At 70.2% G+C, this 56,308-nt stretch carries 43 protein-coding genes (1 of these 43 cut by a window edge); 24 read left to right on the plus strand and 19 right to left on the minus strand.

The features are described 5' to 3' along the window. The 6 genes from AC1RLW_RS16190 to AC1RLW_RS16215 all read left to right on the plus strand — a co-directional run. Nucleotides 1–156, plus strand: partial view of an ABC transporter substrate-binding protein gene (locus tag AC1RLW_RS16190; RefSeq protein ID WP_307693421.1) — the 3' portion only. Its footprint begins 1,044 nt before the window's first position; the window shows 156 of its 1,200 coding nt (coding positions 1,045–1,200); its start codon lies beyond the left edge, outside the window; the stop codon is at nt 154–156. 31 nt (nt 157–187) lie between these two features. Continuing rightward, entirely contained in the window at nt 188–1,384 is a 1,197-nt protein-coding gene (locus AC1RLW_RS16195) for an ABC transporter substrate-binding protein (RefSeq protein ID WP_062474071.1), read from the plus strand. A 45-nt stretch (nt 1,385–1,429) separates the two neighbouring features. Next, a complete protein-coding gene (locus AC1RLW_RS16200) occupies nt 1,430–2,305 on the plus strand; it encodes a branched-chain amino acid ABC transporter permease (RefSeq protein WP_062474069.1) in 876 nt (291 codons plus the stop codon). Nucleotides 2,306–2,315: 10 nt separating this feature from the next. Next, nucleotides 2,316–3,302 (plus strand): branched-chain amino acid ABC transporter permease, encoded by a 987-nt coding sequence (locus AC1RLW_RS16205; RefSeq protein WP_174254353.1) that lies wholly within the window; start codon nt 2,316–2,318, stop codon nt 3,300–3,302. 107 nt (nt 3,303–3,409) lie between these two features. Then, nucleotides 3,410–3,859 (plus strand): cupin domain-containing protein, encoded by a 450-nt coding sequence (locus AC1RLW_RS16210; RefSeq protein WP_062474067.1) that lies wholly within the window; start codon nt 3,410–3,412, stop codon nt 3,857–3,859. A 142-nt stretch (nt 3,860–4,001) separates the two neighbouring features. Further along, nucleotides 4,002–4,760, plus strand: coding sequence for a hypothetical protein (locus AC1RLW_RS16215; protein ID WP_493193908.1), 759 nt, complete (start codon nt 4,002–4,004; stop codon nt 4,758–4,760). Between the two features lie 21 nt (nt 4,761–4,781). On the opposite strand, the gene AC1RLW_RS16220 is transcribed toward AC1RLW_RS16215, so the two are convergent. Together AC1RLW_RS16220 and AC1RLW_RS16225 are read right to left on the minus strand one after the other, a co-directional pair. Next, a complete protein-coding gene (locus AC1RLW_RS16220) occupies nt 4,782–5,873 on the minus strand; it encodes a lipocalin-like domain-containing protein (RefSeq protein ID WP_493193910.1) in 1,092 nt (363 codons plus the stop codon). 5 nt (nt 5,874–5,878) lie between these two features. Beyond that, nucleotides 5,879–6,958 carry a PLP-dependent cysteine synthase family protein gene (locus AC1RLW_RS16225; RefSeq protein WP_070063094.1) on the minus strand — a complete coding sequence of 360 codons (1,080 nt, stop codon included), beginning with the start codon at nt 6,956–6,958 and terminating at the stop codon, nt 5,879–5,881. 98 nt (nt 6,959–7,056) lie between these two features. Here AC1RLW_RS16225 and AC1RLW_RS16230 point away from each other — a divergent pair, with 98 nt between their 5' ends. The 6 genes from AC1RLW_RS16230 (at nt 7,057) to AC1RLW_RS16255 (ending at nt 24,853) form a co-directional block, all read left to right on the plus strand. Beyond that, nucleotides 7,057–9,564: a penicillin acylase family protein gene (locus AC1RLW_RS16230; protein WP_493193912.1), complete on the plus strand. Its 2,508-nt coding sequence runs from the start codon at nt 7,057–7,059 to the stop codon at nt 9,562–9,564. A 223-nt stretch (nt 9,565–9,787) separates the two neighbouring features. Continuing rightward, entirely contained in the window at nt 9,788–10,495 is a 708-nt protein-coding gene (locus AC1RLW_RS16235; RefSeq protein WP_157755143.1) for an STN domain-containing protein, read from the plus strand. A 3-nt stretch (nt 10,496–10,498) separates the two neighbouring features. Beyond that, the gene (locus tag AC1RLW_RS16240; RefSeq protein WP_095746037.1) at nt 10,499–11,026 is read left to right on the plus strand and encodes an RNA polymerase sigma factor; all 528 of its coding nucleotides are present in this window, start codon (nt 10,499–10,501) and stop codon (nt 11,024–11,026) included. A gap of 72 nt (nt 11,027–11,098) precedes the next feature. Next, nucleotides 11,099–12,094, plus strand: a complete 996-nt coding sequence (locus AC1RLW_RS16245) for a FecR family protein (protein ID WP_493193914.1) — start codon at nt 11,099–11,101, stop codon at nt 12,092–12,094. Nucleotides 12,095–12,498: 404 nt separating this feature from the next. Continuing rightward, the gene (locus tag AC1RLW_RS16250; RefSeq protein ID WP_493193916.1) at nt 12,499–24,186 is read left to right on the plus strand and encodes a filamentous hemagglutinin family protein; all 11,688 of its coding nucleotides are present in this window, start codon (nt 12,499–12,501) and stop codon (nt 24,184–24,186) included. Further along, nucleotides 24,173–24,853: an RNA polymerase sigma factor gene (locus tag AC1RLW_RS16255; RefSeq protein ID WP_493193918.1), complete on the plus strand. Its 681-nt coding sequence runs from the start codon at nt 24,173–24,175 to the stop codon at nt 24,851–24,853. The genes AC1RLW_RS16250 and AC1RLW_RS16255 overlap by 14 nt, the downstream gene beginning before the upstream one ends. Before the next feature lie 4 nt (nt 24,854–24,857). Here AC1RLW_RS16255 and AC1RLW_RS16260 read toward each other — a convergent pair whose 3' ends face one another. Continuing rightward, nucleotides 24,858–27,443: an FtsX-like permease family protein gene (locus tag AC1RLW_RS16260; RefSeq protein WP_493193920.1), complete on the minus strand. Its 2,586-nt coding sequence runs from the start codon at nt 27,441–27,443 to the stop codon at nt 24,858–24,860. A gap of 73 nt (nt 27,444–27,516) precedes the next feature. On the opposite strand from AC1RLW_RS16260, the gene AC1RLW_RS16265 reads away from it, so the two are divergent. After that, on the plus strand, nt 27,517–28,941 hold the full coding sequence (locus tag AC1RLW_RS16265; protein ID WP_493193922.1) for a serine hydrolase domain-containing protein: 1,425 nt from the start codon (nt 27,517–27,519) through the stop codon (nt 28,939–28,941). Between the two features lie 5 nt (nt 28,942–28,946). Here AC1RLW_RS16265 and AC1RLW_RS16270 read toward each other — a convergent pair whose 3' ends face one another. From AC1RLW_RS16270 to AC1RLW_RS16290, 5 genes are all read right to left on the minus strand, one after another. After that, complete coding sequence (locus AC1RLW_RS16270) at nt 28,947–30,179, minus strand: RNA polymerase sigma factor (protein ID WP_493193924.1); 1,233 nt, start codon at nt 30,177–30,179, stop codon at nt 28,947–28,949. Continuing rightward, complete coding sequence (locus AC1RLW_RS16275) at nt 30,176–30,550, minus strand: YciI family protein (protein ID WP_062478473.1); 375 nt, start codon at nt 30,548–30,550, stop codon at nt 30,176–30,178. The genes AC1RLW_RS16270 and AC1RLW_RS16275 overlap by 4 nt, the downstream gene beginning before the upstream one ends. 149 nt (nt 30,551–30,699) lie before the next feature. After that, nucleotides 30,700–32,061, minus strand: coding sequence for an NAD(P)H-dependent oxidoreductase (locus AC1RLW_RS16280; protein WP_493193926.1), 1,362 nt, complete (start codon nt 32,059–32,061; stop codon nt 30,700–30,702). Nucleotides 32,062–32,066: 5 nt separating this feature from the next. Further along, nucleotides 32,067–32,942: a phytanoyl-CoA dioxygenase family protein gene (locus tag AC1RLW_RS16285; protein ID WP_493193928.1), complete on the minus strand. Its 876-nt coding sequence runs from the start codon at nt 32,940–32,942 to the stop codon at nt 32,067–32,069. After that, nucleotides 32,939–33,649 (minus strand): GntR family transcriptional regulator, encoded by a 711-nt coding sequence (locus AC1RLW_RS16290; RefSeq protein WP_159276143.1) that lies wholly within the window; start codon nt 33,647–33,649, stop codon nt 32,939–32,941. Before AC1RLW_RS16290 ends, AC1RLW_RS16285 begins: the two co-directional genes overlap by 4 nt. A 115-nt stretch (nt 33,650–33,764) precedes the next feature. On the opposite strand from AC1RLW_RS16290, the gene AC1RLW_RS16295 reads away from it, so the two are divergent. After that, complete coding sequence (locus AC1RLW_RS16295) at nt 33,765–34,721, plus strand: threo-3-hydroxy-L-aspartate ammonia-lyase (RefSeq protein ID WP_354345061.1); 957 nt, start codon at nt 33,765–33,767, stop codon at nt 34,719–34,721. Nucleotides 34,722–34,727: 6 nt separating this feature from the next. On the opposite strand, the gene AC1RLW_RS16300 is transcribed toward AC1RLW_RS16295, so the two are convergent. The 3 genes from AC1RLW_RS16300 to AC1RLW_RS16310 form a co-directional block, all read right to left on the minus strand. Next, nucleotides 34,728–35,378, minus strand: coding sequence for an ABC transporter ATP-binding protein (locus tag AC1RLW_RS16300; RefSeq protein WP_095746026.1), 651 nt, complete (start codon nt 35,376–35,378; stop codon nt 34,728–34,730). Beyond that, nucleotides 35,375–36,361: a tRNA (adenosine(37)-N6)-dimethylallyltransferase MiaA gene (gene miaA, locus AC1RLW_RS16305; protein ID WP_493193930.1), complete on the minus strand. Its 987-nt coding sequence runs from the start codon at nt 36,359–36,361 to the stop codon at nt 35,375–35,377. The genes AC1RLW_RS16300 and miaA overlap by 4 nt, the downstream gene beginning before the upstream one ends. Before the next feature lie 95 nt (nt 36,362–36,456). Next, nucleotides 36,457–37,386 (minus strand): AraC family transcriptional regulator, encoded by a 930-nt coding sequence (locus AC1RLW_RS16310; protein WP_369646454.1) that lies wholly within the window; start codon nt 37,384–37,386, stop codon nt 36,457–36,459. Nucleotides 37,387–37,590: 204 nt separating this feature from the next. Between AC1RLW_RS16310 and AC1RLW_RS16315 the strand changes: the two genes are divergently transcribed. Genes AC1RLW_RS16315 through AC1RLW_RS16325 form a run of 3 tightly spaced genes read left to right on the plus strand, consistent with a single transcriptional unit; the run spans nt 37,591 to nt 40,726 of the window. Continuing rightward, nucleotides 37,591–37,938 carry a c-type cytochrome gene (locus AC1RLW_RS16315; protein ID WP_492682667.1) on the plus strand — a complete coding sequence of 116 codons (348 nt, stop codon included), beginning with the start codon at nt 37,591–37,593 and terminating at the stop codon, nt 37,936–37,938. Between the two features lie 37 nt (nt 37,939–37,975). Continuing rightward, nucleotides 37,976–38,449 (plus strand): (2Fe-2S)-binding protein, encoded by a 474-nt coding sequence (locus AC1RLW_RS16320; RefSeq protein ID WP_070063074.1) that lies wholly within the window; start codon nt 37,976–37,978, stop codon nt 38,447–38,449. 12 nt (nt 38,450–38,461) lie between these two features. Further along, the gene (locus tag AC1RLW_RS16325) at nt 38,462–40,726 is read left to right on the plus strand and encodes a xanthine dehydrogenase family protein molybdopterin-binding subunit (protein WP_493193931.1); all 2,265 of its coding nucleotides are present in this window, start codon (nt 38,462–38,464) and stop codon (nt 40,724–40,726) included. A gap of 31 nt (nt 40,727–40,757) precedes the next feature. On the opposite strand, the gene AC1RLW_RS16330 is transcribed toward AC1RLW_RS16325, so the two are convergent. Next, a complete protein-coding gene (locus AC1RLW_RS16330) occupies nt 40,758–41,750 on the minus strand; it encodes an alpha/beta hydrolase (protein ID WP_447745695.1) in 993 nt (330 codons plus the stop codon). A 215-nt stretch (nt 41,751–41,965) separates the two neighbouring features. Beyond that, on the minus strand, nt 41,966–42,769 hold the full coding sequence (locus AC1RLW_RS16335; protein WP_493193932.1) for a helix-turn-helix transcriptional regulator: 804 nt from the start codon (nt 42,767–42,769) through the stop codon (nt 41,966–41,968). 103 nt (nt 42,770–42,872) lie between these two features. On the opposite strand from AC1RLW_RS16335, the gene AC1RLW_RS16340 reads away from it, so the two are divergent. After that, entirely contained in the window at nt 42,873–44,438 is a 1,566-nt protein-coding gene (locus AC1RLW_RS16340) for an MFS transporter (RefSeq protein ID WP_493193933.1), read from the plus strand. A 3-nt stretch (nt 44,439–44,441) separates the two neighbouring features. Here the strand turns inward: AC1RLW_RS16340 and mutL are convergent, their stop codons facing one another. Then, on the minus strand, nt 44,442–46,337 hold the full coding sequence (mutL, locus tag AC1RLW_RS16345) for a DNA mismatch repair endonuclease MutL (RefSeq protein ID WP_493193934.1): 1,896 nt from the start codon (nt 46,335–46,337) through the stop codon (nt 44,442–44,444). Nucleotides 46,338–46,575: 238 nt separating this feature from the next. Between mutL and AC1RLW_RS16350 the strand changes: the two genes are divergently transcribed. From AC1RLW_RS16350 to AC1RLW_RS16360, 3 genes are all read left to right on the plus strand, one after another. Beyond that, nucleotides 46,576–48,366 (plus strand): IlvD/Edd family dehydratase, encoded by a 1,791-nt coding sequence (locus AC1RLW_RS16350; protein ID WP_493193936.1) that lies wholly within the window; start codon nt 46,576–46,578, stop codon nt 48,364–48,366. Between the two features lie 320 nt (nt 48,367–48,686). Next, nucleotides 48,687–49,508, plus strand: coding sequence for a fumarylacetoacetate hydrolase family protein (locus AC1RLW_RS16355; RefSeq protein WP_493193938.1), 822 nt, complete (start codon nt 48,687–48,689; stop codon nt 49,506–49,508). A gap of 46 nt (nt 49,509–49,554) precedes the next feature. Then, the gene (locus AC1RLW_RS16360) at nt 49,555–50,907 is read left to right on the plus strand and encodes an MFS transporter (protein WP_493193939.1); all 1,353 of its coding nucleotides are present in this window, start codon (nt 49,555–49,557) and stop codon (nt 50,905–50,907) included. Nucleotides 50,908–50,911: 4 nt separating this feature from the next. Here AC1RLW_RS16360 and AC1RLW_RS16365 read toward each other — a convergent pair whose 3' ends face one another. Together AC1RLW_RS16365 and AC1RLW_RS16370 are read right to left on the minus strand one after the other, a co-directional pair. After that, nucleotides 50,912–51,850: a LysR family transcriptional regulator gene (locus AC1RLW_RS16365; protein ID WP_062478516.1), complete on the minus strand. Its 939-nt coding sequence runs from the start codon at nt 51,848–51,850 to the stop codon at nt 50,912–50,914. Further along, complete coding sequence (locus AC1RLW_RS16370) at nt 51,847–52,356, minus strand: GNAT family N-acetyltransferase (protein WP_493193940.1); 510 nt, start codon at nt 52,354–52,356, stop codon at nt 51,847–51,849. The genes AC1RLW_RS16365 and AC1RLW_RS16370 overlap by 4 nt, the downstream gene beginning before the upstream one ends. Before the next feature lie 49 nt (nt 52,357–52,405). Here AC1RLW_RS16370 and AC1RLW_RS16375 point away from each other — a divergent pair, with 49 nt between their 5' ends. Next, nucleotides 52,406–53,071, plus strand: coding sequence for a DedA family protein (locus tag AC1RLW_RS16375; RefSeq protein WP_062478522.1), 666 nt, complete (start codon nt 52,406–52,408; stop codon nt 53,069–53,071). A gap of 72 nt (nt 53,072–53,143) precedes the next feature. On the opposite strand, the gene AC1RLW_RS16380 is transcribed toward AC1RLW_RS16375, so the two are convergent. Together AC1RLW_RS16380 and AC1RLW_RS16385 are read right to left on the minus strand one after the other, a co-directional pair. Next, a complete protein-coding gene (locus AC1RLW_RS16380) occupies nt 53,144–53,434 on the minus strand; it encodes a YMGG-like glycine zipper-containing protein (RefSeq protein WP_223301444.1) in 291 nt (96 codons plus the stop codon). Between the two features lie 139 nt (nt 53,435–53,573). Further along, nucleotides 53,574–54,002 carry a helix-turn-helix domain-containing protein gene (locus AC1RLW_RS16385; RefSeq protein WP_159276157.1) on the minus strand — a complete coding sequence of 143 codons (429 nt, stop codon included), beginning with the start codon at nt 54,000–54,002 and terminating at the stop codon, nt 53,574–53,576. 85 nt (nt 54,003–54,087) lie between these two features. Between AC1RLW_RS16385 and AC1RLW_RS16390 the strand changes: the two genes are divergently transcribed. Together AC1RLW_RS16390 and AC1RLW_RS16395 are read left to right on the plus strand one after the other, a co-directional pair. Further along, nucleotides 54,088–54,957, plus strand: a complete 870-nt coding sequence (locus AC1RLW_RS16390) for a class I SAM-dependent methyltransferase (protein WP_493193942.1) — start codon at nt 54,088–54,090, stop codon at nt 54,955–54,957. After that, nucleotides 54,950–55,450: a DUF2938 domain-containing protein gene (locus AC1RLW_RS16395; RefSeq protein WP_493193944.1), complete on the plus strand. Its 501-nt coding sequence runs from the start codon at nt 54,950–54,952 to the stop codon at nt 55,448–55,450. The genes AC1RLW_RS16390 and AC1RLW_RS16395 overlap by 8 nt, the downstream gene beginning before the upstream one ends. A gap of 1 nt (nt 55,451) precedes the next feature. Here AC1RLW_RS16395 and AC1RLW_RS16400 read toward each other — a convergent pair. After that, on the minus strand, nt 55,452–56,308 hold an 857-nt coding region (locus tag AC1RLW_RS16400; protein ID WP_493193946.1), incomplete at its 5' end, for an N-acetylmuramoyl-L-alanine amidase family protein.

The following is a 56,308-nucleotide window of genomic DNA, read 5'->3' on the forward strand; positions in this document are numbered from 1 at the left end:
CCCGACGGCCGCTACGTGCACGACATGTACCTGATGCAGGTCAAGTCGCCCGCCGAATCGAAGACGCCGTGGGACTACTACAAGCTCGTGAAGAAGCTGCCCGGCGACACGGTGTTCACCACCAAGGCCGAGTCCAAGTGCACGCTCTGGAAGTGACACCACCGAACACCCCACAGGAACAACATCCATGAAGACCACCACATTCGCTCTCTCCGCCGTTTTCGCCGCCGCCGCGCTGGCCGCCGGTGCCGCCCAGGCACAGGACAAGGTCAAGATCGGCTTCGTCACCGACATGTCGAGCCTGTACGCCGACGTCGAAGGCAAGAACGGCGCGCTGGCGATCCAGATGGCCATCGACGACTTCGGCGGCAAGGTCAACGGCATGCCCATCGAGCTGCTCACGGCCGACCACCAGAACAAGGCCGACATCGCCGCCTCCAAGGCGCGCGAGTGGATCGACACGCAGGGCCTGACCATGCTGTTCGGCGGCACCAGCTCCGGCACGGCCCTGGCCATGGCCAAGGTGGCGCAGGAGAAGAAGCGCGTCTTCGTCGTGAACGGCGCCGGCAGCTCGGCGCTCACCAACGAACAGTGCTCGCCCTACACCGTGCACTACGCCTACGACACCGTCGCGCTCGCCAAGGGCACCGGCGCGGCCGTCATCGGCCGTGGCGACAAGAGCTGGTACTTCCTGACCGCCGACTACGCCTTCGGCCAGGCCCTCGAAGCCGACGCGACCAAGGTCGTGAAGGAAAAGGGCGGCACCGTGCTGGGCTCGGTGAAGGCGCCGCTCAACACCTCCGACTTCTCGTCCTTCCTGCTGCAGGCGCAGAACTCCAAGGCGCAGGTGCTGGCGCTGGCCAACGCGGGCGGCGACACCATCAACAGCATCAAGGCCGCGAAAGAGTTCGGCATCACCAAGAGCATGAAGATGGTGGGCCTGCTGGTGTTCGTGACCGACGTGCACAGCCTGGGCCTGAAGAACACCGAAGGCCTGCTGCTCACCACCAGCTGGGACTGGAACCTCGACGACAAGACGCGCGCCTTCGGCAAGCGCTTCTTCGAGAAGACCAAGCGCATGCCCACCGACATCCAGGCCGCCGACTACTCGGCCACCATGACCTACCTGAAGGCCGTGCAGGCCGCCAAGACGGTCGATGCCGACAAGGTCATGGCCACGCTCAAGTCCACGCCCATCGACGACTTCTACGCCAAGGGCAGCATCCGCGCCGACGGCCGCTTCGTGCACGACATGTACCTGGTGCAGGTCAAGTCGCCGGCCGAATCCAAGCAGCCGTGGGACTACTACAAGGTGGTCCAGAAGCTCAAGGGCGAAGAAGTCTTCACGACCAAGGCCGAAAGCCGCTGCGCCCTCTGGAAGTGACCTCCCGCGGGCGCCCCTGCGGCGCCCGGGTTCGTTGAAACGCTTATGAACATTTCCCTTCCCGCCTTGTTGAGCCAGCTCCTTCTGGGGCTGGTCAACGGCTCGTTCTACGCCATCCTGAGTCTCGGGCTGGCGGTGATCTTCGGTTTGCTCAACGTCATCAACTTCGCGCACGGCGCGCTGTTCATGCTCGGGGCCGTCCTCACCTGGATGGCGATGGAGTACCTGGGCGTCAACTACTGGGTGATGCTGATCGCCGCGCCGGTCCTCATCGGCCTGTTCGGCGTGGTCATCGAACGGCTGTTGCTGCGCTGGATCTACAAGCTCGACCACCTCTACGGCCTGCTGCTCACGCTGGGCCTCACGTTGCTGATCGAAGGCGTGTTCCGCTCGGTCTACGGCGTGTCGGGGCTGCCCTACGATGCGCCCGAGCTGCTGTCCAGCGCCACCGACCTGGGCTTCATGGTGCTGCCCAACTACCGTGCCTGGGTGGTCGTGGCCTCGCTGGTGATCTGCTTTGCGACCTGGTACGTGATCGAGAAGACGCGCCTGGGCGCCTACCTGCGCGCCGGCACCGAGAACCCGCGCCTGGTCGAAGCCTTCGGCGTCAACGTGCCGTTGATGATCACGCTGACCTACGCCTTCGGCTGTGCGCTCGCCGCCTTCGCCGGCGTGCTGGCCGCGCCGGTGATGCAGGTGTCGCCGCTGATGGGGCAGAACCTCATCATCGTGGTGTTCGCTGTGGTCGTGATCGGCGGCATGGGCTCCATCATGGGCGCCATCCTCACGGGCCTGGGCCTGGGCGTGATCGAGGGGCTCACGAAGGTTTTCTATCCCGAGGCTTCTTCGACGGTTGTGTTCGTGATCATGGTCATCGTGCTGCTCATCCGCCCCGCCGGCCTGTTCGGCAAAGAGAAATAAGGCGAGCGGCATGAACATGAAAAAAATCTCCACCGTCGTCTACGCGTTGCTGCTGGTCGCCCTGGTGCTCGCGCCGTTCTTCGGCGCCTACCCGGTGTTCGTGATGAAGCTCATGTGCTTCGCGCTGTTCGCCGCGGCCTTCAACCTGCTGCTGGGCTACACCGGCCTGCTGTCCTTCGGCCACGCGGCCTTCCTGGGCGGCTCCGCGTACGTGGCGGGCCATGCGATCAAGGTCTGGGGCCTCACGCCCGAGCTGGGCCTGATCGCGGGCACGCTCACCGGCGCGCTGCTGGGCTGGCTGTTCGGCGTGCTGGCCATCCGCCGCCAGGGCATCTACTTCGCGATGATCACGCTGGCGCTCGCGCAGATGATGTTCTTCGTCGCACTGCAGGCCAAGTTCACGGGCGGCGAAGACGGCCTGCAGGGCGTGCCGCGCGGCAAGCTCTTCGGCATCGTCGACCTGTCGAACGACCTCACCATGTACTACGTGGCGCTGGTGATCGTGGTCGCGGCCTTCCTGCTGATCGTGCGCACCATCCACTCGCCGTTCGGGCAGGTGCTCAAGGGCATCAAGGAAAACGAGCCGCGCGCGCTCTCGCTGGGCTACGACGTGAGCCGCTTCAAGCTGCTGGCCTTCGTGATCTCGGCCGCGCTGTCGGGCCTGGCCGGCTCGCTCAAGACGCTGGTGCTGGGCTTTGCCACGCTGTCCGACGTGCACTGGACCGCTTCGGGCCAGGTCATCCTGATGACGCTGGTGGGCGGCCTGGGCACGCTGTCGGGTCCCATCGTGGGTTCGGCGGTGGTCGTGCTGCTCGAGAACAAGATCGGCGAACTCGGCAACTTCCTGGCGCGCATCACGACCGTCGACTGGTTCAACACGCTGGGCGAGTCGGTCACCATGGTCACGGGCCTGATCTTCGTGATCTGCGTGCTGGCCTTCCGCAAGGGCATCATGGGCGAGATCATCGCCTTCATCGAGCGCCGCCGCGCGAAGTAGCGATGCAGGCGGCGCGGCGGCGGGGTGGTTACCCTCCCTGCGGCGCCACCGCTTGTGCCCCCTGTGGCCGGGGCGCAGAATCCGGCTCCCACTTCGAGGAGCCGGCCATGGCCCTTCTTCCGTACTTTGTCCTCACACCCGAGCGGCGCGAAACGCCCTTGAACGTGCTCGGCACGCAGGTGACGGTGCTGGCGTCGAATGCCTCGACGCAAAGCTACGGCGTCACCTTCCAGCGCGGCGACGAAGGCACGGGCCCGCCACCGCACAGTCACGACTGGGACGAGTCGTTCTACGTGCTCGGCGGCGAGGTCGAATTCCTCTGCGACGGCCAGGCGCATCGGTGCCAGCCCGGCACGCTGGTGCACGTGCCGCGCGGCACGGTGCATGGCTTTCACTACGGCAAGGGCGGCGGGCAGATGCTCGAGATCACGGGGCAGGATGCGATGGCCGCGCAGATGTTCACCGCCATCGACCGCGAGATTCCGGTCGGGCCGGCGCCCGACATTCCGAAGCTGCTGGCGGTGCTGGCGCGCAATGGGGTGACGGTCTCGGCGTGAGTCGCGGCCCTCATCGGCATTGACAATGCCGACGCTGTCCAAAACCACCGGTTCCCGTGGCGACGCCGCATGCAGCGCTCGGCACAATCATCCGCACCCGGCCGCACAGGCCTACACCGACAAGAAGATGGAGGAGACCCCCATGCGCAGACGGCTGCTCGCACTTTTCGTGGCGCTCGCGCTGACAGGGTGCATGACCCCGCCGCCGCTGCCGCCGAACGGCGGCCAGCTCGCGAAGGGCGCGAAGGTCGGCCTGCTGGTGCGCATCCCCACCGCCTCTGCGGAACACATGCACGTGGGCACGACCGTCTTCAACAACTTCTCGACCACGTACCCGTTCCCCTGGAACCCCACGGCCAAGGTCTACGAGGCCTTCACGTCGGAGCTCGAAAAGGCCGGCTTCCAGGTGGTGCGCCTGACGAGCTTTGCCACGACCTCCGTCAACGCGCTGGCCGTCTTCAAGCACGATCGATGGATCGCGAATCCTGCGCAGGCGTGGGCGACACGCAAGCTGAAGGACGACCAGATTGCCGCGGTGGTCCTCGTCGAGGCGACGCGAACGCAGGCGCGCCTGGAGTGCACCGGCGGGCCCTGTGGCGAGAGCGTCATGCAGAACTCGGGCCTCTTCACGCGCAGCATGCTGGGGTCGACGCGGTACTACGCGGTGCCCGCGATCGAAGCCAAGGTCTTCGTCATGGACCCGCCGCTGAACCTCGCGGCCTACGAGCCGATGCTCGCCCAGCAGCGGCAACGGGTGCGGCAGCTCAAGGATTTCCAGGAGCCGCGCGACCTCAAGCGGTTGAGCACCGCCGAGTTCGCGCCCGTCGCTTCGGCGATCGACGACCACGTCCGCGCGCTGTCGCGCAACACGGTGCAGGCGCTGAGCCAGGGCGTGAAGTAGCCCATCGCGCTGTGCTTCGGCTCACAGCCGCAGCGGCGCCGCGTACCCCGTCATCTCGAGGTAACCGCGCCCCACGCGCCGGCCTTGTTGCGCATCGCGCAGCTCGCTCAACCCTTCCCAGTACACGCCGCCCGTGGAGCCGCGGCTGTCCAGTTCCTGGTCGTCGAGCAGGGCCTGCACCTCGAAGCGGCCCGCGGGCGTGTCGATGCGCCAGTGTGTCGGGTAGCTCGCGCGCGTGCGCGGGCTGGTCCAGCTGCGCAGCGCCTCGAAGCGCACCTCGCCGGGTTGGAAGATGCGCGCCGCGCCGCCGCGCGGGCGGAACGAGCCGCCCGACCACAGCGCGCTGCCGTCGCGGCGGCGCAGGTGGAAGGCGGTGAGCGCGCTGCCGTCGTCGAGGTTCATGCCGATCCAGTCCCAGCCCACGGCCTCGGGGTGCATCAGCGCCTCGCTCCATTCGTGGTCGAGCCAGGCGGTGCCGGCGATCTCGAACGGGGCCTGGCCTTGCAAGGTGAGGCGGCCCTGTGCCTGCAGCTGCGGCTCGCTGTAGTAGTAGCTCGCCTGCTCGGGCTCGGGGCCTTTGCGCGACAGGCCTTCGCGGCCCTGCAGCAGCACGGGCTGCGACGGCGCGAAGCGCAGGTCGAGCGTGAACTCGCCGGCGGGGATGCGCGCGGTGTAGGCGCCGCTGCCGGCGTCGCGCACCAGCGACCAGTCGCGCAGCCGCACGTCGGTGTCGGTCTCGCTGGCCGAGGCCACGTCGAAGCCCGCGCGTGCGATGCGCTGGTCGTGCCGCAGCACGCGGCCTTCGAGGTCGGTGACGGCGGCGTGCGCGAACACCAGCTGCTTGGCGGCGAAGGCCGAGCGCATGGCCTGCGTGGCATCGACGCGCGAGCGGAAGAAGGTCACCTGGAAACCGAACGCGCGCCCCGTGGCGGTCTGGCCGTGGCCGGTGATGTACCACCACTCGGTGCGCAACTCGGGGTGGCTGCCGAAGTCGCGTGGAAACTGCAGCGCCTTCGCGGGCAGGGCCCAGGCGGCATGCGGCGCGCCCGAGGCGGCCAGCGCGGCCAGCAGCAACAGCTGCCGCCGCGCGATGAGGCCACGGGGCGGGCGCATGGCCATCAACCCGCCACCAGCGCGTCGATGCGTTGCTGCGCGGGCGCGATGTCGCCGAAGGCGTTGCGCACCCAGTCGGCGTCGTGGTAGCTCGGCAGGTAGCGTTCGCCCGCGTCGCACAGCAGCGAAAGGATCGAGCCCTGCTGGCCGGCCGCGCGCATCTCGTGCGCCACGGCCAGCATGCCGACGAAGTTGGTGCCGGTCGACGGGCCGACCTTGCGCCCCAGCAGCGCCGACAGCGCATGCATGGCGGCCACCGAATCGAGGTTGGGCACTTCGAGCATGCGGTCGACCAGGGTGCGCACGAAGCTGGGCTCCACGCGCGGGCGGCCGATGCCTTCGATGCGCGAGCCGGGCGCCGTGAGCGTGGCGTCGCCGCTGCGGTGGTAGGCCGAGAACACCGAGCCTTCGGGGTCGGCCACGCACACTTGCGTGTCGTGGCAGCGAAAGCGCAGGTAGCGCCCGATGGTGGCGCTGGTGCCGCCGGTGCCGGCGCCCACCACGATCCACGCGGGCACCGGATGCCGCTCGCGCGCCATCTGCTGGAACATGCTCTCGGCGATGTTGTTGTTGCCGCGCCAGTCGGTCGCGCGCTCGGCGTAGGTGAACTGGTCCATGTAGTGGCCGCCGGTGCGCTCGGCCAGCGCGCGGGCCTCGTCGTACACCTGCGCGGCATGGTCGACGAAGTGGCAGCTCGCGCCGTAGAAGGCGATCTGCGCGACCTTCTCGGGCGAGGTGCTGCGCGGCATCACGGCGATGAAGGGCAGGCCCAGCAGCCGCGCGAAGTAGGCCTCGCTCACGGCGGTGGAGCCGCTGGAGGCCTCGACGATGGTCGTGCCTTCGCGCACCCAGCCGTTGCACAGCGCATACAGGAACAGCGAGCGCGCGAGCCGGTGCTTGAGGCTGCCGGTGGGGTGCGTCGATTCGTCCTTCAGGTACAGGTCGATGCCGTGCGCGGCCAGCGCGGGCAGCGGCAGCGGAATGAGGTGCGTGTCGGCGCTGCGCTGGTAGTCGGCTTCGATGCGGCGGATCGCGCCGGCGAGCCAGCTGTCGCAGGAGGAGGTTGAAGGGGTGGTGGGCTGCATAGCGCGCCAGTCTACAAGTCATGCCTTGTAACCCGTCGGGTGACAGAAATCGGGATACTGCCCGCTGCCAATCCACAACAAGACCGGAGACGAACTGCATGAAGAGAATGAACCATCGGCTTTCCCTGGGCGCCGTGTCGCTGGCGGTCCTCGCCCTCGCAGGGTGTGCGTCCAACGCCCCGGGCGTGAACACGCCCACGCGCCCCTCCTCATCCTTCGCGGTGCCTGGTCTGGAGAAGCCTGCCGAAGTGCTGGTCGACCGCTGGGGCGTGCCGCACCTGTACGCCGGCACGCTCTACGACGCCTTCGTGGCGCAGGGCTTCATCGCCGCGCGCGACCGGCTCTGGCAGATGGACCTGTGGCGCAAGCGCGGCCTGGGCGAGATGGCGAAGGACTTCGGCCCCGCCTGGGTCGAGAGCGACCGCGCCGCGCGCGCCGTGCTCTACCGCGGCGACATGTACCGCGAATGGCTGGCTTACGGCTCCGACGCCAAGCGCGTGGCCGAGGCCTTCACGGCCGGCGTCAACGCCTACGTGGCGCAGGTGCGCGCGCAGCCCGCGCTGCTGCCGACCGAGTTCGCGCTGCTGGGCTACCAGCCGTCCACCTGGTCGCCTGAAGACGTGGTGCGCATCCGGCACCACGGGCTCACGCTCAACTTCACGTCGGAGGTCGACCGCGCACGCGCCTTCTGCGCCGGCGCGCCGGGCGCCAAGGCCGACTGGCTGCGCCGCGAGCTCGATCCGCCGGTCACGCCGAAGGTGCCCGAGGGCTTCGATCCCTGCAGCCTTCCGGTGGCGGAGCTGCGCGCGGCCTACCTGCGGGCGACCGATGCGCCGCGCTTCACCAAGGAGAACACGCGCGTGGGCATGAACGCGGGCGCGTCTTCCGCGCCGGTCGCGCTGCTGCCCGGCAGCGCCGAGGCGATCGCCGCGAAGGCCGAGCAGGACGAGGCGGCGCAGGGTGATCCCACGGCCGCCTACGGCAGCAACAACTGGGTCATCGCGCCGAAGCTCACGTCCACGGGCCGGCCTATCCTGGCCAACGACCCGCACCGCGCGCACGGCGCGCCGAGCCTGCGCTACATGACGCACCTGAGCGCGCCCGGCATGGACGCGATCGGCGCGGGCGAGCCCTTCCTGCCGGGCCTGTCGATCGGCCACAACGGCACCATCGCCTTCGGCCTCACGCGCTTCTACATGGACCAGGAAGACCTGTACGTGTACGAACTGAACCCGGCCAACCCCGAGGAGTACCGCTACCAGGGCCGCTGGGAGCCGATGACGCGCGTCACCGAGCGCATCGCGGTGAAGGGCGAGGCCGCGCCGCGCGAGGTGGTCAACACCTTCACGCGCCACGGCCCCGTGCTGGTCGCGGAGCCCGGCAAGCGTCGCGCCTTCGCCTTGCGCGCCGCCTGGCTGGAGCCCGGCATGGCGCCGTACTTCGGTTCGATGGACTACATGCGCGCGCGCAACTGGGACCAGTTCCGCGCGGCCATGAACCGCTGGGGCGCGCCGGGCGAAAACCAGGTGTATGCCGACAGCAGCGGCAACGTCGGCTGGATTCCGGGCGGCCTCACGCCGATCCGCCCGAACTGGGACGGCCTCCTGCCCGTGCCGGGCGACGGCCGCTATGAATGGTCGGGCTTTCGCAACGGCGACGAGCTGCCCTCGGAGTTCAACCCCGCGCGCGGCTACGTGGTCACGGCCAACGAGAACAACATCCCGCCCGACCATCCCGCCGCGAAGAAGGGCGTGGGCTACGAGTGGAGCGATGCGGCCCGCGCGCGCCGGCTCAAGGAACTGTTCGCGGCCAAGGTGGCGGCGGGTTCGCGCTTCACCATCGAAGATTCGGAGCGCATGCAGAACGACATCGTCGCGACACCGGCGCAGCGCGTGCTGAAGCTCCTGCCCGGCCAGCGCAGCGACGACGCCCAGACCGCGGCGGCGCTGCGCCTGCTGCAGGGCTGGAACGGCGCCATGGACCGCGACAGCGCGGCCGCCGCGCTGTACGAGGTGTGGAGCAGCAAGTTCCTGCGCCAGGCCGTGCTCAAGGCCGGGGCGGGCGATGCCGGCGCCGCGCTGGCCGCGCCCGGTGACAACACGCGCATGGTGCTGCTGCTGGAGAACCCGTCCGGTTGGGTGAGCAACGCGCAGCGCGATGCCTTGCTGCTGACGACCTTGCCCGCCGCCATGCAGGAGCTGTCCGCCAAGCTCGGGCCCGACCCGGCGGCGTGGAAGTGGGGCGCCTTGCACCGCGCGGAGTTCCGGCATCCGCTGGGCGGCGTGGTCGATGCGGCCACGCGCAAGAAGCTCGAGGTGGGCGACTGGCCGATGTCCGGCTCGTCGTTCACGCCGATGGCGGCCACCTACCGCGCGAACGACTACAAGCTGACCTCGGGCGCGTCGTTTCGCATGGTGCTCGACGTGGGCAACTGGGACGCCTCGCGCGTCATCAACACGCCGGGCCAGTCGGGCAACCCCGACAGCCCGAACTACCGCGACCTGGCGCCGCTGTGGCTCGAAGGCAAGTACGTGCCGCTGGTCTACAGCCGAGGGGCGGTCGAGAAGGAAACGGTGGAACGGATCCAGCTGACGCCGGGGCGCTAACAGGACCGGCAACGCAAGAGGGCGCCGCCCGCGCCCCGCGGCGGCGCGCCCGGCCATGCCGCTCGTCACGAGGTCGTCATTCGCCGATGTGATGCTTGCAGGAGTCGAAATACTGCCCACAAGCTTGCTGACACGATCCACTTCTTCCTTGTTGACTTCAGCGCATGGTGGTCGTGGGCGAGTGGTTGGACGGGGCTTGGGCCGGGGCAGGGACGACAGGTTCGTGCGAGCCTTCGTCTCCGGCCTGACGTGCACCGTGGTGTGCGTCTGCATCGCCTGGGGATCGACAGCGAAGGCCGTGGCCGCAGGCACCGACGTGCAGTCGGCAGATGCCGCCACCCGCGCGTCGTCCGAATCGCAGATGCTGGACTTCGATCTGCCGGCGCAGCCCTTGGCGGCTGCCCTGGCGCAGTACGCCGCGGTGTCGGGGCGATCGGTGATGTTCATCGACGAGTGGGTGGCGGGGCGAACGTCCGCCCCGGTGCGCGGGCGCCATGCGCCGCATGCCGCCTTGCGGGCCTTGCTGGCCGGCACGGGTTTCACTGCGGATGACGTGGACACGCAGCTTTCCGGTGCCTTCATATTGAAGCGCGTTGCAGCGGCGCCCGGGGTGGCGTCGACTGGTGGCTCGCAACGCGGGTACGACGCCCTGGTCCAGGCCCGTGTCTGGGACGCGCTGTGCGCCGATCTTCGTACGGCCCCCGGCCACTACCGCGCGATCCTGCAACTGCAGGTGAGCGCGTCGGGCCGCATTAGCCAGGCCCGCCTGGTGTCGTCTTCGGGAGACCCTGCGCGGGACGCCGCCATGCTCGCGGCATTGGCCCCTCTGAAGATGGACCATCCTCCGCCGGTGGACCTGGCGCTGCCGCTCACGCTGGCCATCCTGCCGCACGACGTGTTGCCCGGGCCCCGCTGTGCCACGGTGCACTGACGCATGACGGAGAACGTCATCCCGCTGCTGCGCAGCTTCCTGGTGCAACGCTACGAGCAGCTCAAGCAACGCCTGGCGGTGCGGCTGGGGAATCGCGAACTGGCGGAAGACGCCTTGCACGAAACCTGGCTGAAGCTGGAGCGCAGCCAGCCCATGGCGGGCCCCATTGCCACACCCCAGGCGTACCTGCTGCGCATGGCGGTCAACCTGGCCATCGACGTCCGGCGTGCGCAGAGCCAGGTCTTGCTGTCCGACGACATCGAGCTGCTGATGAACGAGCTGCCGGACCCGGCGCCCGGCCCCGCCGAGGTCGCCGAAGCCCGTTCGCAGCTGGAGGCGCTGGACGGCCTGCTGTCGCGCCTGCCGCCGCGCCGCCGCGAAATCCTGCTGCTGGTTCGCCTGGAGGGCTGGTCCCAGCGGGACGTGGCCACGCGGCTTGGCATTCCTGTGCGGACCGTCGAGTACGAACTGAAGGCCGCGCAGGATCTTCTGTTCTCGCGGCTGGAGCCGCGCCCTGGCAGGTCTTCATGACGGCACGAAGAAATAGTTTGCGGATTGCGGTGTCGGCAACCGTCTATCAAGTACGGGGCCCCTGAAACCGACATGACGACGCACCCTTCACCACCGACGCTTCCCGAGACGCTGCGGGAAGACGCGCGCGCCTGGGTGCGCAAGCTGCATTCGGGCGCGGCCACACAGTGGGAGGCCCAGGCGTTCCGGCGCTGGCGCGACGCGAGTCCCTTGCATCAGGCGGCGTTCATCGAGGCCCGGCAGCAGTGGCGCGTGCTTCAACCCGCGCTGAACAGGCTGGTGCGCACCGACGCCGAAGCGGCGAGCCTTCACCGCGAGACCCTTCGCAAGCCCGCGGCGAGCCGTCGGGCCTTCCTGGGCGTGGCCGGCGCAGCCGCCGCGGCGGGTGTTGCGGGGGTGGCGGTCTATTCGCCCCTGGGGTTGTGGCCCGCGGCCAACGAGTGGAATGCGGACTGGCGCACGGCCGCCGGCGAGCAGCGTGCCATCGCGTGGTCCGACCAGATCGACGTGACCTTGAACACCCGCACCAGCATCCGCCGGGTGGCCCCGGAGGACGACCAGGCCGAGGGGCTGGAGTTGCTGAACGGCGAAGCGGCGATCGAGATGCTGCCCAGTGCGCGCACCTTCAGCGTCGTGGCCGGCGCCGGCCGCAGCATTGGCGAGTCGGCGCGCTTCGAGATCAGCCGCCTGGAAGGGCGTGTGTGCGTGACCTGCCTGGCGGGGCGCGTGCGCATCGAGCACCCGGCCGGCGACCGTGTGCTGCTGGCACGCCAGCAAGCGGTCTACCGCGATCACTCGATCAGCGGCATCGCCGCCGCAGACCCCGAGGTGGCTTCTGCCTGGCGGCGCGGTGAACTCGTGTTCAAGCAGGCGCCCTTGTCGGTGGTGCTGGACGAGATCAACCGCTACCGTCCCGGGCGTGTGGTCCTGATGGTGGATGCGCTGCGGGGGAAAACGGTCACCGCGACCTTCAGGCTCGACCGCCTCGATCTGGCCTTGCTCCAGATGCAGCGTTCCTTCGGTTTGAACGCCCGGTCGCTCCCCGCCGGCGTGCTGGTCCTGAGCTAGAAGTGGACCTCGGGGTTGGGTGGCGACCCTGTCTCGATGTCGCGGCTTCCCATGGTTGGCGTGCGCAGCCACTGTGAAGCTTTCGTGACTTTGCCGAGGTGCAGTGCGTCCCCGCCGTTGATCTGCAAGGACTTTCCGGACCGAGGCCGCAGCAGCGCGCGCGCGCCCACAACGAACCCAAAAATATTCTTCTGGAATTCGACGTTTCCGTCCCGTCAAGAAACTGACGGCTCCTGTCGCGTTGGCTTTCGATCGCCATCGCAGGGGCTTCTTGAATGGGGTTGGCCTGCGCGACGCGCGCAGCCCCTTCGGCACAGGCTTTACTTCGGCGGGAACGAGAAATGACCATCAGTGGGTGCAAGGAAAAGAATCGACCGGCGCGCGCGGCGCAGCAGGTTTTCAGGATGGCGCCCCTCGCGCGGGCCATCGCGGTGGCGCTGGCCGCCGGTGGGGTCCTCGGCAGCGCGCATGCCCAGCGGGCGTTCAGTCCGGCGTGGTTCGCCGACAAGGGCGCGGCGCAGGCGGGCGCGATCGCCACGGGCAAGCTGCCGAACGGCGCGCCGGCGTCCAGCCTGATCCACCCGACGCAGCCGTCGTCGGCGGCGAGCCAGCAGCTGCAGACGTCCATCACCAACCTGAACCTGGCTGCGCGCGCGATCGCCGCGCAGCAGGCGCAGCAGACACAGAAGCGGGCCGAGGCGCTGGCCAGCGGCGAATCCGCGCCGGACGGCCTGGCCGAAGGCGGCCTGAAGGTCGACACGAATTCGCTGACAGCGGGCTGGCTCAACGCCAGGGACCCCGTGCAGGCCGCAGCCAACGGCAGGACCACGGTCACCATCGAGCAGACCGCCGACAAGGCCATCCTGAACTGGGAGACCTTCAACGTCGGCAAGAACACGACGGTGAAGTTCGACCAGCGTGCAGGCACCCACGCCAAGACCGGCGCCAACGAGTGGATCGCGCTCAACCGCATCAACGACCCCAGCGGCCGACCCAGCCAGATCGCCGGCCGCATCGAGGCCGAGGGCAGCGTCTACCTCATCAATCGCAACGGCATCCTGTTCACCGGCAGCAGCCAGGTCAACGTGCGCAACCTGGTCGCCTCCAGCCTGAAGCTCAGCGACGAACAGTTCAAGGCCGGCCTCAACACGCGCCTGGGCGCGAAATCGGGTGACCCCGGTTACTGGAGCGGCCTCGAAGTGGGCGTCGGCATTCCCACCTTCGGCGAGAACTCCAGGCAGATGCCGGCCGATTCGAACGTGCAGTTCGCCGACATGGGCCCGGCCTTCGATCCGGGCAAGCCGCCGGGCGACGTGAAGGTGGCGGCCGGTGCGCAGATCACGGGCCAGGGCGGCCACGTGCTGATGTTCGCGCCCAAGGTCAGCAACGCGGGCAGCATCCGCACGCCGAGCGGCCAGACGCTGCTGGGCGCCGGCGAAAACGTGTGGCTGGAAGCCAAGGAAATCAGCCCCACCGTGCGCGGCTTCGATGCCGTCACCTCGTCGGTGCGGCCCTGGCTCTTTCCGGCCAAGTTCCTGATCAACCCGCAGACGGCGCCCGCCTTCCAGCCCTATCTCATCGGGCGCATCGTGTCCGACATCCTGCCGCTGATGGAGCAGCGCGCGGCCCAGGTCGGCTACAGCGTGCACAACACCGGCATCATCCAGGCCGATCACGGCGACATCACCATGGTGTCGCGCGACATCCGCCAGGGCGGCATCCTGCAGGCCAGCACCGCGCTGAACAACCGCACGGGCTCCATCCGCCTGCGCGCCTGGGGCCAGGGCGTGCACAACATCGACATCAACCTGGCGGCCGACGTCCCGCGCCTGACGGCCTGGTCGGGCGGCACGCTGACCCTGGGGCCGGACAGCATCACCCAGGTCGTCAACGACTGGCAGGACACCACGCGGATCGAAAGCGGCTCGCTGGCCAACCGCTACCAGCCCGGGCGCATCGAGCTCTACGGCAAGACGATCGACGTGCAGACCCGTGCCCAGGTCACCGCCGCTGCGGGCCACATCGACATCCAGGCCCAGGCCAACCCCGCGGCCCTGCAGCGCAACACCCAGGTGGGCGACGGCAGCCGCATCCTCATCGGTGAACACGCCACCGTCAGCACCGCGGGTCTGATGCAGATGCCGGTGGACATGGCCAGCAACTTCGTCGAGGCCGAACTGCGCATCAACGAACTGCGCGACTCCCACCTGCAGGCGAACACCTGGCTGTACGGCCGGAAGGTCATCGTGGATCGACGCAGGTCGGGTGCCTTCAAGGGGCTGATGGCGGGCGTCGAATGGGTCACCGACGAGTCCGGCAAGGCGCTCAAGGGCGTCTGGGTCGGCACCCCGCTGGCGGACGTGACGGGCTGGGTGGGCAACGGCCTGGTGGGCTTGTCGGAGCTGGCGGCGCGAGGCGGCGACATCACCATCCAGTCCAATGGCTCGGTGATCACGCGGCCGGGCTCCATCCTGGATGTGTCCGGCGGCTCGGTGCGCTACAGCGACGGCTGGAACACGGAAACCCTGCTGCGCGGCGCGGACGGGCGCACCTACACCATGTCGTCCGCGCCGGCGGACATGACCTACACGGGCATCGCGGGCCAGTACCTGCAGGCGCATGCGCGCTGGGGCGTCACGCAGACCTACGTCAATCCGATGCTGTCGGGGCGGCGCTGGGAGCCGGGCTACGAAGAAGGCCGCAATGCCGGTTCGATCGACATCCGTGCCGGCAGCGCCTTCATCCTGGAGGGCGAGTTCAGGGGCTCGGTGCAGCCCGGTGACCGGGTGCAGGAGGTGTCCGAGCTGCCTCGGGCCGGCCGCCTCACGGTGGGTTCCAACCGGGCGCAAGAAGGCATGTGGACCCTGGGCCAGGTCGTCATCAGCGACAAGCCCGCGTTGCTGCCGGCGGGCTTCAGCATCGACAGCCCGCTGGGCAAGGACGCCTTCCTGACCGAGCCGGAAGGGCAATCCCCCGGCGCGGGCGCGGGCGTGGGCCGCACCACCTGGCTGTCCGCCGCGGGGCTGAGCCATTCGGGCCTGGGCGCCATCGAGTTGAACCTCAACACCGGCTTCGTGCTGGAAGACAGCGCGGTGGTGACTCTGCAGCCGGGGGCGCGCTTCACGGCCGCGGTCTACGACGGCCAGGGCATCCCCGGCAACTTCGACATCCAGGGCAAGCTCATCGCTCCGGGCGGCTCCATTGCGCTGAGCGCCGGCGGCAAGGCGGACAGCGTGCTGCGCCTGGGGGCGAACAGCCTGCTGAGCGTCGCGGGCCAGTGGGTCAACGACACCGGCCAAGGCGTCACGCTGGGCCGCGCCATCCACGGCGGCTCCATTGCACTGGGGACCCCGATGAAAGAGGGCCTGGGCACGGTGTACGGCAACGTGGAGGTGGCCGCCGGCGCGGCGCTGGACGTGTCCGGCGGCGGCTGGCTGTCCGGTGTCTCGGCGGGCGGCAAGGCCGGCAAGGTGAAGGCAGGCAACGGCGGGGCCATCAGCCTGACGGCGTTCGACAACACGGCGCTCGAGACGCTGGACCTGCGCGGCTGGGCAGGAGGCGATGCGTCCCGGCTCACCCTCACGGCGATCGGCGACGTGCAGGTGGGCGGCGCCGCGCCCGCGGCCGACGCCACGGGCGGCAAGGCATCGGGCGCAGCCAAGCCGCTGCACCTGCCGCAGACCCTGTACGCCGAGCGCGGCTTCGGCACGATCGGCATCCGTTCGCTCGGCGGGGACGTCGTGGTCGCGGAAGGCGCACAGGTGCACATCCAGCCCACGAGCTGGGACATGCCCGCCGCGGTATCGACGCTGCGCACGCTGCCCAGCGGCAGCGCCTTGGGCGAGGTGCTGGCCCCCAAGACACTGGACGAACTGAGCGAACAGCGCCGCGCCGCGCGCGCGCCCGGTGGCCTGTCGCTGGCGACCGGCGCGACCGGCGGCGGCATCCGCATCGACGCGAACGCCAGCATCCGGACAGAACCCGGCGGCACGATCTCGCTGAACGCGGACGGGTCCGGGCAGGCTTCCGTGCGGGTGGCGGGCCGCCTTCAGGCGCCGGCCGGGACGCTGAACATCCGCGCCAAGAACACCTTGACGCTGGCCGACGGGGCCGAGTTGCTGCTGCCCGGCGTGGCGCAGATCTTCCACGACCCGGCCATGCGCCTGCCCCAGGGCAAGGTGCTGCCAGGCGGCACGGTCACACTGAGCGCCGGCACGCTGGACGCGCAGGCCGGTGCGCTGATCGACGTGTCGGGCGCGCGGGGTACGGTGGCGTATTGGGACCGCGGCACGGGGGCGCTCGGCGCCTTGCGGCGCGTGGACCAGGAACTGGGCAGCGACGGCGGCGCGGTCGTGATGGAGGCCGCGGCCGGCGGTGCCATGAATGCCAGGCTGCGCGCCCACGGCGGCAATGCCCAGGCGGCGGGCGGGTCCTTGTCCATCACGGACACCAGCGAGGCCGGGCGTGCGTCCGGGGACCTGGTGGCGCCGGACATCGGCTCCTTCCTCTACTACAAGAGCCCCACCGGCACGTACACCTTCAACGGAGAAAAGTACGCGCGGATCATCGGCACCAGCGGCAACCTCGACGTGCGCGACGAGTACGCTGGCGACGTCAAGATGAGCAGCGCCATGCGCACCGCGATCAACACCACGCTGCCGACGTCGGTGTCCAGCAGCAAGGGGCTCGTCCTCGACGCGGGTGCGGCGCTGGCCGCAGGGCCGGGCGCCGACAGGGCGCCGTGGGAGCACGACGCGAGCATCGACAAGCGGGTGGTCGAACTGCTCAACAAGTATTTCTGGAGCGGCACCGGAACGGCACTGAGCCACAAGATCAACATCGGCAACATCGCCACTTCGGATGGCACCCTGCACGTCTCGGCGAAGGCGCTGCAGGACACGGGCTTGTCGGCGGTCGATCTGCGTTCCACGCAAGTGGGCGTGCAGTTGGCCGGCGGCGTCGACCTGAGCGTCGCCGGTCGCCTGGGCATCACCGCCCCGGTCATCCAGAGCGACGGGCTGGGCGGCGTGGTGCGCTTGCATGCCCACCATCTGCAACTGAACCCACTGACAGGTGCGGTGGGCGCGGTCGGTGCGGTCGGCGCCACGCCCCGCAATGCGGGCGAACTGATCCTGTCGGCCACCCAGGCCATCGACATCGCAGGCAGGGGTGCGAAGGGCGAGTCTGCGTCGCCCGTCGACGTCAAGCTGCGCGGCTTCGAACGCACGGTGCTGGAAACCGGCGACCTGCGCTTCGTGGCAGGGGCCTACAGCGAAGGCGGCACCGACTACGACGACCCCCAGCTGCGGGCCACGCTGGACGTGGGGGGCGCGCTGGAGATCAAGGCCGCGCAGGTCTACCCGGCCACGGCCGTCACGGCGCGAATCAACTCGGACCACTCCATCACCGTGCGCGGCAACGGGAGCGCCGCGGCGCCTTTGTCGGCCGGCGGCAGCCTGACGCTGAACGCGCCCGTCATCGAGCAGGACGGCGTGCTGCGCGCGCCCTTCGGGCAGATCGCGCTGAATGCCGGCGAGCGCCTGACGCTGGGCACGAACAGCCTGACCTCGGTGTCCGGCGCGGGCCTGGACGTGCTCTACGGCAGCCTGCGCAACGCCGAATACTGGCTGGACCCAGCCAACCCGCAGGGCCGCAATCGTGCCAATGCCGGCGATGCCAATTCCCTGGACGAAAACCGCTACCTGTCGTCCCTGCCGGAAAAGCGCGTGCTCCTGCAAGCACCGGATGTGGCCATGGCCGCGGGCGCGGTGGTGGACATCGCGGGCGGCGGCGACCTGCATGCGTGGGAGCACGTGCCCGGCTCGGGCGGCTCGCACGACGTGCTGACGCTGCCCGGCATGTACGCCGTGCTGCCGGGCTACCAGGGCCTGTCGCCCGTGGCGGGCGGTGCGGCGGGCCAGAAGGTCTGGCTGGCCGGCGGCGGCCTGGGCGCCGGCTGGTACACGCTCCTGCCGGCGCGCTATGCGCTGCTGCCCGGCGCCTTCGCGGTGCAGAGCACGGGCCAGGCCTTGCCGGCGTGGGCCGCGTCCCGTGGCGAGGTGGTCAGCCTGCGTGACGGCTCGACGATCGTGGCCGGTCGGGAACAGAACACGATCAGTGGCGCGCGCGATGCCACGGCCTCGGGCTGGCGCGTGCTGCCCGCCAGCCTGGTGCGCAAGGTCAGCGAATACAACGAAGCGCGGGGCAACGCCTTCTTCTCGTCGGATGCGTTCAAGCTGACGCAATACCGCCTCACAGGGCAGGACGTCGTGACCCCGCGCCTGGCGCGCGATGGCGGCGCGGTGGTGTTCAAGGCCGACCGCGCCCTGACGCTGGACGGCGAGCTGCGCGCGCAACCCGATGCGGGCGGGCGCGGCAGCCTGGTGGACATTGCCGCCGCCAAGATCGCGATCGTCGGCGCGGGGCAGGACAGCAGCGACCTGCGCGCCGACGGCTACCTGGTCGTGGACGCCGGCAGCCTGACGCGCTTCGGCGCGGGCAGCCTGCTGGTGGGCGGCACGCGCACGGGCAATGTGCGGGGCCTGCAGGTGGACGTGGCCGCCAGCGATGTGGTGCTGCGCAACACGGCAGGCACCGCGTTGAGCGGCCCGGAGGTGATCCTGGCCGCGGCGAATGCCGTGTCGATCGAGTCGGGCAGCGTGCTGCGCGCGGATGGCCGGGCGTCGGGCGACGAGGCGAACCTGGTGCTCAAGCCGCAGGTGGCGGCCGTGTGGAGCGACAACAACACGCCGAACGACACCAGCGACGACCACATCGTCACGCCTTCCAGGGACTGGGGTGCGCTGGTGCGCGTGAGCAGCGGCCAGGCCGTGCGGGCGCTGCGCGAGAACGTGGACACCACCGTCGGCGGCCAGGTGCGCATCGGCGCCGGTGCGCTGCTGCAAGGCGGCGAGGCGCTGCTGCTCGACGCCACCAACAACACCGAGATGGCCGCCGGCGCGCAGTTGTCAGGCAAGGCCCTGTCGGTGGCCGCGAGCCGCATCGGCATCGGCGGCGGCAGCGGCGGCCTGGTGCTGGACACCGACGCCCTGGCGCAGCTGTCGCGTGCGCAGTCATTGACGCTGCACAGCTACGGCAGCCTGGACTTCTATCGCTCGCTGGACATGCGCGGCCTGGCGCAGGTGGTGTTCGACGCCGCAGCCTTGCGGGGTCATGGCGCCGATGCCGTGCAGGTGCAGGCCTCCCACCTGACGCTGCAGAACACGGGCGCGTCGCTCGGCAGCGCGGGCACAGGCGGTGGTCGCCTCGAACTGTCGGCCGGCGAACTGGTGCTGGGCGCGGGCGACAAGACGATGTCCGGCTTCGACCAGGTGCTGCTGTCGGCCAGCCGGCGCATCGCCGGCGAAGGCACCGGGAGCCTGGACGCCGGCACGGCGGTGCTGACGCTGCGCACGCCGGTGCTGCAAGGGGTGTCCGGCGCCGACCAGGCACTGCGAACGCAGGGGCAACTGGTGTTGCAGCAACACGCGCAGCTGGATGCGCAAGAGATGGCGTCACTGGGCCGCGCCAGCCTGGGCGCGCGCCTCAACCTGTCGGGCCAGGGCGTGACCGTGGCGCTGCCGGTGCTCGCGCTGGGCGGCAGCATTGCGGTCGATGCCGGCACGGGCAACCTGACGGTTGCAGAGTCCGGCCGCCTGCACGCGGGCGGCCTGGAAAAAGTCTTCTTCGACGCGGCCCAGTACGTGGACGCGGGCCAGATCAGCCTGGCGACGCGAGGCGGCCTGATCGACCTGGCTCCGGGCAGCCTGCTGGACCTGTCCGCCCATCCGCGCGGCGGCGACGCCGGCCGCCTGACGGTGGATGCATCGGCCGGCGGGCGGGTCCACTTCGGTGGCACTGTGCAAGCGCAGGCCGGTGCCGGCGGCAACGGTGGCAACTTTGCGCTGGCCATCGATCGGCTGGACGATTTCGGCGCGCTGGCGCGAACGCTCAACGATGCGGGCTTCAGCCGCTCGCGCCAGTTCCGCGTCCGCCAGGGCGACCTGACGATCGCAGGCACCACGCGGGTGACCGACTTCGAAGTCATCACCGACCGCGGCGTGATCTCTGTCGACGGCACCGCGCGCGTCGAGGCCAACGCGGCCTACGGCGGCAGCATCCGCCTGGTCGGCGGGGCGGGGCTGACGATGCAGCCTGGCGCGGTGCTGGCGGCCCATGCCACCGACGCCATCGATGGCCTGGGCAGCAGCCGCATCGACCTGGAAGCGGTCGACGGCCAACTGAACCTGGCCGGCGGCACGCTGGACCTGAGCGGCGGCGAAGGCGGCAAGCTGCGACTGCGGGCGCAGCGCACCGCAGGCAACGACGGCCTGAACGTCGCGGCGCTGAACGCCGCCGTGCAGGGCGCGCGCTCCGCGGTGCTCGAAGGCGTGCGCCGCCATGCCAGCACGGATGGCACGGTGGAATCCGTGGCCCCGCAGGCGATCGCCGAGGCCAATGCCTTTGCAGGCCACACCGGCATCCTGGCGAGGCTGGGTGGCAACGCCGCCGCCTACACCTTGGCGGCGGGCATCGAGATCACCAGCCCGGGCGACCTGACGCTGGGCCGCGACTGGAACCTGTTCGACAGCTTCGGTGCGGCGCACCGCGAAGGCACGCTCACGCTGCGCGCCGGCGGCAACCTGAACATCGACGGCCATCTGAGCGACGGCTTCGACGTGGCGGGCCGCGACAACGGCGCGGGCCGGGCGGCGCGGCTGCAGCAGGCCGCGTCGTGGAACCTGCGCCTGGTGGCGGGCGCGGACCTGGGGTCGGTCGATGCACTGGCCACGCGGCCATCGGGCGCGCTTGCAGCCGACACCGGCACGATCCGCGTGGGCACGGCCGGCACCGAGTCGGGCGCCGGCAAGCTGGTGCGCACCGGCAGCGGCGACCTGACGGTACGCGCCGGGCGCGACCTGGTGCTCGCCCACAAGGAGTCCGCGCTGTACACCGCAGGCCGGGCCGAGGCCGATCCCACCTTGGGCGGCGGCTTCGACACCGCCAGCGTCGATGCCCAGTACGGCACCGCAGGTGGCCACGTGGATGTCGCGGTCCAGGGCAGCGTGCGTGCGCCCACCGCGCAGGGCGCGCGTTCGGACCAGATCCTGACCGAATGGCTGTTCCGCCAGGGCCGCTATGGCGGAGATCTCAGCAGTCCCACCGGCTACTACGACGCGTACAACATGGGCGAGAGCTGGGCGCCGGTCATGTCCGCCCGGGGCCAGCAACCGAGCTGGTGGGTGAACCACGCCAGCTTCCAGCAGGGCCTGGGCGCGCTGGGCGGCGGCAACGTGAAGCTGTCGGCGGGCGGCGACCTGGTGAACCTGGTGGTGGCCTTGCCCAGCACCATGCGCGTGACGGGCGGGCGTTCCGCTGGCGATGCCGCGGCCTCCACGGTGACCCGCAACGGCGGGCAGCTGCAGGTGGCGGCGGGCGGCACCCTGAAGGCCGGCCAGTACTACGTGGGCCGCGGCGCCGGCGAGATCGAAGCCGGCGCAAGCGCCTCCGGCTATGCCCTGACCGGCATCTCGAGCAGCTGGCCCAACACCGCCTATTCCTACGACATCGCGCCCGTGCTGGCGCTGTCGGACGCCACGCTCAAGCTGCAGACGCTGGGCGACCTGGTCCTGCAGACCGTGATCGACCCGATGCAGATACGCCGTGCCTACGTCGACCAGGCCGACCGGGACACCAGCGGCGCGTCCAGCCATGCGATGTTCATGAGCAGTCAGACAGAGCGCAGCGCCGTCAGCCTGGTGTCCACCGGCGGCAACGTGCGCCTGGTCAACCAGTCGGAATTCGTGGCAGGAAACGACACGGAGAACACCACCAGGCTGGTGAGCGGCATGACGGACACCAAGCTCCAGACGGACATGGTGGGCCTGTACCCGGCCAAGGTCAGCGTGTCGGCCCTGAGCGGCAACATCGACGTCGCGGGCCTGCTGGCGATGGCGCCGGCGAACAGCAGCGACCTGTCTTTGCTGGCCGCGAAAGACCTGCGCTTCCTGCGCGGCAGCAGCCTGCAGAACACGGGTGCCATCGTCATGACCCAGACCACGCTGGACAAGTGGCCGTCGATATTCCGGCCGTGGATGGGTTTCACGATCACGCTGGGCGGGGCATCGGCGTTCGGCGCGCCGCTGAAGTCGGTCTATGGCGGCTTCTCGGTGACGAACACGTTCCTGACCAACAGCCTCAATGGCATGGAGCTGTTCGACAACCCCGATGTGCTGCCGATGCAGGTGCATGACTTCACGCCCAGCCGCTTGTACGCGGCGACCGGTTCCATCAGCGACCTGAATCTGATCGCGTCGGAATCGGTGCACGTGCAGGCCGGCACCGACATCCGCAACTTCGAGCTCAGCGCGCGCAACCTGCGCCCCACCGACACCACCATGCTGGCGGCGGGCAACGACATCCTGGCTGTCGCCAACAGGCTCCTGTCGCACCGCTATGCGCGATACAGCGGCGACGCGGCGGCCTACTACTACGACAGGGGCAGCCGCACCGCGCTGCAAGGGCCGGGATCCCTGCTGCTGCTGGCCGGGCGCGACATCCAGGGCAACAACCTGTCGCTGTACACCAATGCCAATCGCTATTGGGACTACGTGTCGGCAACGCCGCTCGGCGAAGAATCGAACGTCATCAAGGCCCTGCCCGCCGAGGGCGCCGGCATCACCCTGATGGCCGGCATGAACAAGGCCGCCAGCTACGACGCCTTCGAGCGGGCCTACCTGAACCCGGCCAACGTGGCCGCCATGCCGGACTATCTGAAGACCACCCTGGCCGACGGCACCGTGGCGCCGCTGTACCTGAGCGACGGGGTGGAAAACCGCGGCGACCTGGCCAAGTTGGCGCGCCGGGGCCTGGTGTCCTTCGTGGAAGGCATGCTCGGTGCCGACAAGGTCGCCAGCCTCACCGGCACTGCGGACGGCAAGCTGAGCCCGCAGCAGGCGTGGGAGCAATACCGGCAACTGCCGCCCCTGGTGCGCGAGCAGTTCCTGCGCCAGGTCTTTGTCTATGAACTGCGCGAAGGAGGGCGCGACCAGAACGGGGGCGATGGGCAGAACGGTCCGATCAACGGCGGCTACCGCCGCGGCTCCGCGGCCATCGACACGCTGTTCCGCGGTGCGACGGCCGAAGGCCAGCCCGTTCGCTACGCCGCGGACCTGCCGGACAACTGGCGCAGCAGCTGGTCCGGCGTGGGCAGCATCGCCGCGACCCGGATGGCGGCGCGCACCCACCAGGGGGGGGACATCAACGTCTTCACTCCCGGCGGCGGCCTGCAGGTGGCGGGGCTGGGCGCCGTGGTGCCGGACGGATACGGCCTGGTGACGCTGGCCTCGCCGGGGCAGGTCAATGTGTTCACCGACCGGGACATCATCGTGAACCGTTCGCGCATCCTGTCCTTCGTCTCGCAGGCCGAGCCGCTGGGCAGCGACCAGGTGTTGTGGTCCAGCCAGGGCGACATCGACGCCGGCCGCGGCGCCAAGACCGTGCGCATCCCGCAGGCGCCGGAAGTCACGTCGGACGTGGACGGCAACATCACCGTGCAGGAAAAGCGCGACATGAGCGGCGCCGGCATCGGCACCGTGGGCGAAGGCGACGTGGACCTGGTCGCACCGAGGGGCACCATTGATGCGGGCGATGCCGGCATCCGGGTCGCCAGCAACCTCAACATTGCCGCGCTGCAGGTGCGCAACGCCGACAACATCCAGGTCAAGGGCGAAACGACCGGGCTGCCGGTGGTGGCCGCGGTGAACATCGGGGCACTGACCACCGCCAGCGCGGCGGCGTCGGCGGCGGCCATGGCGGCGCAGGAGTCCATGCGCCAGGAGCGGGCCGCGGCACGGCAGAACCTGCCTTCGGTCTTCACGGTGCGGGTGCTGGGCTTCGGCAACGAAAGCCTGCCGTCGGGCGGTGCGGGTGCATCGTCGCCGCCACGCCCCGGTGCGCAGGCGGGCGCTTCGCCTCGGTACGACCCTGCCAACCCCGTGCAGGTCTTTGGGCACGGCAACCAGTTCGACGCGTCGGTGATGTCGCTGCTGACCGACGCCGAGAAGAGCAGGTTGCGCCATGCCGGCAAGTAAGACGATGTCCGCGGCTGAGTTCGATCCCGGTCCTTGTTTTCAAGGGCCATTCGCGGGTCACGGCGAGCCCACCGGCGTCGTGCTGCGGGCGTTCCTGACGGCGAACTACACGTACCTGCATCGCCGGTTGGCCCGCGATCTCGGCTGTTCCGACCAGGCCAGCGAGTGCCTGCACGACGCCTGGCTGCGCCTGGGCGAGATGACGGCATCGGAGCCCGTGCGCAGTCCCGGGGCCTATGTCTATCGAACGGCGCGCAACCTGGCCATGGATCGCCTGCGCAGCGATCGGTCCTGGCAGTACGTGGGCGAATGGGACACGGCCCTCGATCTCCTGGCCGACCACGCGCCCGGCCCCGATGCCATCGCCGAAGCGCGTTCGGCCGTGGAGGCCGTGGAGCAGGCGATGCAGCGGCTTTCGCACCGGCATCGCTCGGTGCTCGTGGCACTGCAGATCGAGGAGATGACCCGCCAGGACGTGGCGGACCGGCATTGCATCTCTTTGCGCAGAGTGGACACGGCACTTCGCCAGGCCCTGGACTACTGCGCGCATGCGTCCGGTCACACCGTGCGGGCGGAAGGCGCTTCGCCCCGGCGCGGTCTTTCGCGGCGATGGCAGGAGAAAGTCGTTGCCCCGATGCGCGCCGGCGCGCCGCGCGCGCAGAAGTGAGGCGCTACCAGTCCTCTTTCACCGCCAACACCACATCGCGCCCCGCCGCGGCGCGCCCCGCCATCCACGCCGTGAACGTGCCGGCCGCCACCACGGCCGCGCACAGCGCCAGCAGCCGCACCCACGGCACCAGCAGGTCCATGCTCCAGTGGAAGCTCTGCGGGTTCACCACCTTCACCAGCACCACCGACACGGCCAGCCCGAGCAGCAGCCCGGCCACCGCGCCGATGGCCGTCCAGGCCGCGCCTTCGCCGGCCACCACGGCCAGCACCTGCCGCCGCGTGAAGCCCAGGTGCGCGAGCAGCCCGAACTCCTTGCGCCGCGCCAGCACCTGCGCGCTGAAGCTGGCCGCGATGCCGAACAGGCCGATGGCGATGGCCACGGCCTGCAGCCAGTAGGTGACGGCAAAGCTGCGGTCGAAGATGCGCAGCGAGGTGGCGCGGATCTGGCCGACCGAGGCCAGCTCCACCGCGCCGTCGCGTGAGGCGCGCGAGGCGAGTTCGCGCACGGCTGCTTGCACTTCTGCTTCGGACGCACCGGGCGCAAGCCACAGCGCGACGTCGCTCACGTCGTGCTCGCCGGTGATGCGCTCGAAGTCGCGCGCGTCCATCGCGATCGCGCCGAACTGCCGCGCGTAGTCGCGCCACACGCCGGCCACGAAGAACACCTGCGGCGTGGCCGTGCGCATCGCATCGGACAGCGGCGAAAACGCGGTGCCCGGCTTCGCGCCGTACAGCTCGACCATCGGCTCGCTCACGTAGATGCCGGTCTGCCCGGGCGGGACGGGCAGCGCCTCGCCCACCAGCGGCAGCCCGCGCACCACGCCGCCTTCGAGGCTGCGCGCGATCAGCGTCACCGCGGGCTGCGCCGGGTCGAGCTGCAGCGACTGCGTGCGCAGCGTGCCGGTGCGCGCCACGCCGGGCAGTTGCGCCAGCGCCTGCACGAAGGCCGGCGCGAAGGTCGCGGTGTCGGTGCTGCTGGTGCCGCCGCTGTTGCCGCTGCCGCGCCCGCCCGAGGTGGCGCGCACGTACAGGTCGGCCGGCAGCACCACGTCGAGCCAGTGCGTGACCGACTCGCGAAAGCTCGCGACCATCACCGTGAGCGCCACCGCCAGGCTCAGGCTCGCGACCACGCCGCTCACCGCCACGGCCGCCGTGCCGCGCATGCGCCGCGCGCGCTCGACGGCGAGCATCGGCAGCACGCGCCGCGCGAACGCGGGCGCCACGCGGTCGTACAGCAGCGCGATGAGCCAGGGCAGGGCGGTGATGCCGCCCACCAGCAGGCAGGCCACCGACAGGTACGCGGCCACCGGAATGCCGCCGATGGCCGGCAGGTTGGCCAGCGCCGCGCCCGCGCCGATGAGCCCGAGCGCGAGCCAGTGGTGGCGGCCCTGCGCGGGTGCCGCGCCCAGGCCCTTGAGCGTCTGCGCCTCGGGAAGCGCCTGCGCAGCGCGCGCGGGCCACCAGCCGCCCACCAGCGCGGCCACCACGCCGAGCCCGCCGTACAGCAGCGCGGCGCCACTGCTCCAGTGCAGCCGGGGCGCCACGCCCTCGAAGTAGCCGCCGCCCAGGTCGCCGCCCAGCACGCGCAGCGCGAAGGCCGCGAGCGCGGTGCCCAGCGCCAGGCCGGCGGCGCTGCCGATCAGCCCGAGCACCAGCGATTCGGCCAGCACCAGCTGCAGCCGTCCGCGCGGCGTGAGGCCCAGCACGCCGAGCAGCGCGAACTGCTGCGCGCGCTTGGCCACGCTGAGCGCGAGCACCGAGAACACCAGGAACGCGCCCGTGAACAGCGCCACCAGCGCCAGCACCGTGAGGTTGACGCGGTAGGCGCGCGACAGGTTGCTCACGCGCTCGGCCGCATCGCCCGGCTCGGCGAACTTCAGGCCCGCCGGCCAATCGGGCGACTTCTCGAGCGCGGCCACGAAGGCCGCGCGGTCGGTGCCCGGCGCCAGCCGCAGGTCGATGCGGCTCAACTGGCCGAGCGGGCCGAACAGCTCCTGCGCGACCGCGATGTCCATCACCGCCAGCGCCGCGCCGCCGGCCGTCACATGGCCCGAAACTGCGAGGCGCTGCCACGCGGCGCCGCTGCGCAGCTGCAGGCTCTCACCGGTCGCGGGCTGCAGCGGCAGCTGCAACGCCTGGCGCGCCGCCGCGTTGAGGAACACATGGCCGGGCGCGAACAGCGCGAAGCGGTCGGCTCCCGCCGCCGACTGAGGCATCAGCGCGGGCGCGATGGTGGGCAGCGCGAGCGCATCGACGCCGATCACGCGCAGCGGCACCTGGCGCCCGTCGTGGCCCAGGGCCAGGCCCTGGAACTCGAGCACCGGGCTCGCCAGCGCCACTTCGGGCCGGCGCGCGAGCCGGCCGAACACGGCCTCGTCGAAGCTGCCCTGCGCGGCACGCACCTCGAGGTCGGGCTGGCCGTTCACCGAGCGCACCGCGCTGGAGAACTCGTCGAGCGCCGAGGCGTTGATGAGCTGCACCGAAAACGCCAGCGCCACGCCCAGCATCACGGCCAGCACGGCCGCCGCGTTGCGCCAGGGGTGGTGGCGCAGTTCCTGCCAGGAGAAAGTCGAAAGCAATGCACGCATGGGGTCATTGTGGCCGCCGTGGCAGGATGGCGCCTGTTCGACGATGACGACTTCACGCCCGAGGATTCCGACGATGCGGCTTCTGCCCTCCGCCTGGTGCCGCCGCTGGCTGGCGCCCTGGCTTCTCGTGCCCTGGCTGGCGGGCGCGGCGAGTGCGCAACTCGCACCGCCGTCCGCACCGCTCTCGCTCGCCAGCGACCCCGCCGTGCTGGCCCGCACCGCGCTCGGCGCCGAGCGCGGCACGCTGGTGGTCGGCGTGCTGCGCGGCGACAAGGCCGCCTACGGCATCGCCCACAACCCCGAGCCGCTGGTGGCGCGCGCCATTGCGCCGGCCAGCGCGGAGCAGCCGATGTTCGAGATCGGCTCCGTCACCAAGGTCTTCACCGGCCTGTTGCTGGCGCAGGCCGTGGAGCGCGGCGACGTGGCGCTCGACGACAGCGTGGGCAAGCTGCTGGCCGGTCATGCCGAGGGCGTGCCGCCCGCCGTGGCGTCGATCACGCTGCGGCAGCTCGTCACCCACACCGGTTGCCTGCCCGTGATGGCCGACGGCGTCACCGGTGGGGCCGCGCTGGCCGAACAGTTCCGCAGCTTCGACCTGCCGATGTTCTGGGCCGCGCTCGCGCGCATCCACCTCACGGGCGTCGCGGCGCCGTGCGAGGCGCGCTACAGCAACTTCGGCATGGCGCTGCTCGGGCAGCTGCTGGCGCTGCGCTACGGCACCTCGTGGGGCGAGCTGGTGCGCGCGCGCATCACCGAGCCGCTGGGCATGAACGACACCGTGATCCCGCTCGGCGACAAGGCCTCGCGCATGGCGCCGCCGTTCGCGGGCGACCAGCGCCAGCGCCGCTTCGACATGCATGCCTACGCGCCCGCCAGCGCGCTGCGCTCGACCGCCGCCGACATGCTGGCCTTCAGCCGCGCCATCCTCGCCGGCGCGCACGGCCCGCTGGGCCCGGCCGCCGCGCGCCTGCTCACGCCGCTCGCGCGCTACGAGGGCGCCGAGATCGGCTATGCCGTGATGGTGCGCGGCCCCGAGACCGGCCGGCGCACCTACTACCACGCGGGCGTCACCGAGGGCTACCGCACGCTCTGGCTGCTGGCGCCCGACACCGGCGAGGCGCTCATCGTGCTGGCCAGCAACCAGCGCGCGCCGCTGCAGCCCGTGATGCTCGCCATCGGCAAGAGCCGCTACCCGGTGCCGACGACCGAAGTGCCGATCGATCCGAAGCGCCTGGCCGACTACGCGGGCGAGTTCCGCGTCGGCAAGGCGCAGGTGCTGGGCTTCACCGTGCGCGATGGGCGTTTGCTGGCGCGTGAGTCGGGCAAGGGCTACAACCTTCTCACGCCCACCGGGCCGGATCGTTTTGCGGTGACGGCCATCGGTGCGCAGTTCGTGTTCCGGCGTGGGGATGGCGGCGAGGTGATCGGCGTCACGCTGACGCAGGGTGGCAGCCGGCTTGAAGGGCGGCGGGTCGGGGTTGCTGTGCCGCAGGACTGAGCGCCTCAGGCCCGTTCCGACATCGCGTGCAGGTACGCCCGCACCGCCCCATTGCTGCTCAACCCGATCGCCCGGTCGTACGCCTGCCGCGCCGCCACGCGCGCGCCGCCGGCCGCGAGCAGGTGCGCGCGCGCCGCCCAGAACGGCTGGTAGCTCGCCACCTCGTCCGATGGAATCGCATCGAGCGCGCGCAGCCCGGTTTCGGGCCCGCGCGCATTCGCCAGCGCGCACGCCAGGCTCACCTGTGCCCCGATGCTCGGCCGCAGCGCGAGCAGGCCTTCGTACAGCGACACCAGCACCTCGGGCGGCACCGGTGCGCCGGCGCGGCGCTCGCAGTGGGCCGACTGGATCGCGGCCTCGAGCTGGTAGGGTCCGAGCGACTGCATGGCCGACGCGATGCGCAGGTGGTGCTCGGCCTCGGCCAGCAGCGCGTGGTCCCAGCGCGTGATGTCCTGCTGGTCGAGCGGCACGTAGGCGCCGGCCTCGGTGCGGCGCGCGGCGGTGCGCGCCTCGCAGAACAGCATCAGCGCCAGCAGGCCCAGCGGCTCGGGCTCGGCGGGCAGCAGGCGGCACAGGATGCGGCCCAGGTCGATGGCCTCGGTCGTCAGGCCGCGCGGCAGGGCGTCGGCGCCGTCGACGTCGTCCCAGCCGGTGCCGTAGGCGGCGTAGATGCCGTCGAGCACGTCGCGCAGCCGGCGCGGCAGGTCGCGTGCCTGCGGGTACTCGAAAGGAATGCCGGCCGCGCGGATGCGGGCCTTGGCGCGCACCAGCCGCTGGCCCAGCGCGGACGGCGAGGTGAGGAAGGCGCCGGCCATGCGCGCGGCATCGAGCCCGAGCACGGTCTGCAGCATGAGCGGCGCGCGCGCGGCGGCGTCGATGGCGGGGTGCGCGCAGACGAAGAGCAGGCGCAGGCGCTCGTCGGGCACGGTGGTGGCCTCGGGGTCGGCCTCGTCCACCTCGCCGGCGAGCAGCAGCAGGGTCTGCGTGGCGTCGTCCTGCACGCGGCTGTGGCGCCAGGCGTCGAGCTTGCGGTGCCGCGCGACGCTCAGCAGCCAGGCGTCGGGCTGCACCGGCACGCCGTCGGTAGGCCAGCGCTCGAGCGCGCGGGCGAAGGCGTCGGCCAGGGCGTCTTCGGAGGCCGCGATGTCGTGCGTGCGGGCGGACAGGATGGCCAGCAGCCGCCCGTACGACTCGCGTGCCGCGCGTTCGGCGGCGTGGTGTGCCGCCGGAGTGGTCACGTCTGGCTCGCGCCCGCCGCTGCGGTGGCGGTGAAGACCGGCCGCACTTCGACACCGCCGCTGGCGGCGCAGGGCGCACGCGCGGCCCATTCGAGCGCCGCGTCGAGGTCGGGCACGTCGACGACGAAGTAGCCGCCGAGCTGTTCCTTGGTGTCGGCGAAAGGGCCGTCCTGCACCTGGCGCTTGTCGCCGCGCACGCGCAGCGTGGTGCCGGTCATGGGCGGCAGCAGGCCGTGGCCGCCGAGCGAAATGCCCGACTGGCGCACCGCGTCGGCGTACGCGACCCAGCTGGCGCGGTAGGCCTGCGACGAGGCGTCGTTGCGTTGTTCGAATTCGGCCGCGGGTTGGTAGAACATCAACATGTACTGCATGGTGTTTCTCCGTGAGGAAAAGCTTGACGAGCAAGAGCGCTCACCACAATGACGGCCCGCAGCCGGTCATTTCGACACCGGACCGGTGCCGAGCAGAAGATTCTTGTCCTGTTCGCTCTTTGGCGCAACGTGGGCGCCAGGCCCCGCGCTCAGGCCGCGCGGGCGCGCACCGCGGGCGTGAACAGCGCTTCCATTTCCTGGCGCAGCCGGTAGGCGGCGGTGCTGGTGTCCATCGCCACGTCGGCCCAGCTCAGGCTCTGGCCCTTCTTGACGGGGCGCACGAGCCTGACGTTGTGCGCCAGCCCCAAAGGCAGGCCGCCCAGGCGCAGCGAGCGCTCGGCCGGCAGCAGCTTGCCCCAGACGGTGTAGCCGCCTTCGCCGTCGAGCATCTCGCCCGCGGCGAGGTCGCGCTTGGCGGTGGCGACCACGTCGGCGTTCCAGCCGGTGGCCACGCCGGTGGGCTCGCCGCGCAGCGCCACGCTGGCGACCGACATGCCCACTTCGAGCCCGATCAGGTGCCAGCGCTTGTACAGCGTGAAGTAGCGCCCGCTCGGGTCGGTGTGGGCGTTGTATTCCTCGAAGCAGTTCTTGATGTAGTCGGTCTCGGCCTCGACCGTGACCCACACGCCCATGCGGATGTCGTAGGGAATCTTGCGGCCGTCGGCTTCGAGCGACGAGATCACCTCGACCATGCCCTTGCGTTCCAGCACGCCGCCTTCGCTCTTCGGACGCGTGACGAAGGGAATGTCTTCCACGCTCGCGGGCGGGTAGAGCAGGCCGTCCGAGGGCACGCCCAGGCCGGTGGCGTTGGCCACGGCCGAGCTTTCGATCGACGGCTTGGAGCCGTCGAGAAAGCTGTTGAACATCTTCGGGTTGAGCCCGCCGCGTTTCGCCTGCTCGGGCGTGAGCCCGTAGTTGCCCCACACGGTCTCGGGCGTCGATTCGGTGAAGTGCGGCAGCCACTTGTGGCCGCGCCCGGCCGCCACCACCGGAAAGCCGCAGGTGCGGGCCCAGTCGACCAGGTCGCAGATCAGCGCGGGCTGGTCGCCGAAGGCCAGCGAATACACCACGCCGGCCTGCTGCGCCTTGTGCGCGAGCAGCGGGCCGCAGAAGGCGTCGGCCTCGACCGTCACGTTGACCACGTGCTTGCCGTGCGCAAAGGCGTCCAGGCAGTGGTCGACGGCGGCGACCGGGTTGCCGGTGCACTCGACCACGATGTCGATGCTGGGCTCGCGCGTCACGGCCTGCCAGTCGTCGGTGATCCAGGTGGCGCCGGTCTTCAGCGCCTCCTGCACCGAGCTGGCGTTGCTGCGCTCGGCCTGCCAGCCCACGCGCTCCAGGTTGACGCGCGCGGCGGCGGGCGAGAGGTCGGCAATGGCGACCAGCTGCACGCCGGGCGTGCGCGGAATCTGCGCCAGGTACATGGCGCCGAACTTGCCGGCGCCGATCAGGCCGATGCGGATGGGGCGGCCTTCGGCGGCGCGCTGTTGCAGGCGGGTGTGCAGGCTCATGGCGGTCAGGCTTCCACGGTTTCGATGACGTCGGGCGAGGTGCGCAGCGCGCTCTCGGGCAGGCCGTCTTTCCACGGCACCTCGACGGGGTAGGGCGTCAGCAGGCAGTCGTCGGGCAGCACCTCGATCGGCGCGAAGTTTCTGTGCGCGATGTATTCGGGCCGCTGGTGGCGGCGGATGTGGTTGCTGACCGCGCACAGGCTCAGGTACACGGCCACGCGGTTGAAGGGCGAGAGGTTGCTGCCCGAGGCATGCACGAGGCAGCTGTGGAACAGGATCATCGAACCGGCCGGCCCCTTGGGCGAGACGATGCCGCCCTGCGTGCCGCCGGCGCGGTCGACGAGCTGGCGGATCAGGTCGTTGTCGACCGTCCACAGCGGGTAGCTGGTGGTCGTGAGGTCATGCCTGGCATCGACCACGCCCTTGCGGTGGCTGCCCGGAATGAACATCAGCGGGCCGTTGTGCTCGGTCACTTCGTCCAGAAAGATGGCCACGTTCATCGCGCGCTCGGTAGGCATCAGGTCGTCGTTGAGCCAGGTGCCGTAGTCCTGGTGCCACTGCCATACGTCGCCCTCGAAGGCCATCTTGCCGTTGATCTTGAACTGGTGCATGTAGACCGCCTCGTCGAACAGGTCCATCACCGGCTCGACCATGCGCGGGTGCCGCGCCAGCCGCGCGAAGGGCTCACTGATGAGGTGCGCCGCGAAGTTCGTGCGCACGGCGTCGGAGCCCTTCTCGCGCACGTTGAAGGCCGCACGCTTGCTGTACAGGTCGGGCACCGCCTCGGTCAGCACCTTCGTCTCTTCGGGCGAGAAGTGGCCGGGGAAGAACAGGTAGCCCTCGCGCTCGAACTGCGCGCGTTGCTCGGGGGTCAGCTTCATGCCTTGTCTCCTTTTTTGGTGGGGGTTCCAGATGCGGATGCCGTGCGTGCCAGCTGCTGCGCGAGCCGCTCGGCCAGCGCGTCGCTGGCGCGCGAGACGTGCTCGTCGCTCAGGCGCGCGGCGCGTTCGACGTCGCCGGCGGCAATGGCGTCGGCAATGGCTTCGTGCTCGTCCCACAGCGACTCGCGCTGCGGCTCGGCCTGCAGCACCGCGCCCATCGCGCGGCGCAGGTGGCGCCAGTGCGGGTCGGCGCTCTGGCCGATCAGCGGGTTGCCCGAGGCGGCGTAGATGGCCTGGTGAAAGGCCACATCGGCGTCGATCATGGCTTCGACATTGCGCCCGCGCGCCGCGCGCCGGCCGCGTTCGATGAGCTTCGGGTCGATGCGAAAGCGCTGCTGCGCCGCCAGCCGCGCGGCCAGCACGTCGAGCGCGCCGCGCACCTGGTAGACCTTGCGCATCGCCTCGGCCTCCAGCGGCGCCACCAGCACGCCGCGGCCCGGCGCGTCCTGCACGAAGCCGTCTTTCTTGAGCAGCCGCAGCGCCTGCAGCACCGGCTGGCGTGACACCGCGAGCCGCGCCGCGATGTCCTCCTGCGTGAGCCGCTCGCCCGGCGCGAGCGCGCCGCTGCTGATGGCGCCGAGCAGGGCGCGGTAGACCTGGTCGACGAGGTCGGGGGCGACTTCGATGCTGAGCAACTGGGCGGGCATGACGGGCCTTTTCTGAACTCTGTATACAGAGTACGGACTTCGGCGCCGGGGCGCATCCCCGGGTTTTTACCCATCGGGGCTGCAAGGAACGGCGTGCCGCCGCTAAGCTCGACCCATGCAACTCCCTACCTACGACGATGTCATCGCCGCGGCCGCGCGGCTCGAAGGCCATGCCCACCGCACGCCGGTGCTGCAATCGACCACCGCCAACGAGCGCTGGGGCGCGCAGTTCTTCTTCAAGTGCGAGAACTTCCAGCGCATGGGCGCGTTCAAGTTCCGCGGTGCGTTCAATGCGCTGTCGAAGTTCGACGCGGCACAGCGCAAAGGCGGCGTGATCGCGTTCTCGTCGGGCAACCACGCGCAGGCCATCGCACTGTCGGCACGCCTGCTGTCGATGCCGGCCGTGATCGTCATGCCCAAGGACGCGCCCGCCGCGAAGGTCGCGGCCACGAAGGGCTACGGCGCCGAAGTGGTGATGTACGACCGCTTCACCGAAGACCGCGAGGCGCTGACGAAGCGGCTCGCGCAGGAACGCGGCATGACGATGATTCCGCCCTACGACCACCCCGATGTGCTGACGGGGCAGGGCACGGCGGTGAAGGAACTCATCGAAGAGACCGGCCCGCTCGACCACCTCTTCGTGTGCCTCGGCGGCGGCGGGTTGCTGTCGGGCTCGGCGCTGTCGGCGCGTGCGCTGTCGCCCGCCTGCAAGGTCTACGGCGTGGAGCCCGAGGCCGGCAACGACGGCCAGCAGTCGCTGCGCGCCGGGAAGATCGTGCACATCGACACGCCCAAGACCATCGCCGACGGCGCGCAGACGCAGCACCTGGGCGAGTACACCTTCGGGATCATCCAACGCGACGTCGATGACATCTTCACGGTGACCGATGAGCAGCTTGTCGAGGCGATGCGCTTCTTCGCGGAGCGCATGAAGATGGTGGTGGAGCCGACGGGGTGCCTCGCGTTCGCGGGCGCCATCGCGGCCGCGAAGGCCATCGAAGGCCAGCGCGTGGGCATCGTGATCAGCGGCGGGAACGTCGACCTGTCGCGCTACGCCTCGCTGATCGGCTGATTCTTTTCAGGCCCGGATACCGCTCGCCGTCAGGTGCAGCAACCGGTCCGCACGCGCCGCGGCGCTCTCCGAGTGCGTGACCAGCACCAGCGAGGCGCCGTGCTCGCGCGTCTGGCCGATCAGCAGGTCCATCACCTTCGCGGCGGTCGATGGGTCGAGGTTGCCGGTGGGCTCGTCGGCGAGCAGCAGCGCGGGCCGGTGCACCAGCGCGCGGGCGATGGCCACGCGCTGCAGCTGGCCGCCTGAGAGCGTCTGCGGCAGCCGCGCGCCCATGCCGGGCAGGCCGACGGCCTCCAGCATGTGGGCCACGCGCGCGTCTTCGCGCGGGCGACCCAAGAGCATCAGCGGCAGCGACACGTTCTGCGCCACGTCGAGGTGCGGCAGCACGTGGAAGGCCTGGAACACGAAGCCCACATGCTGGCGGCGCCACAGCGCGCGGGCTTCGCCGTCGAGCGCGCCGATGTCGGTGCCGTCGTGCGACACGCTGCCTTCATCCCAAGTGTCGAGGCCGGCCATGCAGTTGAGCAGGGTCGATTTGCCCACGCCCGATTCGCCGACGATGGCGACGAACTCGCCGGGCGCGACCTGCAGGCTCACGTGTTCGAAGACGGGCGCGTCGCCGTAGTGCTTGCCGAGGTTGGAGAGGTGCAGGGTCATGCCGGTGTCGCCGAACCAGCGATCTGCGCGATGTGCCGCACGGCGGCCTGCACCGCGTCGGGCGCGTCGCAGGCGATCACGGTGCGCTGCGGCATGCTGCGCAGCCAGGTGATCTGCCGCTTGGCGAGCTGGCGCGTGGCGGCAATGCCGCGCTCGCGCAGCTCGCCCAGGGCCTTGGCGTCGGGCGGTGCGTCGCCGCAGGCGTCGAACATCTCCCAGGCCTGGCGGTAGCCGACGCAGCGCATCGAGGGCAGGTCGGGCGACAGGTCGCCGCGCGCGCGCAGTGCCTTCACTTCGTCGAGAAAGCCGGCCGCGAGCATGGCGTCGAAGCGCTCGGCGATGCGGCCGTGCAGCCAGGCGCGGTCCTCGGGTTCAAGCGACACGAGCACGCCGCCGTCGACGGCCTTGGCGGCCTTGGTGTCGCTCGCATGGAAGCTCGACAGCGGCTGGCCGCTGCTTTCCCACACCTCGAGCGCGCGCTGGATGCGCTGGCTGTCCTGCGGCGCGAGCCGCGCGGCGGTGACGGGGTCGACCTGCGCCAGCCGCGCGTGCATGGCGGGCCAGCCGAGCGCGGCAGCTTCGGCATCGAGGCGCGCGCGCACGGCGGGGTCGGCGGCGGGCATGGCGTCGATGCCGTCGAACAGCGCCTTGAAGTACAGCATGGTGCCGCCCACGAGCAGGGGCAGCGCGCCGCGTGCGCGGATGGCGTCGATGAGCCGGGTGGCGTCGGTCACGAAGGCGGCGGCGCTGTAGCTGTCGCGCGCGTCGAGGATGTCGATCAGGTGGTGCGGCACGGCGGCCTGCTCGGCGGCGGTGGGCTTGGCGGTGCCGATGTCCATGCCGCGGTAGACCAGCGCCGAGTCGACGCTGACGATCTCGACCGGCTGCAGCCGGGCCACGGCCAGGGCCACGGCGGTCTTGCCGGACGCGGTGGGGCCGGCGAGCGCGATGTAGCGCGGGGGAACAGGGGAAGCGGGGGGCATGCGTCGAGGGTAGCAAATGACACGCGCCGGGCCGCTGCACGGGGCTTGTCTGGGACGCCGGGCGGCTGCGCGGGGCTTGCCCGCGACGCCGTGCGTCAGGCGACGGCGGTCGCGTCCCGCATCCGCCGGATGTCGCGCAGCGGCGGCGCACCGAACAGGCGCGCGTACTCGCGGCTGAACTGCGAGGCGCTTTCGTAGCCCACGCGCACGCCGGCGGTGCCGGCATCGATGTTCTGGTTCAGCATCAGCTGCCGCGCTTCCTGCAGGCGCAGCTGCTTCAGGTACTGCATCGGGCTCATGCCGGTCACGGCGCGGAAGTGCTGGCGGTAGGTCGACGGGCTCATGTGCGCGGACGCGGCCAGTTCGTCCGCCTGCACGGGCTTCCTGAAATTCATCTTGAGCCACGCCAGGCTCTGCGCCACCTGCTGGCTGGGCGAGCCCACGGTCATGAGGCGCTGCAGCTGCGGGCCGTGGCGCCCGGCGAGCAGGCGCACGACGATTTCCTTCTGCAGCAGCGGCGCGAGCTGCGGAACGAGCCGGGGCTCGGCCAGCAGCTCGACGAGCCGCGTGACGGTGCCCAGCAGCGTCGCGTCGAGCGCGCCCAGCGACAGGGCGCGCTGGTTGTGGGGCTCCCTGGACGGCGGCGGCAACGCCATCTCGGTCGCCACCTGCACGATGGCGCGCGGATCGAGCCGGATCATGAGGCCCAGGAAGGGCTGCGCCGCGCTGGCGCGGGTGACGTGCGCCACCACGGGCAGGTCGGCCGTGATCAGCAGCGACTGGCCCGCGCCGTATTCATAGATCTCGTCGCCGAGCGCCGCGCGCTTCTGTCCGCCGACGGTGATGCCCAGGCCGAAGCCGTAGATGCAATGCACGGGCTCGGTCGCGGCGCTGCGGCGGTGCAGCGAGAGTTCGGGAATGGCGGTGGCGTGGTCGCCGTCGTTTCGGGCAATGCGCCCGACGGCCGCGGCCAGGGCACCGAGGACGGCCGAATCGTCTGGCTGCGTCGGCTGTAGCACTTCCATCTGAATCCTTTCGGGTGCTTGCGCAAAGTCTAGCGGGCGCTTCTCATGCGCTTGGCGTTTTTGGCGCAGTCTCGTTGTTTCAGGCAAGAACGCGCGCGGATTGGGCAAGTGGCCGTGGGCGCTTCATCGGACACTGGCCGCCGTGAAGTCCTGCCGCGCGCGGCGCGAGGACCGTGCTTCCCCTCCACGATGATGAAAAAAGAAATGACCCACGACGAACGACATCCGCATCGCATCACCGCCTCGCTCGTGGCCGCACTGGCCATCGGCGCGAGCATGGCCGGGTCCGCGCCCGCCTTTGCCAGCACCGCGCTGGCGCAGAAGTACGCGTGCGTGGCCTGCCACCAAGCCGCCGTGAAGGTGGTGGGCCCTTCCTGGAAAGAGATCGGCGCACGCTACGGCGACGGCAAGGGCACGGCCGCGCAGCTGGCCGCCAGCATGAAGGCCGGCAGCTCGGGCAAGTGGGGCGCGATGCCCATGCCCGCGCAAGCCCAGGTGCCCGACGCGGACCTGCAGGCGCTCGCGCAATGGGTGCTCGACGGCGCCAAGTGAATCCGACCCATCCCACCTACCCACGGAGAAAACCAACATGAGCGCGCTCCACGTCAACGGCCGTGACCACACGGTCGACGCCGACCCCGGCACCCCCATCCTCTGGGCCCTGCGCGACACGCTGGGCATGACCGGCACCAAGTTCGGTTGCGGCGCGGCGCTGTGCGGCGCCTGCACCGTGCACATGGACGGCCAGGCCATCCGCTCGTGCATCACGCCCATCGCGGCGGCCGAGGGCAAGAAGATCACCACCATCGAAGCCGTGACCGGCGGCAACGACCGCGTGGGCGCGGCCGTGCATGCCGCGTGGGTCAAGCACGACGTCGCGCAGTGCGGCTACTGCCAGAGCGGCCAGATCATGAGCGCGACCGCCTTCCTGCAGTCGCTGCCCAAGGGCAAGCAGCCCAGCACCGACGAGATCGACTCGGCCATGGCCGGCAACATCTGCCGCTGCGGCACCTACGCCCGCATCCGCGCCGCCGTGGCCGATGCGGCCAAGACCCTCGCCTAAGGAGTCGCCACCATGCTGCCCAACATTGACTACAACGACCTGCCGCGCGCGCTGCAGCGCCTGATGGTCCAGCCTGCGACCGATGCATCCGACGAGGTCGCCACGCTGCCCCGCCGCAGCTTCCTGAAGATGGCCGGCGCCGGCGGCCTCGTGCTCGGCGCTTTCCCTCACATGGCCATGGCGCAGGCCGACGGCCCGGCCAAGGCCGGCGGTGCGCTCAAGCCGACGCAACAGCCCTCGGCCTTCGTGCAGATCGCGCCCAACGGCGAGGTCACGGTGACCATCAACCGCCTCGAGTTCGGCCAGGGCGTGCAGACCGGCCTGCCGATGATCCTGGCCGAGGAGCTCGACGCCGACTGGGCCCTGGTGCGCAGCCGCAGCGGCACCAACGATGCGGCCTACGCCGACCCGCTGTTCGGCATGCACCTGACCGGCGGCTCCAACTCGATCAAGAACAGCTACACCCAGTACCGCGAACTGGGCGCGCGTGCGCGGGCCATGCTGCTGTCGGCCGCGGCGCAGCGCTGGAAGGTCGACGTGGCCACGCTGCGCACGCAGGCCGGCACGGTGATCGGCCCCGGCGGGCGCAAGGCGGGCTACGGCGAGCTGGCCGAAGCGGCCATGGCGCTGCCGGTGCCCGAGACGGTCACGCTCAAGAGCCCGAAGGACTTCCGAATCATCGGCCGCCCGACCACGCGCCTGGACGCGCGCGCCAAGAGCAGCGGGCGACAGGACTTCGGCATCGACGTGAAGCAGCCCGGCCTGCTCACGGCCGTGGTGGCGCATCCGCCCGTGTTCGGTGCCCGCCTGGCCTCGGTGGACGACAGCGCCGCGCGCGCCGTCAAGGGCGTGAAGGCCGTGCTGCGCATTCCGCTGGACCGTGGCGCCGAAGGCGTGGCCGTGGTGGCCGACGGCTACTGGCCCGCCAAGCTGGGCCGCGATGCGCTCAAGCTGCAGTGGAACACCGATGCGGTGGAGAAGGTCGACAGCGACAAGCAGCTGGCCCAGTACCGCGAACTCGCCGGCCGCCCCGGCAACCGCAAGTTCGACGCCGACATGGCGCCGTTGGCCGGCGCGCCGCACAAGCTCGAGGCCGAGTTCGTGTTTCCCTACCTGGCCCACGCGCCCATGGAGCCGGAGAACTGCACCGTGAAGCTGTCGGACGGCCGCGCCGAGCTGTGGGTCGGCACCCAGTCCGCCGACCTCGACGGCCAGGCCGCGGCACGCACGTTGAAGCTCGACCCCGCGCAGGTGAAGGTGAACGTGCAGATGGCGGGCGGCGGCTTCGGCCGGCGCTTCGTGGGATCGAGCGACTTCGTGGTCGAGGCCTGCGAGATCGCCAAGGCCGCGCGCACCGCCGGCCTGAAAGACGCACCGGTGCGCCTGCTGTGGAGCCGCGAGGACGACATCAAGGGTGGCTACTACCGCCCCATGCACCTGCACCGCGCCCGCATCGGCTTCGACGCGCGCGGCAAGATCCTCGCGTGGGACCACGTGATCGTCGGCCAGTCGATCACGGCGGGCACGGTGTTCGCCGGCTCCATGGTGAAGGACGGCATCGACGCCACGGCCGTTGAAGGCATGCGCGATCCTTACCCCGTGCCGATGCGCCTCACGGTGCATCACCCGCAGGTCAACGTGCCGGTGCTGTGGTGGCGCAGCGTGGGCTCCACGCACACGGCCTTCGTGATGGAAACGCTCATCGACGAGATCGCCCGCACGACCAAGCAGGACCCGGTGGCCTACCGCATGAGCCTCTTCGGCGACAAGCACCCGCGCCACCGCGCCGCGCTGCAACTGGCCGTGGACAAGAGCGGCTACGGCAAGAAGAAGCTGGCCGAAGGCCGCGCCTGGGGCGTGGCCGTGCACGAGTCCTTCGAGTCGGTGGTGGCCTATGTGGTCGAAGCGTCGGTGAAGGACGGCCAGCCGGTGCTGCACCGCGTGACCTCGGGCGTGCACTGCAACCTGGCGGTGAACCCGCGCAGCGTGGAAGCGCAGGTGCAGGGCGCGGCGGTGATGGGGCTGTCGACCTGCCTGCAGGGCAGCGCCATCACGCTGAAGGACGGCGTCGTGCAGCAGGGCAACTACGGCGACTTCACCGTGGCGCGCATCACGCAGGTGCCCGAGTTCGACGTGCACATCGTGCCGAGTGCCGATGCGCCCAAGGGCATGGGGGAACCCGGCCTGCCGCCGCTGGCGCCTGCTTTCGCGAATGCCGTGGCGCGGCTGACGGGCAAGCCCTTGCGCCAGCTGCCGTTCGACCTGGCCTCGGCCTGACGCGGGAACGGAACCGGTTGAAGAAGCCGGTTTAGATGGCGGCGGGCGCGGGCGTGTGCGCCTCGCCCCGCACCTCTTGCGGCGACAGCGCCGCGGAAGGCAATGAAGGCGGTGCAGGCCGCGGCGACACCAGCCGCGGCTGCGGCCGGCTGTCCGCCACGGTGCTGCTGTCCTCGGGCTTCATGCGAAACAGCTGCGACAGCGCCGCGCGGTACTGCGTCGCGCCCACCGAGTTGGTGTTGTGGTGCGAGCCGCCCTCGACCAGCACGAACATCTTGGGCACCGTGGCCGCGTCGTACAGCTTGCGCCCGAGCGTCGGGTTGATCAGGCTGTCGGCGGTGCCGTGCACCACGAGCAGCGGCGCGCCGATGTCCTTGACGGTGCGAATCGCCTCGAAGCGCTGCGTGATGAACGGGCCGAAGGGCAGCCAGCCCCACTTGAAGCTGCTGGCCACGTCGGCGATGGAGGTGAAGGTGCTTTCGACGATGGTGCCGCTCTCGTCGTTCACCGTGGCCGCCAGGTCGATGCCGATGGCGCCGCCCAGCGAGTGGCCGAAGATGTAACGGTGCTGGCGCGGATGGCGCGCGGCGAGCCAGGTCCAGGCGGCGCGGGCGTCTTCGCGGGCCGAGGCTTCCGAGGGCAGGCCCTTGGAGCTCTTGCCGAAGCCGCGGTAGTCGATGGCCAGCACCGAGAAGCCCAGCTCGTGCATGCGCTGGATGCGCGGTGCCGAGCCGGCCACGTTGTAGCGCGCACCATGCAGGTACAGCAGCACGGGGGTCTCGGTGGTTTCGGGGGCGCCGCCGAGCCACAGGCCGTGCAGGCGCGCCGGTTCACCGGTGATGGACGACTGGAAGTCGATCCAGACATCCTGCATGCCTTCGGTCATCTGGGCCGAATTGCCCCAGCTGCGGTCGCTGGGCTGGAAGATCCATTCGCGCTGGCGTTCGTCGAGGGTCGAACAGCCGGCTGCCAGGAGGGCACAGAGCGAAAAGATGGACGCGAGGAGGGGCCAGCGTTTGATCATGGGGTGGAGGGACAGCGAAAGTCGGCCGAAAGTTCATCTGCTTGCTTTCTGAAACGCGTCGGCATCGCGTGTCAGCTCCCCCTGTGCAGCGCTCGCCGGCGCCTGGCACGAGACCATGCAACGTGCGTGCCCGCACCGTGGATGACGCCACAAAACCCTCGAAAACCCTCGAAATGGGCGCTGACGGCGCTTATCTGCCGCACAGGCCCCGGTGTTCAGCCCGGTGCCGGCTGCACGAAATACACCGCCATCCGCAGGTGCCGGTGCGTGTCGACCACGAGTGTTTCGTGGTGAAACTCCAACGGTCCGCTGTCGGCCATCTGTACGCATCCGAGCCCGCGCCGGGCGGGCGCGCTGTCGGGGGTGTCCCACCAGCGGCGGAAGTCGGGCGAGAGCGCTTTCAGGTCCGTGACCAGACCCCGCATGGCCGGATCGTCGGGCGCAATGGCGAAGTCGTATCGGAATTGCGCCAGCAGCCCGGGCGCATCGTCGCGCCAGGCGGGCAGGCGCGGGCGCAGTTCGGGGTCGGCGAACACCATGCGAAGGAGGTTGCGCGCCTCGCGCTCGCGCGCGCTGAAGCCGAAGAGCGCGTCGGCCGCGGCGTTCCAGGCCACCACGTCCCAACGCAGGTTGAAGACGTAGGCGGGGCGGGTGGGCAGCTCGTCCATGAGCTGCTGGATGCGGGGCGTGACCGACGCCTGCTGATGGGCCTCGGGCGGCGGCGGGCGCTTGTGGGCCAGCAGGAACAGGTGGCTGCATTCGGCGTCGTCCAGCTTCAGGGCGTGCGCCACGCCGAGCAGGAATTTCTGCGACACCTGGATCTCGCGCCCCTGTTCGAACCAGGTGTACCAGGTGAGCCCCACGCCGGCCATCACCGCGACCTCTTCGCGCCGCAGGCCGGGTGTGCGCCGCCGCCCTTGCGAGGGCAGGCCCACATCGGCGGGCGTGAGCTTGCGGCGGTGCCGGGTCAGGAACTCCGACAGCTCGTTCTTGGTGCGGCTGAGGCTGCGTTCGATCAAGCCTGTTGTCTCAAGTAATAGGATAAACGCTTAAATTGTAATGTGATGATCTTGTCCTGAAGATGGGGCTTCCGCAACCCGAACGTGCACCCGGAGGCCTCTTTTGACCGCACCTTGCGATTCACTTTCCCTTTCCGACAGCTTTCCGGCCGCGCGGCGCGAAGGCCGCGCCGGCGCCCGCGAATGGACGGGGCTCGCGCTGCTGGCGCTGCCGACCCTGCTGCTCGGCCTCGACCTCACGCTGTTGCACCTCGCACTGCCCGCGCTGGCCCTGGACCTGCGCCCCACGAGCGCGCAGGCGCTGTGGATCGTCGATGCCTACGGCTTCATGATTGCCGGCTTTCTCGTCACGATGGGCACGCTGGGCGACCGCATCGGGCGGCGCAAGCTGCTCATGGTGGGGGCGGCGGCGTTCGGCGTGGCGTCGGTGATCGCGGCCTGTTCGACCAGCGCCAACCAGCTGATCGCCGCACGTGCCGTGCTCGGCGTGGCGGGCGCGACGCTGATGCCGTCGACGCTGGCGCTGATCAGCAACATGTTCCTGCACCCGCACCAGCGCGCGCTCGCCATCGGGCTGTGGGCGACCATGTTCGCGCTCGGCATGGCGGCCGGGCCCGTGGTGGGCGGCCTGCTGCTGGCGCACCACGGCTGGGGCGCGGCCTTTCTCGTCGCGCTGCCGGTGGTCGGGCTGCTGCTGGTGGCGGCGCCGTTCCTGCTGCCGGAGTACCGCGCGCCGCAGCAGGGGCGGCTCGATCTGCCCAGCGTCGCGCTGTCGCTGCTGGCCTTGCTGCCGGTGGTCTACGGCATCAAGCAGGTCGCGAAGGACGGGATCGGTGTCGGGGCCGTGCTGGCGCTCGTCGGTGGGCTGGCCTTCGCGCTGGGGTTCGTCCGGCGGCAACGGCGGTTGCGCCATCCGCTGATCGACCTCGGCCTGTTCGCCAGCCGGGCCTTCAGCGTCGCGCTGGTGGTGTTGCTGGTGGGGCTGATCGGTGTCGGCGGCACGATGCTGCTGGTGACCCAGTACCTGCAGCTGGTGGCGGGCCTGTCACCACTGGAGGCCGGGCTGTGGATGGGCCCGCCGGCGCTCGCCATGCTGGTGGCGGGCATCACGGCGCCGCTGCTCGCGCGGCGCATCCGGCCGGGCCATGTGATGGCGGGTGCGCTGGGGCTGTCGGTCGTGGGCTATCTGATGCTGAGCCAGCTCGATCACACGCCGCATGGCATCGCGCTGGTGACGGCCTCGTTCTCGCTCGTGTACCTCGGCCTGGGCACCATCGCCGCGCTGGGCACCGACCTGGTGGTGGGCGCCGCGCCGCCCGAGAAGGCCGGGTCGGCCTCGGCCTTGTCCGAAACGGTGCAGGAGCTGGGCCTGGCCGTTGGGATCGCCACGCTGGGCAGCCTGACGACGGCGGTGTATCGCACGCGGATGGGCGACCCGATCGATGGCATGGCCGTGAACCTTCAACGCGCGGTATCGGACAGCCTGGCCGGCGCCACGGCGGTCGCGGATGCATTGCCCGCTGGTGTGCTCGAACAGGCGCAAGCCGCCTTCCTCGCAGGAATGAATGCCGCCGCAGCCACCAGCGCCGTCAGCATCGCGGTCCTCGCGGTGCTGGCCGCCGTCACGCTGCGGCATGTCGGCGTGGCCGCCGATGACGCGAAACCTTGAGGCTCAGCGCCCGCGCATGAACAGCGAATCGAGCTCGCGGATCGACAGCTGGCGCCAGGTCGGCCGGCCGTGGTTGCACTGGTCGGAGCGCTCGGTGGCTTCCATCTGGCGCAACAGGGCGTTCATCTCGTCGACGGTGAGCTTGCGGTTGGCGCGCACCGCGCCGTGGCAGGCCATGGTCGACAGCAGCTCGTTCTGCGCGCGCTGCACCACGGTGCTCGCGTCGTGCTGGCCCAGCTCGGCGAGCACGCTGCGCGCCAGTTCCACCGGGTCGCCGTCAGCCAGCGTGCCGGGCACGGCGCGCACGGCCAGCGTGCGGGCCGAGAAGGGCGTGATCTCCAGCCCCAGCGTGGGCAGCACCTCGGCGCAGGCCTCGGCCGTGGCCACTTCCTGCGGCGTGGCCGCGAAGGTGGCCGGAATCAGCAGCGGCTGGCTCGTGATGGCCGCGCCGTCGAGCTGGGTCTTGAGCCGCTCGTAGACGATGCGCTCGTGCGCCGCGTGCATGTCGACGATCACGAGGCCCTGGCTGTTCTCGGCCAGGATGTAGATGCCCTGCAGCTGGGCCAGCGCGCGGCCCAGCGGCCAGGCGTCCTGGTTCATGACGGGCGCTGGCATGGGGGCCAGGGCCTCGCTGTCGGGCAATCCGACCGGCGCGCGGAACGACATCGCCGGCGCTTCGGTCTGCCACTGCGACGGGGCCGTGACCGGCGCATGCCCTTGTTCCTCGGTGCGTCGCGGCCACATCGCCTCGAAGTCGCCGGCGCCGCGCTCGCGCGCCTGGAACGGAATCGCAGGCTGCGACCAGCTGGCGCTCGGCGGCAGTGGGGTCTGCTTGAAGAAGGGCTGCGGCGGCGCATCGGCCGGTGCCAGGGCATCGCCGGCGCGCGGCGCGGCCAGTGCGTCCTCGATGGCATGGCGCACCGCCTGGTGCACCTCGCGCCCGTCGCGAAAGCGCACCTCGATCTTGGTCGGGTGCACGTTGACGTCGACGCGCGCGGGATCGATCTCCAGGTACAGCACGTACACCGGTTGGCGCTGGCCGTGCAGCACGTCTTCGTAGGCGCTGCGCACCGCGTGCGACAGCACCTTGTCGCGCACGAAGCGGCCGTTGACGTAGAAGAACTGCTGGTCGTTGCGCGAGCGCGCCGCGTCGGGAATGCCCGCACGGCCGACCACGCGCACCGGGCCGCCTTCGCGCAGCACGGAGACGCTCTGCGACACGAAGTCGTCGCTCAGCGCATCGGCCAGCCGCTGCTCGGGCGTGGCGGCGGCGCGCCATTGTTCGATCAACTTGCCGTCGTGCCAGACCGAGAAGCCCACCTCGGGCCGCGCCAGCGCATGGCGGCGCACGGCCTCGATGCAGTGGGCCAGCTCGGTGGCGTCGGTCTTCAGGAACTTGCGCCGCGCGGGCGTGGCAAAGAACAGCTCGCGCACCTCGACCGTGGTGCCCACCGAACGCGCCACCGGCCGTAGCTCACCCGTGCCGCCGTCGAGCACGAAGGCGCTGTCGGCGCCGGTGAAGCGCGAGAGGATGCTGAGCTCGGCAATCGCGTTGATGGCCGCGAGCGCCTCGCCGCGAAAGCCCATGGTGCCGACCGTTTCCAGGTCGCTCAGGGTCGCGATCTTGCTGGTGGCGTGGCGGCGCAGCGCCACCGTGAGTTCCTCGCGGGGAATGCCCAGGCCGTCGTCTTCCACCGAGATCAGCCGCACGCCGCCCGAGGCGAGCCGCACGGTGATCTGGCGCGCGCCGGCGTCCAGCGCGTTATCGAGCAGTTCGCGCACCACCGAGGCGGGGCGCTCGACCATTTCACCGGCGGCGATCTGGCTGATCAGCTCGTCGGGGAGTTCACGGATCGGGCGGCGTTCGGCGGGGGGGAGGGAGGAGGGTAGGGCACTCACCGGAAACATTCTAAAAGCGGGGCGCAGACCGGGCGTTTGGCGGTGTATTTGGTGCGCTTATACCGATCCTCAACCGATCTCATTGGCTTTGGCGAAGGCGAAAACCTAAGCTCCCTCTCGCCAACGTATTCGCACAACAAGAACGCACCGGAGACACCCAATACACCGCCATGGCCCACCGCCATGCCGCGCAGGGGGCCGCCGCGCGCGTTCGCCGACCACCCTGAAAGCCGACGCCATGACGACACCCCGCCCCCTGCGCTCCGCCGCCTGGTTCAACAACCCCGAACACAGCGAACTCTCGGTCCTGCACCTGGCCTGGTTCCTGAACTACGGCCTCACCCGCGAAGAGCTGCAATCGGGCAAGCCGATCATCGGCATCGCGCAAAGCGGCTCCGACCTCACGCCCTGCAACCGCCACCACCGCGAGCTGTCGCTGCGCGTGCGCGAAGGCATCCGCGAAATGGGCGGCATCGCGATGGAATTCCCGATGCACCCGATCCAGGAGAACGGCCGCCGCCCCACGGCCGCGCTCGACCGCAACCTGGCCTACCTGGGGCTCGTCGAGATCCTCACCGGCTATCCGATCGACGGCGTGGTGCTGACCACCGGCTGCGACAAGACCACGCCCGCCGCGCTGATGGCCGCGGCCACCGCCAACATCCCCGCCATCGTGCTGTCGGGCGGCCCCATGCTCAACGGCTGGCACGAAGGCCAGCGCACCGGCACCGGCACCACGCTGTTCAAGGCGCGCGAGCTGTTCGCCAAGGGCAGCATCGACTTCCCCGGCTACATCGACCTCGTGGGCTCCACCGTGCCCTCGGCCGGCCACTGCAACGTGATGGGCACGGCGTCGACGATGAACGCCCTGGCCGAAGCCCTGGGCATGAGCCTGCCCGGCTGCGCGGCCATTCCCGCGCCGTACCGCGAGCGCGGCCAGATGGCCTACGAAACCGGCCGGCGCATCGTCGACATGGTGCGCGAAGACCTCAAGCCTTCGGACATCCTCACGCGCTCGGCCTTCGAGAACGCGATCGTCGTCAACTCGGCCATCGGCGGCTCGACCAACGCGCCGATCCACCTCATCGCCATCGCCAAGCACGCGGGTGTGGAGCTCAACATCCAGGACTGGGAAAAGGTCGGCCTCGAAGTGCCGCTGCTGCTCGACATGCAGCCCGCCGGCAAGTACCTCGGCGAGGAGTTCTACCGCGCAGGCGGCGTGCCCGCGGTGGTCTCCGAGCTGCACCGCCACGGCCTGATCCGCACCGACGCGCGCACCGTCAACGGCCACACGCTCGCCGTCAACTGCGCCGACGCGCCCGTGAAAGACGCCGACGTCATCCGCCCCTTCGACCAGCCGCTGCGCGAGAACGCCGGCTTCCTCGTGATGTCGGGCAACCTGTTCGACAGCGCGATCATGAAGACCAGCGTGATCTCCGACGAGTTCCGCGCGCGCTACCTGAGCAAGGCCGGTGACCTCGACGCCTTCGTGGGCCGCGCCATCGTGTTCGACGGCCCCGAAGATTTCGAAGCCCGCATCGAAGACCCGTCGCTGGACATCGATGCGAGCTGCATCCTGTTCATGCGCGGCGTCGGCCCCATCGGGCACCCGGGCTCGTCGGAAGTGGTCAACATGCGCGCGCCGTCGCATCTGCTCAAGAGCGGTGTATCGGCCTTGCCCTGCATCGGCGACGGCCGGCAGTCGGGCACCTCGGGCTCGCCGTCGATCCTCAACGCCTCGCCCGAAGCCGCCGCAGGCGCCGGTCTGGCACTGCTGCAGACCGGCGACAAGGTGCGCGTCGATTTGAAGGAACGCACCGTCAACATGCTCGTCGACGACGCGGTGTTGCAAGCGCGCGCCCGTGACCTCGAAGCGAAGGGCGGCTACCCGATTCCCGCGAGCCAGACGCCGTGGCAGGAGATCCAGCGCGCGATGGTGGACACGCTGTCCGAAGGCATGGTGCTGAAGCCGGCGACCAAGTACCAGCGCGTGGCGCAGACGGCCGGCATTCCGCGCCGGAATCACTGAGGACTTTCGTTCAGGGCGACGCTCCCGCCGACGGGGAGCCTTGCTCCGCGAATGTCCCCCGGCCTGCGGCCTCCTCCTTGATTTCGCTGCGCAAGGCACCCCATCGACGTGAGCGTGTTCAGAGCACATGTTGATCGGCCCGCACAACGACCGCGCCCATCGTGCTCAGGACACTGGGTGCTTCCCGCAGCGAAATCAAGGAGGAGGGGCGAAGCCCCGGGGGACATTCGCGGAGGGAAGTACCCGGTGGCCTGTGCACACGCCCTGAATGAACCCGCCCCCGCACCCAGAATTTTTTAAATCAGAAGAAGGAGTCAGACATGAAGTGGATGAGCGTTCAAACGCCGCAGGGCCCCCGCGTGGGCTACATCAAGGACGGCGCCCTGCAGCCCGTCAATGCGAGCCGCATGCAGGAGATCGTCGAAGGGAAAGCCTGGAACGATGCAGGCAATCCGATCCCCCTCGCCGACGTCAAGCCCACCTTGCCGTTCGCCCCAAGAAACATCATCTGCATCGGCGCCAACTACCGCGACCATTGCATCGAGACCGGCCTGGCCATCCCCGAGAAGCCCGTCGTCTTCGCCAAGTTCAGCAACACGCTGGCCGCTGATGGCGACGCGATCACCTGGCCCGAAGGCTTCACCGAGAAGGTCGACTGGGAAGCCGAACTCGGCGTCGTCATCGGCAAGCGTGCGCAGGGCGTGAGCGAGGCTGATGCGCTCTCGCATGTGTTCGGCTACGTCGCCGCCAACGACGTGAGCGCGCGCGACGTGCAACTGGGCGAGGCGCAATGGGTGCGCGGCAAGTCGCTCGACGGCTTCTGCCCGCTTGCGCCCACCGTCGTCACGCGCGACGAAGTGGCCGACGTGCAATCGCTGGGCATCCGCTGCCTCGTCAACGGCGAGGCCGTGCAGTCGTCCAACACCAGCGAAATGATCTTCTCGGTCGCGTTCCTCATCGCGTACCTCTCGCGCGCCATCACGCTGGAGCCCGGCGACCTGATCCTCACCGGCACGCCCGCCGGCGTCGGCCTGGGCCTCAAGCCGCCACGCTTCCTGAAGCGCGGCGACGTGGTCTCGGTCGAGATCGACGGACTGGGTTCGGTGACGAACCCGGTCCACGGCGCGGTCGCAAGGGGCTAGCCTCGGCGGCTTTCAGACAGACATACCTATTCAGGAGACAACAACAATGACAAGCACGAGTCCCTACGGCGAACTGGTCACAGGCGCCATCCACAAGGCGCGCTGGCGCCTGCTGCCCATGCTGATCGTCATGTACATCATGTCGATTCTTGATCGCGTGAACGTCGGCTTCGCCAAGCAGGCGCTGCAGATCGACACCGGCCTGAGCAACAGCGCCTTCGCGCTCGGCGCCGGCATCTTCTTCGTGAGCTACGCGATCTTCGAAGTGCCGAGCAATGTGATCCTGTCGCGCGTCGGCCCGCGCATCTGGCTGTGCCGGATCATGGTCACCTGGGGGCTCGTGGCCTCGGCCATGATGTTCGCGACCACCGAGACCTCCTTCTACGTGCTGCGCTTCCTGCTCGGCATCGCGGAGGCGGGCTTCTACCCCGGCGTGCTGCTCACGCTGACCTACTGGTTCCCCGCCAAGGTGCGCGCGCAGGCCAACGGCATTTTGCTGTTCGGCTTTGCGGGCGCGCTCGTCATCGGCGGGCCGATCTCCGGTGCGCTGCTCGACATGAACGGCATCGGCGGCCTCAAGGGCTGGGAGTGGATGTTCCTCATCGAGGGCCTGATGGCCGTGGTGGTGGGCATCGTGGCCTTCTTCGTCATCGTCGACCGGCCGCACAACGCGCCCTGGCTCACGACCGCACAGCAGAACGCACTGCAGGCCGTGCTCGACCAGGAAGCGGCGGAGAAGTCGGCCGACAGCCCGCAGACCGTGTGGCAGACGCTGTGCAATCCGCGGGTCATGTTCTTCGCGCTGAACTTCTTCATCGTGCAGATCGCCGCCTACGGCCTCATCTTCTATCTCCCGACCCAGGTGGGGCAGATCCTGGGCCAGAAGATCGGCCTCCTGGTCGGCTTCGTCACCAGCATCCCGTGGCTGCTGGCGCTGTTCGTCGTGTATTTCGTCACGCGCTGGTCCGACCGGCACCACGACCGCCGCCGCGTCACCGTGGCCACGCTGTACACGATCTTCGGCGTGTGCGTGTGCCTGTCGGCGCACGGCTCGCCGATCTTCGCGATCGCGGCGCTGTCCATCGGTGCGTCGACCTACCTGTCGGGCACGCCGATCTTCTATGCCTTCCTGTCGGAGCGGCTGTCGGGCCTGGGCATTGCCACGGGCATCGCGCTGGTCAATTCCATCGGCAACCTCGGCGGCTTCGTGGCGCCCAACCTGCGGACCTACGTGGAGCAGAACCACGGCGGCTCGGCCGCGGGGCTGTACACGCTGGGGAGCGCGGCGCTGCTGGCTGCGTTGATGCTGGCGCTGATGCCCAAGGGCTGGCGCGTGGCGAAGAAGAGTGGGGCGGCTGCGGCGCCGGCGGCCGTGCGCGACGGCCGGGCGCGCGCCTGATCGTTCAGAAGGCCTGTCGCCAGACGCGCGACAGCGCCTGCCACGCGCAGTCGACTTCCGGCCGTTTGAGCGCGCCGGCGAGGCAGACAAAGCGCAGGTCGCAGCCGATGCTCACCCGGTCGGCAATGACCAGGCCGTCGCGCTGGCTGGCCTGCAGCGCCAGCGCATCGCGCGCCAGCGAAATGCCCACGCCGGCGCGCACCAGCGCCAGCATCGACATCTCCTGGTCGGCCTGCGCGGCCTTCTTCAGCACCAGCTTGTGGGCCTGCAGCACCGGCGCCAGCAGCCGCGAATGCGACGAGGTCGCCGGTGCCAGCACCCACGGCAGGTAGGCCAGCTCGGGCCAGTCGCGGCCCAGCACCTGGGGCGCCCAGCCGCTCGGGCCGATCACCTGGTAGTTGAAGCGCGCCAGCACCTGCGAATGGAACAGTTCGCCGTCGTGGCGCCGTGAGGCGGCGCTGGCCTGCGGCAGGTCGGTGGCCTCGGGGTCGCCGAGGTAGAAGCCGATGTCGAGTTCCTTGTTCAGCAGTTGGGCCAGCACGTCGCCGCTCGTGCCTTGGTGCAGCTCGGTCTCGAGCTCGGGCGCCAGCGCCACCAGTTCGGTGAGGAAGGGGCTGAGCCGCGTGAAGTCGGGGTCGAGGATGGTGCCGATGCGCAGCGAGCCGCGCACGCCGCCCTTGAGCCGCTCGGCGGCCACCGCGAAATCGTTCAGGCTCTCGAGCGCATGTTCGGCATGGTTGAGCAGCGCCGCGCCGTCGCGCGTGAGCAGCAGGCCGGTGGGCGTGCGCTGGAACAGCTCCAGCTCGACCAGCGCGCCCAGCTCCTTGAGCTGCAGGCTCACGGCCGGCTGCGTGAGGAACAGGCGCTGCGCGCCGCGCGACACCGAGCCCTCGCGGGCCACGGCCACGAAGGCCTGCAGGAGCCGGGGCTCGATCTTCTTCATGCCGCGCCGGGGAAAGGCTGCAGCTGCTTGTACATGACGAAGGCGTCCACGAAACCGTGCTGCGGATGCCTGAATGCGCCCGGCAGCGTGCCGACGATGGCGAAGCCCATGTGCTGCCACAGCCGCACCGCGCGCTCGTTGGTGGAGACGACAAAGTTGAACTGCATCGCCAGGAAGCCCATGCGCAGGGCCTGCTGCTGCGAGTGTTCGCACAGCGCCGAGGCCACGCCCAGGCCGCGCGCCGCCTCGGACACCACGTACCCGCAGTTGCTCACGTGCGCGCCCTGGCCGGGCTGGTTGGGGCGGATCACATAGGTGCCGAGCACGGCGCCTTCGTCGTTGCAGGCCACGAAGACCTGGGTGGGCACCTTCATCCACGAGTGACGGGCCTGTTCTTCCGTCACATCGGGCGGGTAGGTGTAGGTGTCGCCGCGGCGGAACGTCGGTTCGAGAACGGCCCAGAGGGCGGGCCAGTCGGCATCGAGGGCTTCGCGGATCTGGATCATGGGGTGATTCGGAAAGGGTGCGGCATGCCAACAAGGATAATCCGCGCCCATGGAAATCATCAGCTTTCTCGTCGACTTCATCCTTCACGTCGACAAACACCTCGAGGCCTTCGTGGTCGCCTACGGCCCCTGGGTCTATGCGCTGCTGTTCCTGATCGTGTTCGTCGAGACCGGCGCGGTGGTCATGCCCTTCCTGCCGGGCGACTCGCTGCTCTTCATCGTCGGCGCGCTGTGCGGCGTGGGGCTCATGAGCTTTCCGCTGGCCTGCGGCATCCTGATCGCGGCGGCCATCCTGGGCGACCAGTGCAACTACTCGATCGGGCGCTACTTCGGGCCCAAGGTCTTCCAGTGGGAGAACTCGCGCTTCTTCAACCGCAAGGCCTTCGACCAGGCCCACAGCTTCTACGAACGCTACGGCGGCATCACCATCGTGCTCGCGCGCTTCATGCCGTTCATTCGCACCTTCGCGCCCTTCGTGGCCGGCGTGGCCGAGATGAACCGCGCGAAGTTCACGGCCTACAACGTGGGCGGTGCGCTCATCTGGGTGCTGGGCATCGCCACCGCGGGCTACTTCTTCGGCAACCTGCCGTTCGTGCGCCAGCACCTGGACAAGATCATCTGGGCGCTGATCTTCGTGCCCGGCCTGCTGGCGATCTTCGGTGCGTGGCGCGCCTCGAAGGCCGAGAAGGCGCGGGCGGCGGCATCGCAGGCCTGAGCGGCTCTCGGCCCGCCCCAGAAAAAAACGCGCCGGAGGGCGCGTTTTTTCGTTGAGGGTTGGAAGGATCAATCAGTAGCGCGGCCCGTTGTCCGGGTAGTAGCCACTGCCGCGCGGGTAGCGTTGCTGGTTGTAGTAGTTGCGCTCGTCGACGTTGCGGCCCACCTGGTTGCCGATGATGCCGCCGATGGCCGCGCCGCCGAGCGTGCTGCCCGTGTTGCCGCCGATCGCATGGCCCACCGCTGCGCCGCCGAGTGCGCCAATGCCGGTGCCGAGGTTCTGGTTCGGACCGCTCGCACAACCTGCCAGCGTCATGACCGAAGTGGCAGCTGCAGCGGCGATCCAGAGACGTGTCTTCAACATGAGGTCCACCTTTCGAGAGTGATGGCCCATCATGGTCAAAAGTATGCATTTCGCGGTGTAGGAGCCTGCCGCGCTTGCCTGTGCGCAGGGGCGCGTGTTGCGGAACGCAACGCCTGAAAGCGGGTGTGGCCAGATGGTGCTAGGGGGTGCGCGGCTTCGGCGCCTTCTTCTTCGGGGCTTCCAGCGCACCCGACGACGCCGCCCGCAGGATGCGGCGGAAGGTGGGGCACTCCATGTGGCTGGGCGCGGGGCAGACCGCCGCATGCCGCAGGCCGTCGCGCATCGCCGTGAGCTGGCGGATCGTGCGATCGAGGTCCTGCGCCTTGTCCGCGAGCACCTGCCGGTCGATGCGCGGTTTGCCTTCGGGCGAGAACATGTGGCCGATTTCCTCCAGCGAGAAACCGGCGGCGCGCCCCAGCGCGATGAGCGCCAGCCGCTCCAGCACCTCGGGCGCGAACACGCGGCGCAGGCCGTGCCGGCCGGTCGAGGCGATCAGCCCTTTTTCTTCATAGAAGCGCAGCGTCGAGGCGGGAACGCCGGCGCGTTGCGCGACTTCCGAAATGTCCATGTGCTGGCCCCCTCTTGACTTCAAGTCGACTTGAATTGGCACAGTCTAGCCTTCGCCGCTTGAAGGCACCTGAAGGAAAACGATCATGGACGACACATCTCCCGCCAATGCCGAACAGGCCGCCTTGTGGAACGGCCACGCCGGCAGCGCCTGGGTCCGGACGCAGGCCGTGCTCGACGCGATGTTCCAGCCGCTCGAAGCGCGGCTGAGCGACGCGGTGCGCGCCGTGGGCGCCCACCGCGTGCTCGACGTGGGCTGCGGCACCGGCCGCACGACACTCGCCGTGGCGCGGCAACTCGGCCCGACCGGGCAGTGCCTCGGCGTCGATATCTCGGCGCCGATGATCGAGGCGGCAAAGGCCCGCGCGGCGCGCGAGGTGCTCCCGTCGGCCCGCTTCGTCTGCGCCGACGTGCAGGGCCACGCCTTCGAGCCGGCCGCGTTCGACACGGTGATCTCGCGCCTGGGCGTGATGTTCTTCGACGACCCGGTGCGGGCCTTCACGAACCTGCGGCACGCGGCGATGGACGGTGCGGCCCTGCGCTGCATCGCCTGGCGCGGCGGGGCTGACAACCCGTTCATGACCACAGCCGAACGTGCCGCCGCGCCGCTGCTGCCCGGCCTGCCGCCGCGCCAGCCGAACGCACCGGGCCAGTTCGCGTTCGCCGACCGCGCGCGGGTCGCGGGCATCCTCGAGGCGAGCGGATGGGGCGAGGTCGACATCCAGCCCTTCGAGGTCGAATGTGCGTTCCCCGCGACGGCGCTGGCCGACTACTTCACGCGGCTCGGGCCGGTCGGCCTGGTCCTGCAGGAGGTGGATGCCGCGACGCGCGCGCAGGTCGTCGAGACGCTGCATGCCGCCTTCGCGCCCTATGTGCAGGGCGACGACGTGCGCTTTGTCGCGGCCTGCTGGATGATCGCGGCGCGCGCGCCGATGCGGGAGCGTGGCCATGTCTGAGGCCGTCGAATGCGCGCTGCGCACGCTGTGGATCGGCGTCGGCGCGACGGTGGTGATGGACCTGTGGGCCGTGCTGCGCCAGCGCCTGTTCGGCATTCCCTCGCTGGACTACGCGCTCGTGGGCCGCTGGCTCGTGCACCTGACGCGCGGGCGCTTCTTTCACGACCCCATCGGCAAGTCGCCGCGCGTGGCGGGCGAGGGCGTCATCGGCTGGAGCGCGCACTACCTGCTCGGTATCGCGTTCGCGGCCGTGCTGCTCGCAGGCTGGGGATTGGAATGGGCGCGCCAGCCGACGCTGGTGCCTGCGTTGATCGTCGGCATCGGCACCGTGCTCGTGCCGTTCTGCGTGATGCAGCCTGCGATGGGCGCGGGCTTTGCGGCGCGGCGCACGCCGCGCCCGGCGATGGCGCGGTTCCAGAGCGTGGTCACGCACAGCGTCTTCGGCGTCGGCCTTTATCTGGCCGCGTGGGGCGCCCGCGTGGCGGGCTTCTAGATCAGAGCTGGCGGCTGCGCGCGAGCGGCGGGTTCTGCGCGAAGTAGCGCTGGATGCCGCGCATCAGCGCGTCGGCCAGGTTCTCCTGGTAGTCGGCGCGGCGCAGGTTGGCTTCTTCCTCGGGGTTGCTGATGAAGGCGGTTTCGACCAGCACGCTCGGGATGTCGGGCGCCTTCAGCACCGCGAAGCCGGCCTGCTCGACCTGTGCCTTGTGCAGCCGCGCACCGATGCCCTTGATCTCGCCGAGCATCGCGCCGCCGAGCTTCAGGCTGTCGTTGATCTGCGCGGTGGTGCTCATGTCGAGCAGCGCGCGCTGCACCTGCGCCTCGTGGTTGCCCACGTTCACGCCGCCGACCTTGTCGGCGTCGTTTTCCTTGTTGGCCAGCCAGCGCGCGGCGCTGCTGGAGGCGCCGCTCTGGCTCAGCGCGAACACGCTGGCGCCGCGCGCGGCGGGCGTGGTGAAGGCGTCGGCGTGGATGCTCACGAACAGGTCGGCCTGCACGCGCCGCGCCTTCTGCACGCGCACGCCCAGCGGCACGAAGAAGTCGGCGTCGCGCGTGAGAAAGGCGCGCATCGGGCTGCCGTTGACGCTGGCCGCATTGATGCGCTCGCGCAGGCGGTGCGCCACCTGCAGCACGATGTCTTTCTCGCGCGTGCCGTTCGGGCCGATGGCGCCGGGGTCTTCACCGCCGTGGCCGGGGTCGAGCGCCACGATGATGATGCGGTCGGTGCGGCTGGCCGTGGCGCGCGGCGGCGGACCGGGCGGCGTCACGGGCCGGGCCGGGGGCGCCGCGGCCACCACGGGCGGCGGTGCCGGCGGCAGCGGCATGCCGCCGGGCGGCAAGGCCGGTGCGGGGC

Source organism: Variovorax sp. GW822-FHT04A09, from assembly GCF_058801005.1.

Excerpts from the sequence above, each read along its gene's own strand:
- AC1RLW_RS16195 (WP_062474071.1), top strand. The coding sequence starts at position 188 with ATGAAGACCACCACATTCGCTCTCTCCGCCGTTTTCGCCGCCGCCGCG.
- AC1RLW_RS16200 (WP_062474069.1), top strand. The coding sequence starts at position 1,430 with ATGAACATTTCCCTTCCCGCCTTGTTGAGCCAGCTCCTTCTGGGGCTG.
- AC1RLW_RS16205 (WP_174254353.1), top strand. The coding sequence starts at position 2,316 with ATGAACATGAAAAAAATCTCCACCGTCGTCTACGCGTTGCTGCTGGTC.
- AC1RLW_RS16210 (WP_062474067.1), top strand. The coding sequence starts at position 3,410 with ATGGCCCTTCTTCCGTACTTTGTCCTCACACCCGAGCGGCGCGAAACG.
- AC1RLW_RS16215 (WP_493193908.1), top strand. The coding sequence starts at position 4,002 with ATGCGCAGACGGCTGCTCGCACTTTTCGTGGCGCTCGCGCTGACAGGG.
- AC1RLW_RS16220 (WP_493193910.1), bottom strand. The coding sequence starts at position 5,873 with ATGCGCCCGCCCCGTGGCCTCATCGCGCGGCGGCAGCTGTTGCTGCTG.
- AC1RLW_RS16225 (WP_070063094.1), bottom strand. The coding sequence starts at position 6,958 with ATGCAGCCCACCACCCCTTCAACCTCCTCCTGCGACAGCTGGCTCGCC.
- AC1RLW_RS16230 (WP_493193912.1), top strand. The coding sequence starts at position 7,057 with ATGAAGAGAATGAACCATCGGCTTTCCCTGGGCGCCGTGTCGCTGGCG.
- AC1RLW_RS16240 (WP_095746037.1), top strand. The coding sequence starts at position 10,499 with ATGACGGAGAACGTCATCCCGCTGCTGCGCAGCTTCCTGGTGCAACGC.
- AC1RLW_RS16245 (WP_493193914.1), top strand. The coding sequence starts at position 11,099 with ATGACGACGCACCCTTCACCACCGACGCTTCCCGAGACGCTGCGGGAA.
- AC1RLW_RS16250 (WP_493193916.1), top strand. The coding sequence starts at position 12,499 with ATGGCGCCCCTCGCGCGGGCCATCGCGGTGGCGCTGGCCGCCGGTGGG.
- AC1RLW_RS16255 (WP_493193918.1), top strand. The coding sequence starts at position 24,173 with ATGCCGGCAAGTAAGACGATGTCCGCGGCTGAGTTCGATCCCGGTCCT.
- AC1RLW_RS16260 (WP_493193920.1), bottom strand. The coding sequence starts at position 27,443 with ATGCGTGCATTGCTTTCGACTTTCTCCTGGCAGGAACTGCGCCACCAC.
- AC1RLW_RS16265 (WP_493193922.1), top strand. The coding sequence starts at position 27,517 with ATGCGGCTTCTGCCCTCCGCCTGGTGCCGCCGCTGGCTGGCGCCCTGG.
- AC1RLW_RS16275 (WP_062478473.1), bottom strand. The coding sequence starts at position 30,550 with ATGCAGTACATGTTGATGTTCTACCAACCCGCGGCCGAATTCGAACAA.
- AC1RLW_RS16280 (WP_493193926.1), bottom strand. The coding sequence starts at position 32,061 with ATGAGCCTGCACACCCGCCTGCAACAGCGCGCCGCCGAAGGCCGCCCC.
- AC1RLW_RS16285 (WP_493193928.1), bottom strand. The coding sequence starts at position 32,942 with ATGAAGCTGACCCCCGAGCAACGCGCGCAGTTCGAGCGCGAGGGCTAC.
- AC1RLW_RS16290 (WP_159276143.1), bottom strand. The coding sequence starts at position 33,649 with ATGCCCGCCCAGTTGCTCAGCATCGAAGTCGCCCCCGACCTCGTCGAC.
- AC1RLW_RS16295 (WP_354345061.1), top strand. The coding sequence starts at position 33,765 with ATGCAACTCCCTACCTACGACGATGTCATCGCCGCGGCCGCGCGGCTC.
- AC1RLW_RS16300 (WP_095746026.1), bottom strand. The coding sequence starts at position 35,378 with ATGACCCTGCACCTCTCCAACCTCGGCAAGCACTACGGCGACGCGCCC.
- miaA (WP_493193930.1), bottom strand. The coding sequence starts at position 36,361 with ATGCCCCCCGCTTCCCCTGTTCCCCCGCGCTACATCGCGCTCGCCGGC.
- AC1RLW_RS16310 (WP_369646454.1), bottom strand. The coding sequence starts at position 37,386 with ATGGAAGTGCTACAGCCGACGCAGCCAGACGATTCGGCCGTCCTCGGT.
- AC1RLW_RS16315 (WP_492682667.1), top strand. The coding sequence starts at position 37,591 with ATGACCCACGACGAACGACATCCGCATCGCATCACCGCCTCGCTCGTG.
- AC1RLW_RS16320 (WP_070063074.1), top strand. The coding sequence starts at position 37,976 with ATGAGCGCGCTCCACGTCAACGGCCGTGACCACACGGTCGACGCCGAC.
- AC1RLW_RS16325 (WP_493193931.1), top strand. The coding sequence starts at position 38,462 with ATGCTGCCCAACATTGACTACAACGACCTGCCGCGCGCGCTGCAGCGC.
- AC1RLW_RS16330 (WP_447745695.1), bottom strand. The coding sequence starts at position 41,750 with ATGATCAAACGCTGGCCCCTCCTCGCGTCCATCTTTTCGCTCTGTGCC.
- AC1RLW_RS16350 (WP_493193936.1), top strand. The coding sequence starts at position 46,576 with ATGACGACACCCCGCCCCCTGCGCTCCGCCGCCTGGTTCAACAACCCC.
- AC1RLW_RS16355 (WP_493193938.1), top strand. The coding sequence starts at position 48,687 with ATGAAGTGGATGAGCGTTCAAACGCCGCAGGGCCCCCGCGTGGGCTAC.
- AC1RLW_RS16360 (WP_493193939.1), top strand. The coding sequence starts at position 49,555 with ATGACAAGCACGAGTCCCTACGGCGAACTGGTCACAGGCGCCATCCAC.
- AC1RLW_RS16365 (WP_062478516.1), bottom strand. The coding sequence starts at position 51,850 with ATGAAGAAGATCGAGCCCCGGCTCCTGCAGGCCTTCGTGGCCGTGGCC.
- AC1RLW_RS16370 (WP_493193940.1), bottom strand. The coding sequence starts at position 52,356 with ATGATCCAGATCCGCGAAGCCCTCGATGCCGACTGGCCCGCCCTCTGG.
- AC1RLW_RS16375 (WP_062478522.1), top strand. The coding sequence starts at position 52,406 with ATGGAAATCATCAGCTTTCTCGTCGACTTCATCCTTCACGTCGACAAA.
- AC1RLW_RS16380 (WP_223301444.1), bottom strand. The coding sequence starts at position 53,434 with ATGTTGAAGACACGTCTCTGGATCGCCGCTGCAGCTGCCACTTCGGTC.
- AC1RLW_RS16385 (WP_159276157.1), bottom strand. The coding sequence starts at position 54,002 with ATGGACATTTCGGAAGTCGCGCAACGCGCCGGCGTTCCCGCCTCGACG.
- AC1RLW_RS16390 (WP_493193942.1), top strand. The coding sequence starts at position 54,088 with ATGGACGACACATCTCCCGCCAATGCCGAACAGGCCGCCTTGTGGAAC.
- AC1RLW_RS16395 (WP_493193944.1), top strand. The coding sequence starts at position 54,950 with ATGTCTGAGGCCGTCGAATGCGCGCTGCGCACGCTGTGGATCGGCGTC.